Raw genomic sequence first — 56,821 nt, forward strand, 5'->3', positions numbered from 1 at the left:
GGTGGCTCGGGCGGTGTGGAAGCCGGCGCCGTCGCTGGGGGTGTCGGCCGAGGCGTGGCTGACCGCGGGCGGGCCGCATCACACCGTGCTGTCCCGGGCGGTCGGGGTCGAGGAGCTGTACGACCTCGCGGAGATGGTCTCCACCGAGTTGCTGGTCATCGACTCGGCGACGACGACCCGGGAGTTCGCCAAGGAGGTGCGCTGGAACGCCGCGTACTACCGCCTGGCGCGCGGCTTCTGACGTTCTGCCGTTTGCGGCGGCCGGGTCGGTTTTCGGCCCGGCCGCCGTCGGCGTTTGTCCGGATTTTTTGGATTTTTTGGGACTTATCAGCCTTCGGGCATTTGCGGGACCTCGGTGATCCAGGTGCGAGCCGCGGCCGGTAGGGGCGAGGCGCCTTTGGCGTACGTGGCGATGCCCGTCATCAGGCCCGGCCACAGCGAGCCGCGCCACCGGCCACCGAACGGGGCCAGCAGCACCAGCCGCCGGCCGTTCCACCAGCCGTGGGTCTCGGTTCCCGTGGTACCGCGGACGGCGACGTGCGTGTCGGGGAAGTCCCGTAGCAGGTCCAGCACCAGCAGCGCGGTGCGGCGAGGGTCCTTGGTCGTCTCGACCAGCACGCCGCCACCGTCTGTCCGCTGTACCGTCCCCACCGACTCCGGGATCGCGTCGACCGCGTCGTCGAACGGCGAGCGCACCAGCAGCTCCCCGGCGTCGGCGGCGATGTCCTCGGCGCGGAAGCCGGCCCCGAGGACCGCCCCGGCGAGCCCGTCCGCGTACCGGGCGACGAGCTCCTCCGGCGCGGCCCGATCGAGCCGGACGGCCGCGCGCAGGTCCTCGAACCCGGCCAGCGGCGCGAGCCGGTGCCCGTGATGGACGGCCGCGATCCCGACCGTGGCGAGCGCCGCCTGCTCGGCCCCGAACGCCTCGTCGTCGGCCGCGATGAGCGCGTCGAGCCCGGCGGCGACGAGGGGCGTCCAGTCCCGCGGAGCGGGCCACAGCCCGGCGGCGGCGAGCACGAGCACGATCCGGAACGCGGCGAGCCGGGCCGGCAGCGGCCACCCGGCGGCCGCGCCCCCGAGCCGGAGCACCTGTTGCCGGAGACGGTCGCGCCCCGCGTCGTCGAGCCCGGCGATCGCCGCCGCCACGCTCGGTTCCTCGTGTCCGGCTGTATCGCCCGCTCCGGCCCTGTCCGCGGCGTTCGGTTCCTCGTGTGCGGCTGTATTGCCCGCTCCGGCCGTGCCGCCCGCTCCGGCCCGGATCGCGGTGCGGCCGAAGGCCAGGTCCAGCAGCGCCGGGCCGACGACTGCGCGCAGCCTCGCCTCCTTGCGCGAGCGGCGCTCCTCCGCGGGCACGCCGTGGCGCACCGTCCGGCCGGTCGCCAGCTGCGCCACCGCGGTGAACAGCGCCTCGAGGCGCGCGGCGTCGCCGAGCACGGCCGGCAGCGGCAGGGCCTCCAGCGGGGACGGGTGGCTGAACCGGGTCACCGCGCCCGCGACGTCGGTGACGACCGCCGCGCCGAGGTCGGTGCCGTCCGCGGCCCTGACCTGCGCGGTGCGGCCGTCGAGGGCCGGGCCGTCCGCGGCGTACGTGTGCAGGCGCCCCGCCGCCCCCGTCCACGGCAGCTTCGCCGCCGCGTCGCCGACCGTCACCACGAGCCCGTCCGGCGCCGTCGTGCCGGCCGCGACCAGGCTCGCCTCGATCCGGTCGGCGAGCAGCCGCACCCCGAGCACCCGGGCGACGGCGGGCGCGGCGGCCGGCGCCGGGCGCACCCGCAGCGCGTCGTCGTCGAGCGCGATCTCGCGAGCTTCCGGCGCGTCCAGCAGCGACTCGGTCACCTCCAGCAGCAGCCCGAGTTCACAGTTGCCGCCGGGCTCGGCGCTCGTGGACAGCAGCGCCTCCGGGGTGCAGTCCAGGCCGCCGGTGATGAGGACGCCCGAGCCGTCGTTCCACCACTCGATGGCGCCGGCGTGGTGGTACCGCGGCCCGTTCGGCGTGCGCACCTCCGGCTCCTCGGCGTTGCCCGCGCCGGCCCCGCCTCCGTTGGGTCCGGCCTCATCCAGCGCTACGAGGAGGCCCACGGGGTCGCAGCGCACGCCCGAAGGCAGCAGCAGCCGGACGCGTGTCGCCCGCACGTTGCGCACGATCTCGCCGAGCGCCCGCCCGGTCGGGTCGAACGCGGGCGCGCTCACGCTCAGCCGGTCCGCCCCCGACGGAAACGGCAGCTGCTCGACGATCGCCACCAGGTCGTTGGTGAGCAGGAGCGGCTCGTCCGCCTCGGCGGCGTGCGGCCGGGCGGTCAGCAGCTTCGCCACCGCCGCCAGCCGCTCGACGCCCAGCGGCTCGATCCACAGCTGCTCCGGCAGCCGCAGCAGCCACTCCGCGATGTCGGTGATCAGCGTCGGTACCGTCGCCCCGTCGGCGCGCAGGTGCGTCCACGCCTCGGCGTTGCGCAGCCAGCCGTCCGGGGTCGCGTCGCCGGAGCCGATCGACACCACGGCCGCGGTCGGCGACGCGGAGATGACCAGTCGCGGCCGGAACGCCCCACCGGATCGCACCACGACCGGTACCGGCAGCACGTCGCGCACCGCCGCCGCACCGTCACCCGGCGTCGCGCCACCCGGCGTGGCCGCGTGTCCGTTCGCGCCGCCACCGGGTGTCGCGCCCTCGTCACCGGCCGCGTCGTCGCCGGCGAACGCGTCGCCGCGCGTCGGCACGTCGTCGTCGCCCGCCGTGGCGTCGTACAGGACGGTGATCCGTGCTCCCGCCGCCCGCGCCGGCCGGAGGCACTCCTCGACGAAGGCCAGGTCGCAGTGGTGGGTGAGAACGAGCACCTCCTCGGCGCCGGCGAGCAGCGGCGCGGGCGTCTGCGGGCGGTCGGCCGTGGCCGTCCATGCCGGGCCAGCTGTCAGCAACCTTCGGCTCCCTTCGGCGGCAACACCCTTGACAGATATACCTTGACGCAATGACCGTCCGCATCAGGCACATCACGTTCGACTGTGCCGATCCGTACCGCTTGTCCCTGTTTTGGGGTGCGGTTACCGGCTACCAGGAACAACCCAACGATCCCAACCTGCCTACGCATGATCAGGCGCTCATCCTCGCCCCGGACGGCTCCGCCGGCCTGCTGTTCATCCGCGTCCCCGAGCCCAAGGCCGTGAAGAACCGCGTCCACCTCGACGTGCAGCCGCTGGACGCGACCCGCGACGCGGAGATCGAGCGCGTGCTTGGCCTGGGCGCCTCTCTCGTCGGTGATTTCAGACGTCCCGACGGTACCGGCTGGGCCGTTCTCGCCGATCCCGAGGGCAACGAGTTCTGCATCGAGCGCAGTGCTACGGAGCGCGCGTCCTGACGCACCGTGCGCCACGGCGGCCCGCACGCACCTCGTCCGCGTGCAGGCATCACAGAACGCGCCCGGCCAGGGGCCGTCCGTGTGGCTGTTTTGTGACGCTTTACACAACCGGCGGCGTCACGGGATGTAGCGGCCCTGGCGCGCAATCCGTCGCGGTTGCCGTTGTGCTCCTTGCAAACGGGCGTTGGCGCGGCGCACGATGCTGCCATGCAGCGCGATGAACTCGCCCTCACCGGCGGTGGCGGCGTCCGGATCGTGTACGACGCCTGGCTGCCCGAGCAGGGCGTGAGCGGTGTCGTGGTCCTGTCCCACGGGATGGGCGAGCACGCCCGGCGGTACGACCACGTCATCGCGCGTCTTGGCGAGCTCGGTCTCGCCGTGTACGCGCCCGATCACCGTGGGCACGGACGCTCCGGCGGCAAGCGCCTGCTCGCGCGCCGCATCGCCGAGTACACGGACGACCTCGACGTGTTGTTCGCCGAGGTCCGCCGCCGCCACCCCGGCCAGGTGCCGTTCCTGATCGGGCACAGCATGGGGGCGATGATCGCCCTGGCGTACGCCCTGGATCACCAGGCCGACCTGCGCGGACTCGTGCTGTCCGGCACGCCGGTCCTGCCCGGCAAGGGCATTCCGAAGCCCGCGATCGCGGTCGCCAAGGTGCTCGGCCGCATCGCCCCGGGCGCGCCGGTGCAGTCGCTGCCGTCCAGCCTGATCTCCAAGGACCCGGCGGTCGTCGCGAAGTACGACGCCGACCCGCTGGTGCACCACGGCAAGGTCCCGGCCGGCCTCGGCGGCGCGATGCTCACCCAGATGGCCGTCTTCCAGCGGCGCCTGCCGGAGCTGACGATGCCCGCGCTCGTGCTGCACGGCTCCGAGGACGGCCTCGTCGACGCCGAGTCGAGCCGGCTCATCGCGGCGCGGGCAGGATCGAAGGACCTGACACTCCACGTGTACGACGGGTTGCACCACGAGGTGTACAACGAACCCGAGCAGGACCGGGTCCTCGACGACCTCACAGGGTGGCTCAAGACTCACTGAGGGAACAACATTGGGCCGAGTGGGCGTTGCAAGCTGCCATGAACGACGTGATCGCCGAGTACCGCAGGGGAGTCCTCTACTTCGACGCCGGTGACCCGATCGAGGCGGCGAAGATCCTGTCCACCGTCCTGGACGAAGAGCCCGGCAACGCCGAGGTGCGGCTGTGGCTGGCGCGCGCCTACTTCGCGTCCGCCCAGCTCAACCGGGCCGAGCAGCACCTGCGCGCGCTGGTCGACCGGGACCCGAGCGACCACTACGCGTGCCACCTGCTGGGCCGCACCCTCGAGCGCCAGCACCGCCAGAAGGAGGCGCTGCCGTTCCTGCGCCTGGCGGCGGCGATGTCCGCGGTTCCCGACTATTCCGCAGCGGTACGGCGGGTAGCCGGCTCCTCCTGACGCGCTCCGCCTTGCTTCGTCCGCGACCTCTGACCGGCTCTGCCTGGGGCACGCTCTCGGTGTTGCCTCCGGCGGGCCGTCGGACCTGACCGAGACGGTCGCCGGGCGGTCCGCTTCCGGACTGCCCGGTATCGCCTGACCGTTACTGGCTGACCGCTGCCTGTCGCGCACATTCGCGGAAGCCCGGGGGCAGCGCGCCGACCGGAGATCGCCTACGGTGGCCACTCGTGAGGCACTATCCGTGGGGCGCGCTGCTCAAGGGGATCTGGCGGACGCTGCTCGCGCTCGCGGCGACGACGGGCTGCGTCATCGTCACCGGCATCCTCGCCGGCGGTTCGAGCTTCACCTGGCTGACGGTGGGCTCCGTGCTGTCGTTGCTGGCCGCCGTGCCCGGCTACCTGCTGTATCGGGTCGGCGCCCCCGACCACACCGCCGGCAGCCGCGTGGTCATGCTGCTCGTGCTGACGTTCGCCTCGTGGCTGGCGGCACTGCTGGTGGCGCCGGTCTACATGTCGCGCGAGGGCACCCCGACCGACGCCGTTGTCACGCAGGTCGTCCGCGGGCTGAGCAGCGTCTCGGAGAAGAAGTTCCCGGCGTACGAGGTCGCCGACCGCTCCACCGGCGAAAACCTCGGCCGGCTGCACTTCCTCGACTCCGAGCCGAAGGTCGGCGAGAAGGTCCGCGTCCGCGTCGACCAGCGCGGCTGGTTCAACGTCACAGTCGCCGACCCAACCGGTCGGTTCACCAAGCTGGCCGCCCTCGTCGTGGGCGTGCTCGGCCTGGTCGCCCTGGTCCTCGGCGTCGGCGGCCACATGCCCGACTGAACCTCGCCGCTCGGCGCCCGCATCTTCGTGGGCCGCTCGACACGCCCGCGACCGTGATGTCCGACCTGGGGGAGACCTTGGCCCAGAATCGCATGTCGATGCTGCTGCTCGGCGACCAGACGCAGTTGCGTGGCGACCGGCGATTCCACGCGTACCGCTGGTTCACCGAGCCCTCGATGCGCGCCCGTCACCCGGCGGACGAGACCGAGCATCACTCCAGGGTGGTCGTCGCCGACCTGAGAGCGACCGTGGCCCGCCGGCGTGGCGACGCCGACGTGGTCCGGCTCGTCGCGCGCCTGCGGGCCGCCAGCGAGGAGTTCGCGCAGCGCTGGGACGAGCACGAGGTGAAGGTCCGCCGCGCGGATCGCAAACGGATCCACAACGCGCAGGTCGGCCTGGTGCACGTCGACTGCGAGACGCTCATGACCCCGGACCAGACCCAGCTGCTGCTTGTGCTGACCCCGACGCCGGGCACGGACGCGGCCGAGAAGCTTGCGCTACTCGCCGTGGTCGGGCTACAGCAGTTCGCCTGAGCGGACGCCCGTGCGGCACTCCCGAGCGTGACCGGGCCTCACAGGAGGACGGGCAACGCCACCGTGCCGTGGATCAGCGTGCCGGGCCGCCACATTACCTCGGACGGCGGCACCGCCAGGCGGATGTCCGGGAACGCCGCCAGCAGGTCGATGAAGGCGATCTGCGCCTCCAGCCGGGCGAGCGGCGCGCCGAGGCAGTAGTGGATGCCGTACCCGAACGCGAGGTGCTGGTTGTCCGGCCGGCCCAGGTCGAACTCGTCCGGCGCCGGGAACCGGTCCGGGTCCCGGTCGGCGGACAGCAGCGAGATCGCGACCATGGCGCCGGCCGGGATCGTCACTCCACCGTACGTGACCGGCTCCATGGCCGTGCGTGACGTCGCGGTCTCGACCGGGCTCTCCAGGCGCAGGAACTCCTCGACGGCCGCCGGGATCAGCGACGGGTCCTCCCGCAGGCGCCGGTGCGCGTCCGGGAGCGTCAGCAGGGTGTACATCCCGTTGCCGATGAGGTTCACCGTCGTCTCGTGCCCGGCGAGCAGCAGCAGGAACGCCATCGACGTGAGCTCGTCCTCGCTGAGGCGGTCCTCCTCGTCCCTGGTCGCGATGAGCGCGCTGAGCAGGTCACCCGCCGGAGCGGCGCGCTTACGCTCGATCAGCCTCAGCAGGTACCCCACGAAGGCCGCCGCCGCCTCGGCCGCCCCGGCGCCGCCGGCCGACGCCGACACCGACACCATCACCGACGTCCAGTGCCGGAAGTCCGCCTGGTCCTCGATCGGCACGCCGAGCAGCTCGCAGATCACCTGGATCGGCAGATGGACGGCGTATTCCTCGACGAGGTCCGCGCTGTCCTTGCCGCGCAACGGCTCGATCAGCGCCGCGCTCAGCTCGCCGATGCGCGGGCGGAGATCCTCGACGCGCCGTGCGGTGAAGACCTTCGCGACCAGGCGGCGCAGCCGCGTGTGGTCCGGCGGGTCGTTGGCCAGCAGGTGGTGGGTCAGCGGCGAGCGCACCGGGGCGGCCAGTGCGCGCGCGTTGTCGCCGGCCCCCTGCCGCTTCGACAGGCGCGGATCGGCGAGCGCGGCCTTGCAGTCCGAATATCTCGTGACGATCCATATCTCCATGCCGTTGGGCAGCGTCACCGGATGTACCGGCGCCTCCTGCCGCAGCGCGGCGTACACGGGATGGGGGTTGTTCCAGAACTCCTGCGTGAACAGTGTCGGCGACGTCACGCATCAACCGTAACGAATCAAGCCATCGGCGGGAATCATCGTGCGGATCGCGGCAGGATGACCGGCGTGGCGAACACCTAGCCGTGCGCGATATGGCGGAGCGCAATGTAGCGACAAAGCGGTGAGCGTCAGGGCGACAGCGGGCGCCAGTGCAGCGGGGTCGAGAGCACCATCGTGCTCGAGGGCTGGCCGTACGGGGCCAAACGATCGATCGTCGACTCGAAGTCCTCCATCGAGGCCGTCACGACCTTCAGGATCGAGCACGCGTCGCCGGTCACCCGGTGGATCTCCAGTACCTCCGGCCACTCGAGCACGCTGGGATCGCGCAGCACGCAGCGCGCGCCGTAGCACGACATCCTGATCAGGGCGACCACGTGCCGGCCGGCCTTGGTCAGGTCGACATGTGCGTGGTAGCCGGTGATCACCCCGGCGGTCTCCAGCCGGCGCACCCGCTCGGCCACGGCCGGCGGGGACAGGTGGACCCGGCGGGACAGCTCGGAGTAGGACAGCCGGGCGTCGTCCTGCAACTCGCGCAGCAGCGCCCAGTCCATGTTGTCCACGGGCACCTTCCGTTCCAAAAGTCGATCGTGCGGGACGGTTTGCATCCCGTACGTGAGCAGCGTAAACGACCGTTGATCCACTATTTCGCGCAGGTGGGTCGGGGTAAGACGATAGGGCTGTGAGTGGTCTCATCCTTGAGTTTCCCGATCAGGTCCCATACGACGCGTATGTCCATGCCAGCACGCTGCACTCGCTCCAGCAGCCGCTGAGCAAGGACCCCGGCGAGATGTCCTTCCTCATGGTCAGCCAGGTGATGGAGCTGTGGTTCGGGCTGGCGCGGCACGAGCTGCGCGACACCCAGCGGCTCCTGCGCGAGGACGACGTGTGGGGCGCCGTCGCCACGCTGCGGCGCATCAAACTCCACCTGGACGGGCTCATCGCGGCCTGGAACGGGCTGCGCTGGATGACGCCGTCGGACTTCAACCGTTTCCGCGGGCAGCTCGGCGAGGCGTCCGGCTTCCAGTCGGCGATGTACCGCCACCTGGAGTTCCTGCTGGGGCTCAAGAGCGAGTCGCTGATCCGCCCGTTCAAGCGGCAGGCCGAACTGTACGACGACCTGGCCGTCGCGCTGGCCGCGCCGAGCGTGTGGGACGACGTCATCGCCATGCTCGCCCGGCGCGGCTTTGACATCCCGGCCGACGTGCTCACCCGCGACCACGCGCGGGAGTACGAGCCGTCGCCGGCCGTCGAGCAGGCCTGGGTGGAGATCTACCGCGACGACCGCGGCGACAACCCGCTCTACGTGCTCGGCGAGGCGCTGACCGACGTCGCGGAGGCGTTCGGCGACTGGCGGTACAAGCACCTGACCGCCGTACAGCGGACAATGGGCAACAAGCCCGGCAGCGGCGGCTCCTCCGGCGCGGCCTGGCTGACCCGCAGCATGGCCCGGGTAGTGTTCCCCGAACTTTGGTCCGCACGGACGGTGATTTGATGGCGCACGCGGAAGACCGCACTGAAGACGAGGCCCGCCGGCTCGACGCCGCCGACGCCGGGCACCGGGAGCTGTTCCTCGTGCCGCCGGCCGAGGGCGGCGACTACCCCGAGACGGCGTACCTGGCCGGCAACTCGCTCGGCCTGCAGCCCCGCGCCGTGCGGGGTGAGCTGCTCGAGGATCTCGACGCGTGGGCCCGGCTCGGCGTCGAGGGGCACCTGGAGGCCGAGCGGCCCTGGCTGCCCTACCACGAGCTGCTGCGCGAGCCGGCCGCCCGGCTGGTCGGCGCGCTCCCGGCCGAGACGGTGGTGATGAACTCACTGACCGTCAACCTGCACCTGCTGATGGTGTCGTTCTACCGGCCGGCCGGCGGGCGCACGCTGATCGTCGTCGAGGACACCGCGTTCCCGTCGGACAGCTACGCGGTCCGCAGCCAGGCCGCCTTCCACGGCCTCGATCCGGACCTCACGGTCGTGCGCACCGACGACCCGCTGGCGACGATCCGCGAGCACGGGGACCGCATCGCGCTGGTACTGCTGGGCGGGGTCAACTACCTCACCGGCGAGCTGATGGACATCCCGGGGATCACGGCGGCCGGACACGCGGCCGGGGCGATCGTGGGGTGGGACCTGGCGCACGCGGCCGGCAACGTGCCGCTGCGGCTGCACGAGTGGGGCGTCGACTTCGCCGCGTGGTGCTCGTACAAGTACCTCAACAGCGGGCCGGGGGCGGTGGCGGGCGCGTTCGTGCACGAGCGGCACACCGGCAGCGCCCTGCCCCGGTTCGAGGGCTGGTGGAGCACCGAGCCGGCGACGCGGTTCGAGATGGCGCCGGTGTCCCGCCCGCCGAGGACCGCCGACGCGTGGCAGGTGTCCAACCCGCCGATCCTGGCGATGAGCCCGGTGCGCACGTCCCTGGAGCTGTTCGACACGGTCGGCATGCCGGCGCTGCGGGCGCGCAGCGAGCGGCTCACCGCATACCTGCAGACGCTGCTGGACCCGATCCGCTCGGATCGCATGGAGGTCGTGACGCCGCGCGACCCGGCGCGGCGCGGCTGCCAGCTGTCGCTGCGCGTCGCCGACGCCGGCGGGCTGAGCAAGACCCTGCGCCACCGGCACGGGGTGATCGCCGACAGTCGCGAGCCCGACATCGTGCGGCTCGCCCCGGTGCCGCTGTACTCGACGTACCACGACTGCTGGCGGGCGGCCGCCGCGATCGCGCACGAGGTGGGGGCATGACGGACGTCGCCGTGGTCGGTGCCGGTCTCACCGGCAGCCTGCTCGCCTGCTATCTGGCCCGGCGCGGGCACAACGTGACCGTTTACGAGCGCCGCCCCGACCCGCGCACCACCACCGCGGAGCGCGGCCGGTCGATCAACCTGGCGCTGTCGGAGCGGGGCATCGACGCCCTGCGCCGGATCGGCCTGCACGAGCGGGTGCTCGTCGATGCGCTGCCGATGCGCGGGCGGATGATCCACCCGGTCGCCGGCGACCTGGACTTCCAGCAGTACAGCATCGACGGGCAGCGGGCGATCAACTCGATCAGCCGGGGCGCGTTGAACAACGCGCTGCTCGACGCGGCCGGCGCCACCCGCGGGGTGAAGATCGTCTTCGAGCACCGGCTGACCGGGCTCGACCCGCTGGTGTTCGCGACGCCGGCCGGCGAGGTGAAGGCGACCGCCGACGTCGTCATCGGCGCCGACGGCGCGGGCAGCGCGGTGCGCGGCCAGCTGCTCGGCATGGGGCTGCTCGACGAGTCGGTCGACTTCCTCGACTACGGCTACAAGGAGCTGACGATCGCGACGGGCCCGGACGGCGACTTCGCCATGGATCCCGGCGCGCTGCACATCTGGCCGCGCGGCACGTCGATGATGATCGCGCTGCCCAACCCCGACCGGACGTTCACCTGCACGCTCTTCTGGCCCAACGGCGGCACGTCGAGCTTCGCGTCGCTGGGCAGCCCGGCCGCGATCGAGCGGCACTTCCGGGCGGTCTATCCGGACGTGGTACCGCTGATGCCCAACCTGGTCGACGACTACCGGCTCAACCCGGTCGGTCTGCTCGGCACGGTGCGCTGCGGGCCGTGGCAGGCGGCGACGCCGGGCGGCCCGGTCGGCCTGATCGGCGACGCGGCGCACGCGATCGTGCCGTTCTACGGGCAGGGCGCCAACTGCGGGTTCGAGGACTGCGTCGTGCTCGACCGGGTGCTCGAGGAGACGGACGACGACTTCGCCGCCGCGCTGCCGCTGTTCGATGCGCGGCGCCGCGACGACGTCGAGGCGATCGCGACGATGGCGCTCAACAACTTCGTGGAGATGAGGGACAAGGTGGCCTCGCCGGTGTTCCAGCTCGGGAAGAAGATCGAGCACGCGCTGGAACGCGCGCTGCCCGGCCGGTACGTCTCCCGCTACGAGCTGGTCTCGTTCAGCACCACGCCCTACGCGCAGGTGCGGGACCGGGTGCGGCGGCAGCACCAGGTGCTCGGGGCGGTCGGCGCCCTCGCGCTCGGCGCGCTCGGCGCCGCCGTGGTCAAGGGGTGGCGGCGATGACGCTGCGGCACTTCGTCGGCGGGCGGTTCGTCGCCACCGACACGACGTTTCCGAAACTGAGCCCGGTCACCGGCGACCTCGTCACCGAGGTGTGCGAGGCGGACGAGTCCACCGTGGACGCCGCGGTGGCGGCGGCGCGGGCGGCCGTTCGCGGCCCATGGGGGCGCACCAGCGAGCTGGAGCGCGCGGCCGTGCTGCGCCGGATCGCTGACGAGCTCGAGCGGCGCTTCGACGACCTGGTCGCCGCCGAGGTCGCCGACACCGGCAAGCCGGTGAGCCAGGCGCGCACGCTCGACATTCCGCGTGGGGCGGCCAACTTCCGCGCGTTCGCCGACATCGTCGCCGCGGCGCCGGCCGAGTCGTTCACCACCGTCACCCCGGCCGGCGGGCGCGCGCTCAACTACGCGGTGCGCAAGCCGGTCGGCGTGGTCGCGATCGTCGTGCCGTGGAACCTGCCGCTGCTGCTGCTGACCTGGAAGGTGGCCCCGGCGCTCGCGTGCGGCAACGCAGTCGTGGTCAAACCCTCCGAGGAGACCCCCTCTTCGGCGACGGTACTCGCCGAGGCGATGGCCGCCGCCGGCGTGCCCGACGGCGTCTTCAACCTCGTGCACGGGTTCGGGCCGGGCTCGGCCGGGGAGTTCCTCACCCGCCACCCGGACGTCGACGCGATCACGTTCACCGGCGAGTCCGCGACCGGCTCGGCGATCATGCGAGCCGCCGCCGACGGGGTGAAGGCGGTCTCGTTCGAGCTCGGCGGCAAGAACGCCGGCCTGGTGTTCGCCGACAGCGACCTCGACGCGGCCGTCGCCGGTTCGGTGCGCTCCAGCTTCACCAACGGCGGCCAGGTGTGCCTGTGCACCGAGCGGCTGTACGTGCAGCGCCCGGTCTTCGACGAGTTCGTCACCCGGCTGGGCAAGGCGGCCTCCGCCCTGACGTGGGGGTGGCCGCAGGACGAGGGCACCGCCACGATGCCGCTGATCTCGAAGCAGCACCGCGAGAAGGTGCTCGGCTACTACGACCTCGCCCGCACGGAGGGCGCCACGGTGGTGACCGGCGGAGGGGTGCCGACGTTCGACGACGCCCGCGACGGCGGCGCATACGTCCAGCCGACGGTGCTCGTCGGCCTCCTGCCGGACGCCCGCACCAACCGCGAGGAGATCTTCGGGCCGGTCTGCCACGTCGCGCCGTTCGACACCGAGGAGGAGGCCTTCGCGCTGGCCAACGACAGCGACTACGGCCTCGCCGCGACCGTGTGGACCCGCGACGTCGGCCGGGCACACCGGGCCGGCCTGGCGCTGGACGCCGGGCTGGTCTGGGTCAACACCTGGTTCCTGCGCGACCTGCGCTCCCCGTTCGGCGGGGTCAAGGCCTCCGGCATCGGCCGCGAGGGCGGCATCCACTCGCTCAACTTCTACTCCGAGCTCACCAACGTCTGCGTGGACCTTTCATGACCGATGTTCAGAAGGCGGCCGAGGCGCTGCTGGCCGCCTACGAGACGGGCACCCCGATCGCGCCGCTGCGCGGGACGGTGCTGCCGGAGGGCGACGTCGCCACGGCGTACGCCGTGCAGCAAGCCCAGGCCGAGCGCTGGGAGGCGGCCGGTCGGCGGCCCGTCGGCGCGAAGATCGGCCTGACCTCGCCGGCCGTGCAGAGCATGTTCGGGGTCTTCCAGCCGGACTTCGGCGTCCTGTACGCCGACATGGCCGTGCCCGACGGCGCCCCGATCCCGGCCGGCAAGCTGCTCCAGCCGCGCGTGGAGGTCGAGGTCGCGTTCGTGCTCGGCCGTGACCTGCCGCACGAGCAGGTCACCGTCGTCGACGTCATCCGCGCCACCGACCACCTGCTGCCGGCGATCGAGGTGGTCGACTCCCGGATCGCCGGCTGGGACATCTCCATCGTGGACACGGTGGCCGACAACGCGTCCAGCGGCCTGTTCGTGCTCGGCACCGCGCCGCGCCGCCTGGCCGGCGTCGACCTGCGGCTGTGCGGAGCCGTGGTGGAGCACCTCGGCGAGCCGGTGTCGGTCGGTGCGGGTGCGGCCTGCCTTGGCAACCCGGTGCACGCCGTCGCCTGGCTGGCCACCACGCTGGCCGCCGCCGGCCGCCCGCTGCGCGCCGGCGACCTCGTGCTGTCCGGCGCGCTCGGCCCGATGGTCCCGGTGCCTGTGACGGCCGCGGGACAGGTGTACGAGGCGCGGGTATCCGGGCTCGGCTCGGTCCGGGCCGTCTTCGAAGGGAGTGCGGCATGACCGTCGGCGTGGCGGTCGTCGGGTCGGGCAACATCGGCACCGACCTGATGATCAAGGTACTGCGGCTCTCCGAGTCGCTCTCGATGGTCGCGATGGCCGGCATCGACCCGGACTCCGACGGGCTCGCCCGGGCGCGGCGGCTCGGCGTCGCCACCACCGCGGCCGGCGTCGACGGCCTCGTTGCCATGCCCGAGTTCGCCGACGTGCGGATCGTCTTCGACGCGACGAGCGCCGGGGCCCACCGGCACAACAACGAGGTGCTGCAGGCGCACGGCCGCCGGGTCGTCGACCTCACGCCCGCCGCGATCGGGCCGTACGTCGTGCCGCCGGTCAACCTCGACGAGCACCTCGGCGCGCCCAACGTCAACCTCGTGACGTGCGGCGGGCAGGCGACCGTGCCGATCGTCGCGGCGGTCGGGGCGGTGAGCCCGGTCGCCTACGCGGAGATCGTCGCCTCGATCGCCTCGAAGTCGGCCGGCCCCGGCACGCGGGCCAACATCGACGAGTTCACCGTCACCACCGCCCGCGCGCTGGAGGTCGTGGGGGGCGCCGCCCGAGGCAAGGCGATCATCGTGCTCAACCCGGCCGACCCGCCGCTGCTGATGCGCGACACCGTGTACTGCGTCTGCCCCGACCGCGACGCCGACCGTACCGCGATCGCCGCGTCGGTCGAGGCGATGGTCAAGACCGTCGGCGGGTACGTGCCAGGCTACCGGCTCAAGCAGGAGGTCCAGTTCTCCGCCGACCCGGAGGGGCTGCTCGTGACCGTGTTCCTCGAGGTCTCCGGCGCCGGGCACTACCTGCCCGCCTACGCCGGCAACCTCGACATCATGACCTCCGCCGCGCTCCAGGTAGCCGAGAGGATCGCCAAAGCATGACCGAGCGCCTGTACATCCAGGACGTGACGCTGCGCGACGGCATGCACGCCATCGCGCACCGGTACACCGTCGAGCAGGTGCGCACGATCGCCGCCGCGCTCGACGCGGCCGGCGTCGACGCCATCGAGGTCGCGCACGGCGACGGCCTGGCCGGGTCGAGCGTCAACTACGGCCGGGGCGCCGCCACCGACGCCGAGTGGATCGCGGCGGCCGCCGAGGCGATCACCAACGCGAGGCTGACCACGCTGCTGCTGCCCGGGATCGGCACCATCGCCGACCTCAAGCAGGCCCGCGACCTCGGGGTCACCAGCGTGCGGATCGCCACCCACTGCACGGAGGCCGACATCGCCGCCCAGCACATCGGCTGGGCGCGGGAGAACGGCATGGACGTCTCCGGCTTCCTGATGATGTCGCACATGAACCCGCCGGCCGCGCTCGCCGAGCAGGCCAAGCTGATGGAGTCGTACGGCGCGCACTGCGTGTACGTCACCGACTCCGGCGGCCGGCTGCTCATGCACGACGTCGCCGAGCGGGTCGACGCCTACCGTCAGGTGCTCGACCCGGCCACCCAGATCGGCATCCACGCCCACCACAACCTGTCGTTCGGGGTGGCCAACAGCGTCGTCGCCGTCGAGCACGGCACCGTCCGGGTCGACGCCTCCCTCGCCGGGCAGGGCGCCGGGGCCGGCAACGCGCCGCTGGAGGTGTTCGTGGCGGTCGCCGACCTGATGGGCTGGGAGCACGGCTGCGACACGTTCGCGCTCATGGACGCGGCCGAGGACCTGGTGCGGCCGCTGCAGGACCGTCCGGTGCGGGTCGACCGCGAGACGCTCTCCCTCGGCTACGCCGGCGTCTACTCGAGCTTCCTGCGCCACGCCGAGCGGGCGTCGGAACGCTTCGGCGTGGACGTGCGGGACATCCTGGTGGAGCTGGGCCGCCGGCGGATGGTCGGCGGCCAGGAGGACATGATCGTCGATGTGGCCCTCGATCTGGTGAAGGAGCGCGCGTGAGCGGGTCGGAGCGGAGCGGAGAGGCCGCGAACCATTGGATCAGGTTCAGCTCAGGCGGCCGGAGCGGAGCGGAGGTCGCATGAGCCTCGCAGAGCAGCTCGATCAGGCGGAGCGCACCCGCACCGCGATCGCGCAGGTGGTCTCGCAGAGCGGGGCCGACGCCGACGAGGCGTACCGCATCCAGGAGGCGCTGGTGGCGCGGCGGGTGAGCCGCGGCGAACGCCTCGTCGGCATCAAGCTGGGCCTGACCAGCCGGGCCAAGATGGCGCAGGTCGGCGTCGACCAGGTCATCTGGGGCCGGCTCACCGACGCGATGCGGATCGACGACGGCGGCGCGGTCGACACCGACCGGTACATCCACCCGCGGGTCGAGCCCGAGGTGGCGTTCCGCCTCGACGCGACCGGCGCGGCGACCGCGGTCGCGCCCGCGCTGGAGCTGATCGACTCCCGCTACGCCGACTTCAAGTTCACGCTGCCCGACGTGATCGCCGACAACACCTCGGCGGCCGGGTTCGTCATCGGGGAGTGGCAACCGCTGCCGGCCGGCCTCGACAACCTGGGCGTGCTGCTGGAGGTCGACGGGCGGGTCGCCCAGATCGGATCCACGGCCGCCATCCTGGGCGATCCCCGCCGGGCCGTCACGGCCGCGGCCACGCTGGCCTCCTCAGCGGGTGTACCGCTGGAGGACGGCTGGGTACTGCTCGCCGGCGCGGCGACGGCGGCGGTGCCGCTGGCGCGGGGTGCGCACGTGCGCGCGGTCGTCGAGGGCCTGGGCACCGCCTCCCTGCGGGCGCTGTCGTGATCGTCGAGGGCGCGGCCCGGCCGCGCGGGCGGTTCCCGCACGTGAAGGTCGCGGGCGGCTTCGCGTTCGTCTCCGGCACATCGTCGCGCCGGCCCGACAACACCATCGCCGGGGCGTCCGTGGACGCGATGGGCACGACGAGCCTCGACATCCGCGAGCAGACCCGGGCCGTGCTGCGCAACATCGACGACATCCTGGCCGCGGTCGGCGCGTCGCTCGCCGACGTGGTGCAGGTGACCACGTACCTGGTCAACATGAACGACTTCGGCGGCTACAACGAGGTCTACGGCGAGTTCTTCGACGAGACCGGGCCGGCGCGCACCACGGTGGCGGTGCACCAGCTGCCCCACCCGCACCTGCTGATCGAGATCCAGGCCGTCGCGCTGATCCCCCGTTCCAATGCTGCCCCAGCGGAGGTGTCGAGATGACTGACATGACCCCGGTGAGCTTTCCCGACTGGCTCGCCGAAAACCAGCACCTGCTCAAGCCGCCGGTCGGCAACAAGCAGGTGCTCCCGACCGGGTCGGACTTCATCGTGATGGTCGTCGGCGGGCCCAACCAGCGCACCGACTTCCACGTGGACCCCTACGAGGAGTTCTTCTACCAGATCAAGGGCAACATGCACCTCAACGTCATGACGCCCGACGGCCCCGACACGGTGCACATCAACGAGGGCGGGATGTGGCTGCTGCCCGGCAACATGCCCCACTCGCCGCAGCGCGAGGCCGGCTCGATCGGCATCGTCCTGGAGCGGGTGCGCGAGGAGGGGACCCTGGAGAAGTTCCAGTGGTACTGCCCGTCGTGCGGCAACAAGGTGCACGAGGTCGAGCTGCAGGTGCGCGACATCGTGGTCGACCTGCCGCCCGTGTTCCAGGCGTTCTACGACGACGAGAAGGCGCGTACCTGCACCGAGTGCGGCACCGTACACCCGGGTAAAGGATGAGGGTCGACGTCCACACCCACCTGGTGCCGCTCGGCTGGCCGGATCTCGCGGCCGAGTGCGGCGGCACCGGGTGGCCGTGGCTGCGCGTCGACTCCGAACGCGCGGCCATGATCATGGTTGGGTCCACCGAGTTCCGGCCCATCGGCCCGTCCGCCTGGGACGCGCCGACCCGCCTGCAGGACATGGACGCCGACGGCGTCGAGCTGCAGGTGATCTCCCCGACGCCGGTGTTCTTCTCCTACGAACGCCCGGCCGGCCAGGCGGTCAAGGTCGCCCGGATCTTCAACGACCTGACGCTGAAGCTGGCCGCCGAGGGCGCGGGCCGGTTCTTGCCGTTCTGTCAGGTGCCGCTGCAGGACCCGGACGCGGCCTGCGCCGAGCTCGACCGCTGCCTGGCCAACGGGCACGCCGGCGTGGAGATCGGCAACCACGTCGGCGACCGGGACCTCGACGATCCGGGCATCGTGTCGTTCCTGCAGCACTGCGCGGCGGTCGGCGCGCCGGTGTTCGTGCACCCCTGGGACATGCCGGCCGGTCCCCGGCTGGACCGATGGATGGCCCGCTGGCTGACCGGCATGCCGGCCGAGACCCATCTGTCGATCCTGGCGATGATCCTCGGAGGTGTCTTCGACGCGGTACCGCCGTCCCTGCGTATCTGCTTCGCGCACGGCGGCGGCAGCTTCGCCTTCTGGCTCGGCCGCGCCGAGAACGCCTGGCACCGCCGCGGCGACGTGGTCCGGGGCCGCTCGGAGCATCCGCCGTCGCACTACCTCGACCGCTTCTCGGTCGACTCCGTCGTCTTCGACCCGGCCGCCTTACGGCTGCTGGTCGAGACGCTGGGGGAGGACCGGGTCATGGTCGGCAGCGACTATCCGTATCCCCTGGGCGAGCGCCCGGTCGGCGCGGTGGTCGACACGGCGGACTTCCTGAGCGAGGTCCAGCGCGCGAAGCTGCTGGGCGCCAACGCGCTGCGGTTCCTCGGGCGTTGAGCACCGGCCCCCGTTACGCACCGGGCCGCGCGATGACATCGTCGCGCGGCCCGGTCTCGTTCGCGTCAGCGGGCGGCGCGATAGTGCGGGTGCCGTGGATGGCGAATCCTGAGGCACGAAGGGCGGGAACGGCCAGGACGGCGAGGGCCGCGCCGAGCGCGGCGACGGCGACCATGGCGCCCCGGAGGCTGGTCCCGTCGGCCCAGAAGCCGACGTAGACCGGTCCGAGCAGGAAGCCGAGGTAGGCAACGGTCGAGATGATCGCGGTCGAGCGCCCGCGGTAGGCCTCCGGCACGTTGCGGGCGGGGACGCTCAGCAGCGTCGGGAACAGCCCTCCCGTGCCGGCGGCGGCCAGAACGATGCCGAGCGCGGCCACTGGCAGGCTCTGCGCGATCGAGACCACCACTGCGCCCGCCGCCGCGACCGTCGCGCCGAGCACCAGGATGTGGGCGGCGAAGCGGGGCGGGACGGCGCCCAGACTCAGCCGGGCGACGGCTACCACCGCGGCGAACACGGCGGGCGCGAGAGCGCTGCGGCCGGGCCCGGAGCCGAGTTCCTGTTCGAAGAAGACTGCCTGCCAGCTCTGGTGGGCGTTCTCGCTGGCGAACGCGAGGGTGCCGAGGGCGCCGATGATGAGCAGCGGCGCGACCAGGCGGCGGTCGAGGGGGGCCACGGCCGGCCTCGCCGCCGCTGCGGCGTCGCTGGGACGGGCGGCGAGGCCGGCCGGGGACCCGGCGAAGACCACCACGGCGATGACGCCGTCCAGCACGGCGGCGATCGCGAAGGGCATGACGGTGGGCGCGCCGGCCTGCGCGGCGATGCCGGTACCGAGGCTTCCGACGACGACGAGTACCGAGAAGGCGCCGGCCGCCCGGGTGAGCACGGGCCTGCCGGTCGCCTGCTCCGCGTCGCCGGCCATCGAGTTCATCGCCACGTCGGTCGCGCCGCTGGACGCGCCCAGCAGTGCCAGTCCGGCGCACAGCGCGATCAGGCCGTGCGCGGTCAGGGCCACCCCGACCCCGCACACACCGAGCGCGATGAGCATCAGCGCCGTTGTCCGCCGGCCCCATCGGTCCACCACAGAACCGGTGAGCAGCATCGCCGGCAGGGCGCCGCCGCCGATGAACAGCAGCGCGACACCGAGTTGGGCGTCGTCGACGCCGGCCTGCTCGCGGATGCGCGGGATCGAGGCGCCCCAGACGCCCCAGAACGCGCCGAACGCGGCGAAGACCAGATAGCTGGGCAGTGTTCTGGACCGGGAGGCATGGAGGAAGGCGGACACTTGTGTAACGATACACAGCTAGGATGTGGGCGTGTCAAGGAAACCCAGGCGCGCGACCATGGCCGAGGTCGCCACTCGAGCCGGCGTCAGCCCGATGACGGTCTCGTACACCTACAACGAGCCCTCACGGGTCGCCGACGAGACCCGGGCGCGCGTCCTGCTCGCCGCCAAGGAGCTCGGCTACGCCGGTCCTGACCCCGCCGCGCGTTCGCTGCGCCGCGGCGCGACTCAGACCCTCGGCGTGGTACTCGGCGAACGCCTCACCTACGCCTTCGACGACCCCCAGGCGGTACAATTCCTTGCCGGTATCGCCGAGGTGTCCGCCGAGCATGGCTTCGGCATGACTATCCTGCCGACCAGCGGCTCCGACGCCGACGTGCAACGGGTCCGCGACGCCGCGGTCGATGCGTTCGTGCTCTGGACGACCAGCGACGACGATCCGGTCCTCGACGCGGTCGCGGCGACCCGGCGACCGGCCGCCATCCAGGGCGGCCCGGCGCGGCCGGGCCTCACGGTGATCGGCGCGGACGACCGCGCCGCCGCCCGCGCCGTCGGCGCGCACGCCTTCAACTCCGCGCGGTGTCCCGCGGTGGTGAGCTTCCCGCTGGGCCGGGATCGAACGGTGGCCACCGTGCACGGCCCCGACCCGGCCGCCGCGCCGTTCCCGGTGACCCGTCACCGCCTCGAGGGGTTCCGCGACGCGGCGACCGACGCCGGCATCGACTGGCAGAGCGTCCCGGTCGCCGTGTGCGCCACGAACGACGCCGACCTCGCTCAGGCCGCCGCCGCCGACCTCATCCGGGACGGGCGGGACGCCATCGCCACCATGAGCGACCAGCAGGCGCTCGGCGTCCTTCGCGCCGCCGAGCAGGCCGGCATCGCGGTCCCCGACCGCCTCGCCGTCACCGGCTGGGACGACTCCGAAACCGCCCGGCTGCGAAACCTGACCTCGGTCGCCCAGTCGCTGCGCGAGCAGGGACGGGCCTGTGCCGCCAAGGTCCTGACCGGATCAGCGCCCGGCAGCGGCTCCAGCGCCTGGTCCATCACGGTCCGCGGTTCCACCCGCGGATGAACGTACGCACAGTGAATGCCCGGCTATCGGGCGGACATGTCCCAGCCGCGTACGCGGTGGATACGGGCGGTCTTGGGGTAAGCGACGGTCGTCGGCGAGCGCGGACCGATCTCGAAGAGATCGATCATCAGGAAGAGCGGATAGCTCGGTGATTGCGCCACCCGCCTCACTACGGCTCCCTCGCAGCCGATGACGATGCCCTGCGGGCCCCAGAGTGCTGTCCACGTGTGCGGCCTCGATGCTGTCGCGGGGATGACAACCTCGGCCATGTCGGTCTGCAGCCGGTCGTCGTGGTGCGATTTCAACCCGCAACGCGCGCGGCTGATTCCATCCCCCACGGCGTCGGCGTCGATCTCGAAGATGCAGATCTCGCCGCTGTCACGGTCGGACAGGTGCTCCGTACCCACGAGCCACGCAGCGAGCATGCATCCCTCGTCCACGCTCGCGCTCACCGTCACGTCGACCCTGCCCGCGGCGGGAGCCCACAGCAGGCGCTGCGGCGTCGCGGTGCGAACGACAAGACCGTCGCTGCGATGCCGGTGTGTTCCTCGACCTGAACCAACCGGACCGGAGAACGTGCCACTCTGCAGATTGGAGACGCGAAGCGGCGCGTCTTCCGCTCGCCAGTCGAGTTGATCTTCGTCAACGCGGAGCCGCAGGCCCAGGCTGTCGATGTCATACCGCGCCTTCGACCGCTCGGGGGAGGTCCAGTGCGGCAGATAGTGATCGACCCAGCGGTCGTCGCGGAGTTGTGGCGCGGTGAAGTCCTCCTCGAAGTCGGGACCGCGGGACGGTGGTTCGGGGAGGCGATCGGTACCGGAGGCCATGCCCGCATTATCAGGGCTCCTCGCGGTTGGTGGGGGTCGCGGCCGGCCACCTGGCGAACCAGACCCGCACCGAGGTCCGCCGCCGGGTCACCGGTTTCGTGCCTGTGAAATATTGTGAACAAACCTGATCCGAGACATCCCCCGTACGGCCGAACAGTGCCGCCATGAGCAGTATCTTTGCTGTTCACTGCGGGACGCATCTTGTTCACTCAACTCATGCCTGATAGAACATCGAGCAGGTCGGGCTAACAGAGGAGTGAACATGGCAGACTCTCCCCTTCTCTCCCGCCGCTCCGTACTCCAGCTCGGCGGCGTGGGCGCGCTCCTGCTCGCCACCGGCGCCTGCGCGAGCGGCAGCAAGAACAACACCTCGTCGTCAGCCTCCGGCGGGGCCAAGTCGTCGACCCTGAAGATCGCGGTATCGAGCTACATCAGCAGCTGGGACCAGGACTTCGTCGGCTTCGACCTGACCGCCCTCATGCTGTACAAGAACGTCTTCCCATACATGATCGACTACGGCGTGACGACCGCCGGCGGCAGCAGGATCCTCGACACCGAGAACATCATGCCGACGTTCGCCGAGTCGTTCGAGCCGGACGCCGAGCACAAGGTGTGGACGCTCAAGCTCCGCAAGGGCGTCAAGTTCCCCAGCGGCAACGAGCTCAAGGCCGCCGACGTGAAGTGGTCGAAGGACCGGGCGTTCGCCGCCAAGGCCAACGTCGCCGGCATCTACCGCACGATCGGCCTCACCAAGCCCGAGCAGGTCGTCGTGGTCGACGACTACACGGTGGAGTTCCACCAGGAGTTCCCGAGCGCGCTGACCAAGCAGATCCAGGCCATCTCGCTCTACGTCTTCGACTCCGTCGAGGCGAAGAAGCACGCCACCGACGCGGACCCGTGGGCCAAGGAGTGGTTCGCCAAGAACCCGCCCACCGGCGGCTACTTCAACGTCACCAAGGCCACCCAGGGCCAGGAGATCGAGCTCACCGCCAACGACGGCTACCCCGGCCCGGACCCGGCCAAGACGAAGACCATCCGCATCTCGGTCGTGCCGTCCGCCGCCAACCAGCGACTGCAGCTGCAGGCCGGCGACATCGACATCGCGCTGGGCGCGAGCCCGCGCGACATCAAGGACCTGAAGAACGCCGCCGGCATCACGGTGCTGTCGGCGGCCAGCAACTCGCAGGTCGCCATCCAGATGTCGACGACCACCGCGCCGTTCGACGACGTCAACGTGCGCAAGGCGCTGGCCTACGCGACGCCGTACGAGCAGATCATCAAGAACGTCTACGGCGGCGACGCACGGCCGACGAAGAGCATCGTGCCGCTGGACATGCCGGGATACTCCGAGAAGGGGTACCCGTACACGTACGACATCGACAAGGCCAAGGCGGCACTCGCCGCGTCGGGCAAGACCTCGATCACCTCGGAGCTGGTGTTCCAGACCGACAACGACGAGCAGCAGCAGCTCGCCGTCCTGGTGCAGAGCGAGGCCCGCAAGGCCGGCATCGAGCTCAAGCTGACCCCGCTCGACCCGGCGACGCTCGCCGAGCGGCGCGGGAAGAAGAACATCCCGCTGCAGATCACCTCGGGCCAGCTGTGGGTCAACGACGTCGAGTACATGCTGGCGACGAGCTTCGTCAACGGCGCCAACCTCAACTACGCCAACTACAGCAACCCGCGGATCGAGCAGATCTACCAGCAGTCGCACACCACGGTGGACACCGGCGCACGCAACCAGCTCTGGGCGCAGGTGCAGGACATCATGGCCGAGGACGTGCCGTGGGTGGTGATCTGCCAGCCCAACTTCAACCTGCCGGTGCGCAAGTCGGTGGGCGGCTGGGTGCAGCCGATGGACGGCCTGGCCCGCCTGCGCTACCTGGGTGCGTCGGCGTAGATGCGCGTTCTCCGGTTCGTCGCCCGCCGGCTGCTCCAGCTCATTCCGGTCCTGCTCGGGGTGGTCGTGCTGACTTTCCTGCTGGTCCGGGTGCTGCCCGGTGACCCGATCCGGACCATCCTCGGGCCCAACGCGACCGCCGCCGACGAGGCGGCGGCGCGGGCCCGCTTCGGCCTCGACCGGCCGCTGTGGCGGCAGTTCACCGACTACCTCGGCGGCCTGGTCACCGGCGACTTCGGCACATCCATCCAGAGTGGACAGTCGGTCGGCGACGAGATGGCGTTGCGGATCGGCCCCACGATGGAGCTGGTCGTACTGGCGGTGGCGATCGCCGTGGTGATCGCCACCGTCGTCGGGCTGTGGTCGGCCCGGCACGCCAACCGGGCCGGCGACCACGGCATCCGGGTGCTCGCGCTGATCGGCAACTCGATGCCGGAGTTCTGGCTCGGCCTGGTGCTGATCCTCGTCGGGTATGCCGGCCTGGGCTGGTTCCCGGCGCCCAGCGGCCGCGTCGACCCGGACACCGACCTCACCCCGATCACCGGCGCGGACGCGCTCGACGCCCTGCTGACCGGCAACATGCCGGCGCTGACGTCGGCGCTGTCGCACCTGGTGCTCCCGGTGCTCACGCTCGTCATCGTGATCGTGGCCCCGCTGCTGCGCAGCGTGCGCGCGTCGGCGATCGAGGTGCTGCGTTCCGAGCCGTACGCGGCGGCCGAGGCCCACGGGCTGCCGGGCCGGCTCCTGCGCCGCGGCTACCTGGTGCGGGCGGCCCTGGTACGCCTGCCGTCGCTCGCCGCCCTGGTGTTCGGCTTCGCGATCGGATCGACCGTGCTCATCGAGTACGTCTACTCCTGGCAGGGCTTCGGTCAATGGGCGCTGCGCGGCCTGCTCTACCGCGACTACCCGGTCGTGCAGGCCTCGGTGCTGGTGATCGCGCTCTGCTACGTCGTGGTGTTCCTGATCGCCGACGTCGTGCACGCCATGCTCGACCCGAGGGTGAGGATCTGATGCACAGGGAGGCCCGTTTCGGCACGGTACTGGTGGCCACCGGCGCCGGGATCCTGGCCGTCGTCATCGCCGCCGTGCTGCTCGGCCCGCTGCTCACTTCGTGGGGACCGAACGAGATCGACCCGGCCGGCGCCACCATCGCGGCGCCCGGCGGGGCGCACCTGTTCGGCACCGACGTCAACGGCATGGACGTGTGGAGCCGGCTGCTCTACGCGGGCCGGGTCGACCTCGGCATCGCGGTGGCCGCGGTCGCCGCCGCCGTCGTGCTGGGCAGCATCCTCGGCGTGGTCGCCGGCTACTTCGGCGGCTGGCTCGACGACGTGCTGATGCGCCTGACCGACATCTTCCAGGCGTTCCCCACGTTCATCCTCGCGCTCGCCGTCGCCGCCCTGCTGGGCAGCGGGCCGGTCAACCTGGCCGTGGCGATCGCGCTGGTGAACGCGCCGGCCTACGCCCGTCTGGTGCGCGCCGAGGTCCGCACGATCCGCGACCTGACCTACGTCGACGCCGCGCGTACCTCAGGCGCCTCGACGATCGGCCTGCTGTGGCGGCACGTGCTGCCCAACAGCATCACGCCGGTGCGGGTGATCGCCCCGCTCAACTGCGGCTGGGCGATGCTCACCCTGGCCGGCCTGTCGTTCCTCGGGCTGGGCATCCCGGTGCCCGACGCCGAGTGGGGCGCCATGATCAGCCTCGGTACCGGCGACGTGGTGGCCGGCCGGTGGTGGACCTCGGTGCCGCCCGGCATCGCACTGCTCGTCTGCGTCCTGGGCTTCAGCCTCCTCGGCGAGGGCCTGCAGGAGCGCGCGGACCGGGTCCGACGGTGAGGAGCCGCACGTGAGTCTGCTTTCGATCGACAACCTGTCCGTGGTGATCGGCGGCCGCGTCGCCGCGCTGAGCAACGTCTCGCTGACCGTCGACGCCGGCGAGGTCGTCGGGCTGGTCGGGGAGAGCGGCGGCGGCAAGAGCATGGTCGGCCGCGCGATCGTCGGCATGCTGCCGACCGGCTCGGTGGCGACCGGCCGGGTCGGCTTCGACGGCATCGACGTGCTGACCATGTCCGCCGAGCGGCTCGCCCACCACCGCGGCCACGGCGCCGCGATGTGTTTCCAGAACCCGCGCGGCGCGCTCAGCCCGACCCGGACCGCGGGCCGGCAGCTGGTCGACCGGCTCCGGACCCACCAGGGCATGGACGGCGAGCGGGCCCGTGAGTCGGCGCTGGAGCTGTTCGAGGCGGTCGGCATCCGCAGCCCCCGCCGCCGCCTCGGCGCCTATCCGCACGAGCTGTCCGGCGGCATGGCCCAGCGGGTGATGATCTCGCTCGCCACCGGGTGCGCGCCGCGCCTGCTCGTCGCCGACGAGCCGACCACGGGCCTCGACGTCACGCTGACGGCCGAGATCCTGCGCCAGTTCCGCCACGCCGCCGACACCGACGGCCGCGGCGTGCTGCTGGTCTCCCACGACATCAACGCGATCGCGGCCGTGTGTGACCGCATCGTGGTCCTCTACGCCGGCACGGTCGCGGAGACCGGCCCGGCCCGGCAGGTGCTGACCGCGCCGGCGCACCCCTACACCCGGGCGCTGCTGCGCTCGGTGCCGGAGCTCGACGGCCGGCCGGTGGTGGTGACGCCGGGCGCGATGCCGCTGCTGCGCGAGGCGCCGGCCGCGTGCCCCTTCGCCCCGCGCTGCGCGCACGCCCAGGACGACTGCCGGACCTCCCGCCCGCAACCGGCCAGGCAGGGCCGGCACTGGACCGCGGCCTGCTTCCACCCGCTGCACGACGGTGTCGAGGCGCGCCAGGCGACCGACGTCACGGCCGGCGCACCCGCGCGGCGGGCCGGGACGACCGCGGACGCCACGCCCGTGCTCGTCGTGGACGACGCGCACGTGGTCTACAAGAGCCGGTTCGGCCGGGGCGGGCACCACGCGCTGCGCGGGGTCAGCCTCACCGTGGCCAAGGGCGAGCGGATCGGCGTCGTGGGCGAGAGCGGGTGCGGCAAATCCACCCTCGCCCGGCTCATCGTCGGGCTCACCAAGCCGACCCGTGGCCGCGTCACGGCCGCCCGCAGCGCCCTGGTCTTCCAGGACCCGATCGGCTCGCTCAGCCCGCGCCGGAGCGTCGAGGACGCGATTGGCGAACCGCTGCGCGCGCTGGGCGTTCCCGCGGTCGAACGGGCCGGCCGGGCGGCCGCCGCGCTCGACCGGATGGAGCTGGACCGCTCGATCCTCGGCCGCCGCCCGCACGAGCTGAGTGGCGGCCAGGCGCAGCGGGTCGGCATCGCCCGCGCGCTCGTCGCCGAGCCGGACCTCATCGTCTTCGACGAGCCGACCTCGGCGCTGGACGTGACCGTGCAGGCGCAGATCCTCGCGGTGATCGACGAGGTCGCCGCGGACCGCTCGCACGGCTCGGTGTTCATCTCGCACGACCTCGCGACCGTCCGCGGGTTCGCCGACCGGGTCGTCGTGCTCTATCTCGGCCGGATCGTCGAGGAGGGGCCGGTCGAGGAGGTCTTCGCGCGGCCGAGGCACCCCTACACGCGGGCGTTGCTCTCGCGGGGCCTCTCGCGCGGCACGGCCCTGGTCCGCGACCTCGAGGAGGCCGACGCGGCGACCGGGTGCGCGCTCGCCGCCCGGTGCCCGTTCGTCACCGACCGGTGCCGCGGCGAGGACCAGCAGTTGCAGCAGTACGGGGAGAGCCGGGCCGCCTGCTGGCGGGTTCCGGAGATTGGGGAGTTGGTGTGAGCCTCAGGCTGGCCGTCGATATCGGCGGTACGTTCGTCGACGCGATGGAGCTGGACACCCGGACCAACCGGGTGCGGTTCCGCAAGGCGTCGACGACCCCGGCCCGCCCGGCCGACGGCGTGCTCGCCGCGGTGGCCGCGCTGGGCACGGATCTGTCCTCGGTTGAGCTGTTCATCCACGGCACCACGCTGGGCCTCAACGCGGTGCTGGAGCGGCGCGGCGCCGCGACCGGCATCATCACCAACGAGGGCTTCCGGGACGTGTTTCTGATCGGGCGCGGCAACGTCCCGTCCGACCACATGTACGACTTCCAGTACGAGCGCCCGCCGAGCCTGGTGAAGCGCCGGCACACCGCCGGGGTGAAGGGGCGGCTGGATTACAAGGGCCGCGTGGTCGAGGACCTCGACGCCGAATCGGTGCTCGCCGCGGCCCGCGAGCTCGTCGAGGTGCAGGGCGTGCGGTCGATCGCCATCTGCTTCCTGCACGCGTTCCTCGACCCGTCGCACGAGCGTGCGGCGGCGGCCCTCATCCGCGAGCGCTACCCCGACGTCAGCCTCTCGCTGTCGACCGACATCGCGCGCGAGTACCGGGAGTACGAGCGCACCAGCACCACCGTGCTGGAGGCGTACATCCGGCCGATCTTCGAGCGCTACGTCGACGAGCTGGAGCGGGGCCTGGCCGACGGAGGCTTCGCCGGGCGCTTCCTCATCATGCGCTCCGGCGGCGGGTCGATGACCAGCGAGGCGGCCAAGCGCTCGCCGACCCACACCGTCCTCAGTGGACCGGCCGGCGGCATCGTCGGCGCGGCGTACCTCGGCGGCGCGCTGGGCCGCGACAGCCTCCTCACCTTCGACATCGGCGGCACCTCGCTCGACGCGTGCGTCATCGAGCAGGGCAGCGCGGTCGCCGCTCACGAGGCGCAGCTTGAGCACTTCCCGCTGCTGATCCCGACGTACGACATCCGCACCATCGGCGCCGGTGGCGGCTCGATCGCCTGGCTCGACCGGGGCCTGCTCAAGGTCGGCCCGCAGAGCGCGGGCGCCGACCCGGGCCCGGTCTGCTACGGCCGCGGCGGCACCCGCCCGACCGTCACCGACGCGGCGGTCGCGCTCGGCTACGTCGACCCCGACCGGTTCCTCGGCGGCGAGATGGGCCTGCAGGCCGACGCGGCCCGCAAGGCCCTCGACGAGCAGGTCGCCGGGCCGCTCGGCCTGCCGGTCGAGGCGGCGGCCGCGGGCATCTTCGACGTGCTGCTCGCGCGCACCGTCGGCGCGGTTCGGCAGATCACCGTCGAGCGCGGCCGCGACCCGCGGCAGTTCTCGCTGCTCGCCTTCGGCGGCGCCGGGCCGCTGCTGGCGCCGCTGCTCGCCCGGGAGATGGGCATCGCCGAGGTGATCGTGCCGTTCGCGCCGTCGGGCTTCTCGGCGTGGGGCATGCTCAGCGCCGACATCGAGGACAACTTCAGCCGTACCCTGATGACGCCGCTCGACGAGGTCGAGCCGGCCGCGGTCGAGGCGACCTTCGCCGAGGTCGAGGCCGAGGCGCTGGCCTCGCTGAGCGCGCAGGGCGTGCCGGCGGAGCTGGCGGTCCTGCAGCGGCAGCTGGAGCTGCGCTACCTCGGGCAGGAGCACAGCCTCACGGTCACGATCGGCCGCGAGCTCGACCCCGACGGCGTCCGGGCCGCCTTCCAGGAGCTGCACTCCGCCCGGTACGGCCACTCGATGGCCAACCGCCTGCAGATCCTGAACCTGCGCCTGCGCGCGGTGGGCCGCACGGCGAGCCCGACGCTGGTCGAGCCGCCGCCAGGCGACGCAAACCCGGCCCGGGCCCTGCTCGGGCGCCGGGACGCGTTCGACTTCGGTGTCCGCGCGGTCGTGCCGTTCGACGTCTACGACCGGGCGCTGCTCGCGCCGGGCGACGCGTTCGACGGGCCGGCCCTGGTCGACGAGGGCACGTCGACGACGGTGGTCCCGTCCGGCCAGCGGGTGACGGTCGACGCGCACGGCTACCTGCTGGTGCGTGCCGCATGACCGCCGAGACGAACCAGCTGGACGGCGCTACCGCCGAGGTCGTGCGCTCCTACCTGCTCGCCGCGGCCGAGGAGATGCGGGCGACCCTCATCCGTACCTCGTTCAACCCGGTCATCTACGAGGTCCACGACTTCGGGCTCTCGCTGTACGACGCCGACCTGCGCCTGGTGGCCGAGGCGACCGGGCTGACGTTCTTCCTCGGCGCCAACGACTTCTCGCTGCGCAAGGGCGTGGAGTACGTCGGCCGGGAGAACCTGCACCCCGGCGACGTCGTGCTGCTCAACTACCCGTACTGGAACGCGGCGCACGCCTACGACGCGACGCTGTTCGCCCCGGTGTTCGAGCCCGGCGGGCCGCTGCTGGGGTTCCTCTGCGTCCGCGCGCACTGGATGGACCTCGGCGCCAAGGACCCCGGCTACGTGCTCGACTCCACCGACGTACACCAGGAAGGCATCCTGTTCCCGGGCACCAAGGTGGTGTCGCGCGGCGAGCCGGTCCGCGAGATCCACGAGCTGATCCGGTTCAACTCGCGCATGCCCGACGAGGTGATGGGCGACCTGCACGCCCAGATCGCCGCGTTGCGCACCGGCGAGCGCCGGCTGCTGGAGATCGTCGAGAAGTTCGGCCGGCCGACGGTCGAGGCCACGATCGAGCGGATGATCGCCGACGGCGCGGCGCGCACCCGAGCGGCCCTGGCCGCGCTGCCGCAGGGCTCCTGGACCGCGGAGGACCTGCTCGACGACGACGGCATCACCGAGGACCCGATCCACATGAAGGTGACGGTCACGATCGCCGACGGCACGTTCACGGTCGACTTCGCCGGCTCGTCACCGGCGGTGGCCGGGCCGGTCAACATGCCGTACGGCGCGACCGAGGCGATCTGCAAGGTCATCCTCAAATCGCTGACCTCGGCCGACCAGCCCTCCAACGCCGGCACCGTCGCGCCGCTCGTGGTGAAGGCGGAGCCGGGCACGCTGTTCCACGCCGTCTACCCGCAGCCGACGTTCACGCTCTGGACCGGCATCGTCGCGGTCGAGCTGATCCTCAAGGCGCTCGCGCAGGGCATGCCCGACCGGCTGCCGGCCTCGTCGGGCGGCGACGTACCCGGGTTCATGATGGTCGGCATCCACCCGGACACCGGCGCGCTGTTCGCGGTCTCCAACAACGAGCCCGTCGGCTGGGGCGGCACGCCGCAGCACGACGGCATGAACGCCGCCACCCACGTCTCCGGCAGCACCGGGCGGATCACACCGATCGAGGTGCTGGAGGCGCGGACCGGGATGTTCTTCGAGCGGATGGAGATCCGCACCGACTCCGGCGGGGCCGGCCGGTTCCGCGGCGGGGCGGGCCTGCGCCGGGACATCCGGTTCGTCACGCCGGGGGAGTTCCTGTCGGTCATCAAGAAGACCAAGGCCAGGCCGTGGGCCCTGGCCGGAGGCCGCTCGCCGGAGGCGAACCGGGTGATCATCTTCCCGGGTACCGACCGGGAACAGTCGGTCAGCACGAAGCGCACGGCCGTGACCGTCGGGGACCGGGTCACGCTGCTGACCGCCGGGGGCGGCGGGCACGGCGACCCGCGCGAGCGCGACCCGGACGCGGTGCGCGAGGACGTCGCCGAGGGGTACGTGTCGGCGGAGGCGGCCCGCGAGGTGTACGGGGTCGAGGATGCCTGAGGTCGACGGCGCCACCGCCGAGGTGGTGCGCAGCTACCTCGTGGCCGCGGCCGAGGAGATGCGCGCCGCGCTCGTGCGCACCGCGTTCAACCCGGTCATCTACGAGGTGCACGACTTCGGCATCTCGATCTACGACGCCGATCTGCGCCTGGTCGCCGAGTCGACGGGCCTGTCGCGCTTTCTCGGCGCGAACGACTACTCGATCCGCAAGGGCGTCGAGTACGTCGGGCGCGACACGCTGCGGCCGGGCGACATCGTGCTGCTCAACTACCCGTACTGGAACGCCGCGCACGCCTACGACGCGACGCTGTTCGCGCCCGTGTTCGTCAACGACGCGCTCGTGGCGTTCCTCTGCGTGCGGGCCCACTGGATGGACCTCGGCGCCAAGGACCCCGGCTACGTGCTGGACTCCACCGACGTACACCAGGAAGGGCTGCTGTTCCCCGGCACCCGGGTGTTCGCGGCCGGCGCACCGGTGCACGAGATCCACGAGCTGATCCGGTTCAACTCGCGTATGCCCGACGCGGTGCTCGGCGACCTGCACGCCCAGGTGGCGTGCCTGCGCACCGGCGAGCGACGCGTCGCCGAGCTGTTCGGCGCGTACGGCCGCGAAACGGTGAACGCCGTGGTCGACGCCGTCATCGCCGCCGCCGAGGCGTCCGCCCGGGAGGCCGTCGACGCCCTGCCGCAGGGGTCGTGGACGGCCGAGGACTGGCTCGACGACGACGGGATCACCGACGACCCGATCCTGATGCGGGTCACCGTGACCATCGCCGGCGGCACGTTCACCGTCGACTTCGCCGGCTCGTCGCCGGCCGTGCCGGGCCCGGTCAACCTGCCCCTCGGCGCGACGATCGCGACCTGCCGGGTGGCGTTCAAGGCGATCACCACGCCGACCGAGCAGACGAACGCCGGCCACTTCGCGCCGCTGGTCGTCCACGCCGAGCCGGGCACGCTCTTCCACGCCGTCTACCCGGCCGCGACGTTCACGCAGTGGACCGGCACCGTCGCGCTGGAGCTGATCTACAAGGCGCTGGCGCAGGGCATGTCGGGCCGGCTGCCGGCGTCGTCGGGCGGCGACGTGCCCGGGTTCATGATGGTCGGCGTCCACCCGGACACCGGATCGCTGTTCGCGGTGTCCAACAACGAGCCGGTCGGCTGGGGCGGGGCGCCCGGGCACGACGGCATCGGGCCGGCCAACCACCCGTGCCAGACCCAGGCCAGGATCACGCCGGTCGAGGTGCTCGAGGCGAAGACCGGCATGTTCTTCGAGCGGATGGAGATCCGCACCGACTCGGGCGGGGCCGGCCGGTTCCGCGGCGGGCCCGGGCTGCGCCGCGACATCCGGTTCGTGACCCCGGGCGAGTTCCTGTCGGTGATCAAGAAGACGAAGTCCCGGCCCTGGGCGAGCGACGGCGGCGCGGCCCCGGAGGCGAACCGTATCCTGCTGTTCCCCGGCACGGCCCGGGAGCGCGCCGTCAGCACGACCCGCACGGCCGTCGCGCCCGGTGACCGCGTGACGGTACTGACCGCCGGCGGCGGCGGGCACGGGGACCCCGCCGCGCGCGATCCGGGGGCCGTCCGGGAGGACGTGGCCGACGGCTACGTCTCCGCCGCAGCGGCCCGCACGACCTACGGAGTTGATGTATGAGCGCTACGAAGCGAAGCGTAGTGGCCGCGAATCAGGGGCACAGGTGTAGCTCGTGCCGCTGCCGGAGCGAAGCGGAGGTGTCGGCATGAGCGGCAATGTGATCCTCGAGAACTGCACGGTCGTCGACGGGCGTATCCAGCCGGTGGAGGACGCCGCCGTCTGGGTGGTCGGCGAGCGGATCGCCGCCGTCGGCCCCCGCGAGCGGGTGCTGGCCGAGGCCGACGGCGACGCGACCCGCATCGACCTCGGCGGCGCCTGGCTGACCCCGGGCCTGGCCAACATGCACACCCACCTGTCGCTCACCCTGCCGGGCGCGGCCGGTGACCGGCTCAAGCAGATGGGCCCGCACGAGCTCGCGCTCTACATGGCCGACGGCGCCCGCCGTACCCTCCACTGCGGAGTGACGACGGTCCGGTGCGTCGCCGAGAAGGACCACGCCGACTTCGCGCTGCGCCGCTCGATCGAGGCCGGCCGCACGGCCGGGCCGCGGATCTTCACCGCCGGTCGCGCCCTGGTGTGCACCGGCGGCCACGGCCACGAGAGCAGCGACACCCTCGAGTGCGACGGCATCGACGGCTTCCGGCGCGGAGTGCGCCAGCAGATCAGGGCCGGCGCCGATTTGATCAAGGTGATGATCTCCGGCGGCATCGCCGGCGAGCACGAGTCGATCGACACCCGTCAGCTGCACCCCGACGAGCTGGCGGCGGTGCTGAAGACCGCGCACGACTGGGGGCGGCGCGTCACCGCCCATGCCGGCCCGGCGCCGGTCATCACCGAGGCGGTCGAACTGGGCCTCGACTGTGTCGAGCACGGCTACGAGCTGACCGCGGAACTGGCCGCACTCATGGCCGAACACGGCACCGCCCTCGTGCCGACCCTGCTCGTCACCCGGTGCAAGGCGTTCTTCGACGAGCTGGGCGTCCCGGAGTGGATGCAGCAGCGGTCGCTGGGCGCGGGCGAGCGGCACCTCAAGAGCTACGAGCTCGCCGTCGCCGCCGGGGTGGAGGTGCTGCTGGGCAGCGACATGCCGCCGTTCTGGGCGTTCGAGGGTACCAACGCCACCGTTCGCGAGCTGGAGCACATGTCGGCCGTCATCGGGCCGCAGCGGGCGCTGTACGCCGGCACGCTCGGGCCGGTGCGCTGGCTGCGGGCCGAGCGGGACCTGGGCACGGTCGAGCCGGGCAAGCTCGCCGACCTGATCGCGATGGACCGCGACCCGCTCGCCGACACCTCGGCGTTTCGCGGCGTGCGGTGGGTGATGAAGGGGGGCGCCGTGGTGCGCGACGACCGGTCCGGGGTGCGGCCGTGACGGTGTGCCCGGAGACCGCAACCGAGATCGCAACCGAGATCGCCGCCGCGATCGACGACATGTACGACGCGTTCCTGGCCGGCGACCGGGGCCGCTTCGACGCCCACCTCGACCCCGACGTCACCACCTGGGAGTCCCACCTGCCCGGGCCGCTGCGCACCCGGGCCGAGCTGGACGAGTACCGCGACCGGCGGGACGCCTCCGGCCACCGGCCGCTGCTGGCCGAGCTGGTCGCCCACGTCAAGCGGATCGACGTGTGGGGCGACGTCGGCGTGGCCCGCTACGAGCTGCACGCCCGCGCCGAGGACCAGGTGCCGGAGCAGGTGTCGGTCACCCGCGTCACCGACGTGCTGCGCCGCACCGGCGAGGGCTGGCTGATCGTTCACCACCACGCCGAGCTGGTGCGCCCGTGAAGCGCCTCGTCGCCTACCGCGACGGCGAGCCGGCCGACGTACTCGCCGTCGCCGACGTGCCGGACGACCCGGAGCCCGGCCCGGGCCGGGTGAGCGTCGCGGTCGAGGCGGTCGGCCTCAACTTCCTCGACGTGATGCTGTGCCGCGGGACCTACCCGGTGCGGCCGGCACCGCCGGTCACGCCCGGGGTCGAGTTCAGCGGGCGGGTCCTGAGCGGCCCGGACGCCGGCGCCGCGGTGATCGGGTGCCCGGCGCTGCCGCACGGCGCCCTCGGCGAGACCGTCACCATCGACGCCGGCCTGCTCGTGCCGCGGCCCGCCGCGCTCGACCCGGTGACCGGCGCGGGGATCCCGGTGACGTACCAGACCGCGTGGTTCAGCCTGGAGCGGGCCGGAGTGTCCACAGGGGACACCGTGCTGGTGCACGCCGGGGCCGGCGGGGTCGGCGTCGCGGCCACCCAGCTCGCGGTCGCCCGCGGCGCCCGGGTGATCTGCACCGCGGGCGGCCCGGCGAAGACCGAGGTGTGCCGCGCGAACGGCGCCGACGTCGCGATCGACTATCACGCCGAGGACTTCGCCCGGGCCGTCGACGCCGCCACCGGCGGCGCGGGCGTCGACGTCGTGATCGACCCCGTCGGCGGCGACGTGTTCGCCCGCTCGCTGGACTGCCTCGCCTTCGAGGGGCGGATCGTCGCCGTCGGCGCCGCGGCCGGCCCGCCGCCGGCCGTCGACCCGATGCGCCTGGTCGCCCGCAACGCCACCCTCGTCGGCCTCTCGTGGGGCTCGGCCTACCCCTGGCGGCGGCCGGACGAGGTCGCCGCCGCCTACGAGGCACTGTTCGCGCTCTGCGCCACCGGTGCCGTCCGGCCGCCGGTCAACCGGATCGAGCCGCTCGAAGGGGCGCCCGCCGCCCTGCAGGACCTGGCCGCCGGGCGTACCACCGGCAAGATCGTCATCCGGATCGGAGGGTGAGGAATGTCCGAAGACAACGACATGGAGCTTTACGACCTGCGGGTCACCGTCGACCACATCGAGGGCCGCTCGGTCTGCGGGATGGCGGTCGGTGACTGCTTCGAGCTGGAGCAAAGCGCCCACCTGCGGCTGCCCGACGGCAAGCACTTCTGCGTGTACGCCCTGGCCGCCGTCCTGCCGTTCCTGGCGGCCAAGCAGCGCGCGCTCCCGGCCGGCGACTGGCTGGAGCGCGACACCCTGTTCTGCTGCCCCGATCCGGAGGAGCGCCTGGTGATGCGGGTCGAGCGCACCCGGCGCCGCGGGATGCGATCGGGCGACCTCACGTGAGTGCTCGCATGGGGGTCGAGCTCGGCCTGGGCATCCAGAGCGACAAGCGGCCCGGCGACTACGCCCGGCTCGCCCGGGCGGCCGAGGCGCACGGGTTCGACGTACTGACCGTCTTCGGCGACCTCATGTTCCAGCCGCCGATCTTCCCGCTGCTGGAGATGGCCGGTGCGACCACGCGGGTGCGGCTCGGCGCGGCCTGCCTCAACCCGTATTCGATGGCGCCCTACGAGATCGCCGGTCAGGTCGCCGCGCTCGACCTCGCCTCCGCCGGCCGGGCCTACCTCGGCCTGGCCCGGGGCACCTGGCTCGGCGCGGTCGGGATCGACCAGCCCCGGCCGATCGCCGCGCTCGGCGAGGCGGCCGAGGTCGTCTACCGCCTGCTCGCCGGCCGGACCGACGGCTTCGACGGCCGGGTGTTCCGGCTCGCGCCGGGCGTCGCGCTGCGCTATCCGGTCCAGCGCCCCGACCCGCCGCTGCTGATCGGAGCCTGGGGCCCGCAGGGTGCGGCGCTCGCCGGCCGGATCGCGGCCGAGATCAAGGTGGGCGGCAGCGCCAACCCGGCGATGGCCGGCGTCGTGCGCGAGCGGCTGCGGGCGGGCGCTGAACCGGCCGGCCGGTCGGTCGACGAGGTGCGGATCGTGCTCGGCGCGGTGACCGTGGTCGACCGCGACGGGGCCGCCGCCCGGGCCAAGGCCCGCACCGAGGTCGCGATGTACCTCGCGGTCGTCGCCGAGCTGGACCCGACCGCGGGTGTACCGGCGGATCTCGTGCGTCGCGTCGCCGACCTGGTCGACCGGGGCGAGCACGAGGCCGCCGGCCGGCTCGTGCCCGACGACGTGCTCGACCTCTTCGCGTTCTCCGGCACCCCGGAGCAGGTCGCCGCGCAGGCACAGGCGCTGATCGACGCCGGCGTCGGGCGGGTGGAGTTCGGCACGCCGCACGGGCTGACCGACGAGGGCGGCGTGGACCTGCTCGGCGGCGCGGTGCTGCCCCTGCTGCGGCGGGAGGCGGCGTGAACGTCGACGTGATCGTGGGCCCGGGCCTGGTCGCCGACCTCGACCTGGTGCGCGAGCTGGCCGAGGCCGAGTTCGCCGGGCTCGGGGTGGACGGCGCCGTCCGCGAGGCGCAGGACCTCGCGTCGGCGTTGGGGGGGGGACGACCGGCGCCGTCGTCGCGCTGCCCGGGCCAACGGCACCGGCCCGGCGGCTGATGACAGCGCCGGGCGCCCACGCCGCGCGGACCGTGTGGCTCGACCTGACCGCGACCGGGCCGCAACCCGTCGCGCCCGGGTCGGAGCATCACCAGGGCCGTGAGATCTGGGGTGTCACCTGGGCCGTCCGGCGGGCGGTGCACCGGCTGCGGCGCCCGGCCCGGCGGATCGCCTACGGGCCCGAGCCGGAGCAGTGGGGCGAGCTGCGGCTGCCCGCCGGCACCGGCCCGGCGCCCGTCGCGGTGCTGGTGCACGGCGGCTTCTGGCGGTCGGTCTGGGGCGCCGACCTCATGGACGCGATGGCGATCGACCTGGCCGAGCGCGGGTTCGCCGCGTGGAACCTCGAGTACCGGCGCCCGGACCGCCACGGCTGGCCGGCCACGACGGCGGACGTCGCCGCGGGCTTGGCGTTCGCGGGCGCGGCCGACCCCCGGGTCGACCCGTCGCGGCTGGTGCTGTTCGGTCACTCGGCCGGCGGGCAGCTCGCGGTGCGGGCGGCGGCCGACGCGCCCGGCGCGGTGTCGGTGGTCGTGTCGCAGGCGGGCGTGCTCGACCTGGCCGAGGGCAAGCGGCGCGGGATCGGCACCGGCGCGGTCGCGGCGGCGCTACGCGGCGACGAGGCCGCGCTGGCGGCGGCGGACCCGCTGCTGCGGCTGCCGCTGGGTGTGCCGGTGGTCGTGGTCCAGGGCCGGGGCGACGGCCTGGATCTCGTCGACATGTCCCGCCGCTACGCCCGGGCCGCGCTGGCGGCCGGCGACCGGGTGGTCCGGCTGGAGCTGGCCGCCGACCATTTCGACGTGATCGACCCGCACACGCCGGCCTGGGCGGCGACGATGGACGCGGTCAACGAAATTTTGACGTGAGAGTGAACAGCGATCTTCAGAACAGCCGCGGGGTCACCACCGAGACCACGGTGGTGACCGCGTCGGTGTCGTTGTAGAGCCGGTGCGGGGTGCTGGAGCGCAGGTGCAGGCTGTCGCCCGGGAAGAGCCGGTGCTCGATGCCGTTGACCTCGTAGAGCAGCTCGCCCGACACCACGTAGGCGAACTCCTCGCCGGCGTGGCCGTAGGCCTCCTCGCGGCGCCCGCCGGGGGCGATGTGCACGACCATCGGCTCGAGCACCAGGTGCGGGCCGCGGTCGGAGAGCATGCGGTAGGTGGTCTGGCCGGACACGTACTCGGTCGCGCCGTTCTGGGCGCGCGTCAACGTGAAATGTTCCGGCAGGTCGTCGGTCGGCACCTGCGGCGGTGCCGCCTGGTCGTCGGCGTGGAAGAACTCGGAGACCGGGCGGTCCAGCGCCGCGGCCACGCCGTTGAGGGCGGTCAGACCGATCGCCGAGATGCCCCGCTCGACCTGGGAGAGGAACCCGATGGACAGGCCGGACTGGGTGGCGAGGCCCCGCAGCGTCAGCCCGCGCTCCTTGCGGAACTGGCGCATCCGCGCGCCGACCAGCGCTTGCCCGCTGTTCTCGACGCGGTCCTGCCTTGCCGTCGTGCGCACCTTCGAACCTCCTGCCGAAACTTGTTCAATCCTATCGAACTTGGTCCGGCGGTGAGGACCCCGAAAGTCCCCGATCCGCGGTCATCCGTGCCACAGTTTCGGGTGTTCTCACGTGCATCTATACTCCGAAACGGCTGCGCAACATGTGAGAACGTTTGCGCAACACGACCCGATGAGGCAACGTATCGCCGGGGCGCAACGCGGCGCCGGTGCGGGAGAGGACGATGCAGTGGTCGCGGACCTTCGTCAGGTCGCGGAGGCCAGCGGGGTCTCCCTCAGCACGGCCTCCCGCGCGCTGTCCGGGTCGGGGCGGGTCAGCGAGGCCACCCGGGTGCGGGTCCGCCGGGTCGCCGACGAGCTCGGCTACCGCCCCAACGCGCTCGCCCGCGGCCTGCGCACCAACCACTCCCGGCTGGTCGGGCTCGTCGTCACCAACCTCGTCAACGCGTCCTTCCACGTCATCGCGGAGATCGTGCACCACCGGCTGAAGGCGGCCGGCTACCACATGGTCCTGTGCGTCACCGGCGACGACGCACACGAGGAGCGCGCCTACGTCGAGACGCTGCGCGACCACAACGTCGACGGCATCATCGTCGTCGGCTCGGACGCGACGGCCGTCGAGCGGCTGCGCGACACCGCCATCCCCGTGGTGCACCTCGCCCGGCAGCCGCGGCGCCCCGCCGGCGACTGCGTGCTGGGCGCCGAGCTGGAGGGCGCGCGGGAGGCGACGCGGCACCTGCTCGGCCTGTCCCACCGCCGCATCGCCGTGGTCGCCGGCCCCGCGGAGGTGACGTCGGGCTATGAGCGGCTCGCCGGGTACCGGCTCGCGCTGGACGAGGCGGGCGTCGCCTACCGCGAGGACCTGGTGTTCCAGGGCGCGCTGGAGCCGGCCTCGGGCGTGGAGGCGGTCAAGCGGCTGCTGGCGCTGCCCGCCCGCCGCCGGCCGACCGCGGTGCTGGTCACCAACCACGAGTCGGCCTTCGGGCTGCTGCCGGCGCTGCGCGAGCGCAAGGTGCGGATCCCCGACGACCTCAGCGTGCTGTGCTACGAGGACGCCGACCTGCTGCGATGGTGGGATCCGGCGGTCACCGTCATGGACAACAACGCCGCGCGGATGGGCGAGCTGGCGGTGAACATCCTGCTCGAACGTATCGCCGGCAAGGTCGACGCCGATCAGGGCGCCTGGACCGAATACCGCGTCGGCGCGCAGCTGGTGGTCCGCCAGTCCTGCCTCGTCGCCAAACCGTGATCTCGCCGAGCGCGGCGGCACCCTTGACACTGACCTGGCACTGAGCAAGTCTGTGGAAACGTTTGCTCAAGGCGGTCGTGACGTCCGCCGGCAACCTTTCTGTAGTCCGGCCTTGGAGGCCCGCATGAAGATCCGGTCTGCTGGGGCGCTGGCAGCTGCCCTGGCACTGACGGTCACGCTCGCCGCGTGCGGTGGTTCGAACTCCTCGTCGAACAGCCAGCAGGCGGGCGCAACGCTCGTCATCGACAACGCATTCCAGCTCAAGACCGTCGACCCGGGCCGCATGTTCGAGCCGAGCGGTCTGATGATCGGCGAGGCGATGTACGACACGCTGCTCACGTTCAAGGGCAGCGACGTCGCGAAGCCGGTGCCCGACCTCGCGGAGTCCTACACCGCGTCGCCCGACGGCAAGACGTTCACGTTCAAGCTGCGCACCGACGCGAAGTTCTCCGACGGCACCCCGGTCACCTCCGCCGATGTCGTCTTCTCGCTCAACCGCGTGAAGAACCTGAAGGGCAACCCGTCGTTCCTCATGGACGGCCTGACGGTCACCGCCCCGGACGCGACCACCGTGGTCATCGCCAGCGACAAGGCCAACGCGGCGGTGCCGTTCATCGTGCCGAACCCCGCGCTGGGCATCCTGAACTCCAAGGTGGTCAAGGCCAACGGCGGCACCGACGCCGAGGACGCCGACAAGACCGACACCGCGGAGAGCTTCCTCAACTCCAAGTCCCAGGGCAGCGGCCCGTACGTGCTCAACAGCTTCAGCACCACCACGCAGGTCGTGCTGACCCCCAACGACAACTACTGGGGCACGAAGCCGACGTACAACAAGGTCGTCGTGCGCAACGTGCAGGCCAACGTGCAGCGGCTCAACGTCCTCAAGAACGAGTCGCAGATCGCGGTCGACCTCTCGCCCGACCAGGCGAAGGGGCTCGACGCGCTGCAGGTGGTCAGCGGCGCCTCGCCGAACGTGTTCTTCCTGTTCACGAACAACAACCCGGCGATCTCGAAGACCACCACCAACCCGAAGTTCCAGGAGGCCGTCCGGTACGGCGTCGACTACAAGGGCCTCATCGAGCTCGCGGGCGAGGGCGCGGTCCAGGCGCCGGGCGTCGTCCCGTCGATGTTCCTCGGCGCGCTGAAGGCCGGCGACGCGGTCACCCGCGACGTCGACAAGGCCAAGGCCGCGCTCGCCGCCTCGGGCCTGTCCAACCCGACCGTGACCCTGAGCTACCCCAGCGACGTCCAGGTCAACGGGCTCAACTTCGGTGACCTCGCGGCCCGCGTCCAGGCCAACCTCAAGGACGTCGGCATCACCGTCAACCTGGCGCCCGCGTCCGTGCAGGCCGCGCTGGAGACCTACCGCGGCGGCAAGGAGGAGATGGGGCTGTGGCAGTGGGGCCCGGACTACCCGGACCCCAGCGACTACCTCAACTTCCTGCCCGGTCAGCTCGTCGGCCTGCGCGCCGGCTGGGCCAAGGGCGCCGACCCGGCGCTGGAGCAGCTCGGCGAGCAGGCGGCGACGACCATCGACGACGGCCAGCGGGCCGGCCTGTACCAGCAGATCCAGCAGTCGATGAACAAGTCCGGTCCGATCATGCCGCTGATCCAGTCGGCGCAGATCCTCGTCAGCGCCAAGTCGGTGAAGAACCTGCAGTCCAACGCGGTCTGGCTGGTCAACATCCGTGAGCTCGGCTGACCCGGCCGCGGCCACCGGGGCGGGCCGGCGTCGTCCGGCCCGCTTCGGCGGGCTCCCGCGGTTCCTCGCGTTGCGCGTCGCCACGGCCGCGCTGCTGTGTGTCGGGATCACGCTGGTCGCGTTCGTCCTGACCCAGCTGGTCCCGGGCGACCCGGCCACCGCGAACCTGGGTCAGCGCGCCATCGGCGACCCGGCCGCCGTCGCCGCCTTCCGGTCCAAGTACGGCCTGGACAAGCCGCTGCCGGTGCAGTACGTGACGTATCTCGGCAACCTGCTGCAGGGCAACCTCGGCCAGTCCCAGCAGAGCCACCGAGCGGTGGCCGAGGACCTCGCCGAGTACGTGCCGGCGACGATCGAGCTCGCGGTCTTCGCGATCGTGCTCTCGCTGCTCGTCGGCGTCGCCCTCGGTACCGTCGCCGCCGTCACCCGCGACCGCTGGCCGGACCAGATCCTGCGGGTGCTCAGCCTGGGCGGCGTCTCGATGCCCACGTTCTGGGTCGCGCTCGTGGCGTTCTACCTGCTCTTCTTCAAGTGGGGCGTGCTGCCCGGCGGCGGCCGGCTCGACCCCGGCATGACCGCCCCGCCCCACGTCACCGGCCTCTACGTCATCGACGCGGCGGTCGCGGGCCAGTGGGACGTCTGGTCGTCGGCCGTGCGTCACCTGGTGCTGCCGTCACTCGTGCTCGCCGTCTACACCGTCGGCATGCTCATGCGCTTCACCCGCGCGTCCGTGCTGGAGATCCTCGGCAACGACTACGTCCGCGCGGCCCGGGCCAAGGGCCTGCCCGAGCGGGTCGTCATCCTGCGCCACGTGCTGCGCCCCGCGCTGGTCGCGATCATCACCGTGGCCGGCGTCGCCTTCGGCAGCCTGCTGTCCGGCGCGGTCCTCGTCGAGAACATCTTCTCCTGGCCGGGCCTCGGGCAGTACGCGTACCGCAGCGCGGTCAACCTCGACCTGCCCGCCATCATGGGCGTCAGCGTCGTCGTGGCCGTCATCTACATCGTCATGAACCTGCTCGTCGACCTCCTGTACGGGGTCATCGACCCGAGGATCCGACTGACATGACCGCGCCCGACCCGACAGGGAACAACCGGGGCACCCGGGCGCGCCGGGACCGGGCGGCCCGCTCGCCGTGGCGGCAGCCGCTCGCGATCGTCGGCGCCGTGCTCGTCGTGCTGTGGGTGCTGGTCGCGGTGCTGGCGCCGCTGCTCGCGCCCCAGGGACCGCTCGACCAGGTGTCGCCGAAGCTGCAGCCGCCGTCCGCACAGCACCTCTTCGGCACCGACGAGCTCGGCCGCGACGTGCTGAGCCGGGTCATCTACGGCGCCCGGATCTCGCTGCCGCTGGCGTTCGCGCTCGTCGCACTGGCCACCGTGCTCGGCTCCGTCGTCGGTACCGTCGCCGGCTACTTCGGCGGCTGGGTCGACGGCGCCCTGATGCGCCTGGCCGACATGGTGTTCGCCTTCCCGGGCATCATCCTGGCGATGGCCGTGGCCGCCGCGCTCGGGCCGCAGCTGCGCAACGCGGTGCTGGCGGTCGTGGTGGTGTCCTGGCCCTCGTACGCCCGCCTGGTGCGCGGCCTCGTGCTGTCGGCGCGCAACGCCGAGTACGTGACGGCCAGCCGGCTGCTCGGCTCGTCGGCGCTGCGCACGATGTTCGTCGACCTGCGCCCCAACGTCGCCGGGCCGATCCTGGTGATGTCCGCGCTCGACGTCGGCAGCGCCGTGCTGCTGCTGTCCGGCCTGTCGTTCCTGGGACTCGGCGCGCAGCCGCCCACCGCCGAGTGGGGTGCCATGGTCGCGGCCGGGGCCGAGAACTTCGACCGCTGGTGGGTCGGGCTGTTCCCGGGCCTGGCCATCCTCACGGTCGTGCTGGCGTTCAACTTCGTCGGCGACATGCTCCGCGACGCCCTCGACCCGCGCACCGCGCGCGCCATCAGGGAGTAGACATGGCAGGCGCACTGCTCGAGGTCGAGGACCTCACGGTCTGGCTCGCCACCCGCGGCGGGCCGCGCAAGGCGGTCGACGGGGTGTCGTTCCGCGTCGACGCGGGCGAGATCTTCGGTATCGCGGGCGAGAGCGGCAGCGGCAAGACCATGACGGCGCTGGCGCTGCTCGGCCTGCTCCCGCACGCGGCCCGGACCACCGGGCGCGCCGTGTTCGACGGCCGCGACCTGCTGGCGATGCCGGCCAAGGAGCTGCGCTCGGTCCGCGGCCGGCACATCGCGATGGTGTCGCAGGACCCGTCCACGGCCCTGCACCCGATGCTCAGCGTCGAGACCCAGCTGACCGAACACATGCGCCACCACCTCGGGCTGCGCAGGTCCGAGGCGCGTGCCCGGGCCGTCGAGCTGCTCGCGACCGTGCGCATTCCCGATCCGGAGCGGGCGCTCGCCGCGCACCCCGCCCAGTTCTCCGGCGGCATGCGCCAGCGCATCGCGATCGCGGTGGCGCTGGCCTGCCAGCCGCGCCTGCTGCTGGCCGACGAGCCCACGACCGCGCTCGACGTCACCGTGCAGGCCGGCATCCTGCGGCTGCTCGACCGGCTCCGGCAGGAGCAGGACCTCGCCGTCGTGGTCATCACCCACGACCTCGGCGTGATGTCCGCGGTGACCGACCGGATCTGCGTCATGTACGGCGGGCGGGTCGCCGAGATCGGGCCGCGGCAGGCCGTCCTGACCGGGCCCCGGCATCCGTACACCCGCGGCCTGCTCGACGCGCTGCCGCACCCGGAGGGCGGGGCGGCGGCGCTCAACCCGATCCCGGGCAGCCCGCCGGCGCTGGGCCGGGTGCCCGACGGGTGCCCGTTCCACCCGCGCTGCGCCTTCGCGGTCCCCGCCTGCCGCACCGATCGCCCGGTGCCGGTCCCGGTCGGCCCCGGCGGCCCAGCCGGCCCGGACGGCCCAGACGGCCCGGACGGCCCAGACGGCCCGGACGGCCCGGGGCACGCCGCGGCCTGCCCGCCCGACCCGCTGCGCGTCCCCGACCCGATGCGAGGTGCCGAGTGAGCGCCCTTCTGGAAGCGACCGGGCTCGCGGTCGAGTATCACCGGCGCGGCGCCCCGACGCTGCGGGCCGTCGACCACGTCGACCTGAGCCTGCGCCGTGGCGAGATCCTCGGCCTGGTCGGCGAGTCCGGCTGCGGCAAGTCGACGCTGGGCCGCGCGATGGTGGGCCTGCTGCCCGCCGCCGCGGGCGCGGTCCGGTTCGACGGCCGCCCGGTCAGCCCGCTGGGCCGGCGCCGGCGGCCGCGCGAGCTGCGCCGGCTGCAGATGGTCTTCCAGGACCCGTACGCGTCGCTCAACCCGCGCCGCCGGGTCGGCGAGCAGATCGGCGACGGGTTCGTCCTCGACGGCCTCGCGAAGCCGGCGGCCGCCGACCGGGCCGGCGAGCTGCTGGAGCGGGTCGGGCTGGCCGCGGACGCCGCCGGCCGCTATCCGCACGAGTTCAGTGGCGGGCAGCGCCAGCGCATCGCGATCGCGCGGACCCTCGCCGCCCAGCCGAGCTGCATCATCGCCGACGAGCCGATCAGCGCGCTGGACGCCTCGGCGCAGGCGGCGGTGGCCAACCTGCTCGTGACCCTGGTCCGCGAGCTCGACATGGGCATGGTGTTCATCTCGCACGACCTTTCCGTGGTACGCCAGATCGCCGATCGCACCGCGGTCATGTACCTCGGCCGCGTCGTCGAGGTCGGGCCCACGCAGGAGCTGTGGTCGGCGCCCGCCCACCCGTACACGCGGGCGCTGATCTCGGCCATCCCGCGCGCCGACGGCGCCGGCACGCTCCCGGTCGAGCTGCCCGGTGACGTGCCCGACCCCGCGCGGCCGCCGGCCGGCTGCCGGTTCCACCCGCGCTGCCCGCTCGTGCGCCCGGAGTGCGCCCGCCACGACCCGCCCCTTGCCGTGCTCGCCGGGGGCCGCGCCACCGCCTGTGTGCTGCAGAGCCCCGGCGAGCCGGCCCGCCCGCTCGTGCCGCTCGGCCCGTGAGCACCGTACCGACGAAGGAGTGACTGACAGTGGTTCTGGCTGAGCTGACCGAGCGCTTCTGGGCCTGGCGGCTGGCGCGCGTCCCGCGCACGCGCGACGACATCCCCAGGGTCGTGCGCCCCGCTGGCTGGCGCCCCGCGTGGGACGCCGCGAGCGTCGCCGAGGACCGGCGCTTCCTCGCCGGCGTCGAGCGCGACCTGGCCGCCGTCGCGCCGTCGGACGACCCCGCGGTCGAGGTACCGCGGCGGCTGCTCGGCTCGGCGACCTCCCGGGTCCGCTGGGAGCTCGACATCGTGCGCAGCTGGCAGCGCGACCCCTGGTTCTACCTCGACCAGACGATCGGGCACATCTACGACGCGCTGCTGGCCCCGGACCTGTTCGACGCCGCGCGCAGCGAGGACGTCGTCGCCCGGTTGCGCTGGATCCCGGCGACGCTCGACACCGCGCGGGAAAACCTGGCGACCACGGCGACCCGCGAGTTCGCCGAGCTCGCGCTGCGCGACAGCGCCGACGCGCCCGAGCAGCTGCGGACGTCGATCGGGCTGCTCGCCCCGCACCTCGACGAGGCCTGGCGCGACGCCGCCCGCACGGCCGCCGACGACGCCGCGGCGGCGCTCGCGGCCTGGCGCGCGTGGCTGACCGACCTGCTGCCGTCCTGCTCGCCGCACGAGCCCGTCGGCGCCGAGGCGTTCGGCTTCTTCCTGCACCGCGTCGCCCTGCTGCCGTACTCGACCGCGGAGATCCTCGCCCTCGGCGCGCAGGAACGCGACCGGGCCACCGCCTTCGAGCTGTTCGAGCGGGTCCGCTCCGGGCCGCCGCGGTGGCCGGCGCCGCCGGCGTCGGCGCAGGAGCAGTCGGCGTCGCAGCGGGCGGCCGAGCTCGAGGTGCGCGCGTTCTACGAGGAGCGCGGCCTGCTGTCGCAGCCGGCGACGCTGCGGCACTACCGCAACCTCCCGCGGCCGGACTACCTGGAGCCGCTGCGCTGGCTCGGCGTCTCCGACGACCTCACCGACGAGCACCGGCTCGACCGCGACGGCATCAGCTACGTGCCGGCGCCGTCGGCGGACCTGCCGTACTTCTACCGCGCCAACGCCGCCGACACCCGGGCCGGGATCATCCACGAGGGCGCGCACTACCAGCAGCTCGCGCTGACCTGGCGGCACCCCGACCCGGCGCACCGGCGCTTCTACGACTCGGTGCCCAACGAGGGGATCGCCTTCTACAACGAGGAGATGATGCTGCAGGCCGGCCTGTTCGACGACGCGCCGCTGACCCGCGCCATCGTCTACAACTTCATGCGGCTGCGCGCCATCCGGGTCGAGGTCGACGTCAGGCTCGCCCTGGGCGAGGTGGACATCGACGGAGCCGCCCGGATGCTGCGGGAACTGGTGCCCGTCGACCCCGAGACCGCCCGCGAGGAGGCCGCCTTGTTCGCGGCCACGCCCGGGCTGGGACTGTCCTACCAGGTCGGCAAGGTCCAGCTGCTGCGCCTGCTGGCGGACGCGGCCCGGCGCGGCGGCGACGGCTTCGACCTGCGCGCCTTCCACGACGCGCTGTGGTCCGACGGCAACGTGCCCCTCGCGGTGCAGCGGCTGCAGCTGCTCGGCGACGCCGGCGAGCTCGCCCGTGCCGACGCGCTCGCCGCGGCCGCCGTCGACCTGCGGCGGCTCGCCGAGGATCTCCTCGACGCCATCACCTCCGGCGACGCGCAGCGCGTCGAGCGGCTGTACGCCGACGACATCCAGGTGTGGCACAATCACGACGGGATCGGCCGGGACAAGGCGGAGAGCGTCGACGCCGTGCGCCGCATCGCCGAGCACTACGAGCACTTCCACGCCACCGACGTGCGCATCGACGTCCTGCCCGACGGCTACGCGCAGCGCTGCGTCTTCCGGGGCCGGGAGCGGCGCACGGGCGCGCCGCTGGCCGTCGACGCGATGATGCGGGTCGACGTCCGCGACGGGCGGGTCGTGCGGATCGAGGAGTACACGGATCCGGCCCAGGGCACCAACCCGGAGCCCGGCGCCGGTCCCATGCCCGACCCGGAGCCCGGCCCGAGGTTCCGCGACGGTACCGGCTGGGAGGAGACCGCCGGCTACGCGCGGGCCGCGCGGCAGGGCGACGCCATCGCGGTCAGCGGCACCACCGCCCACGGCCCGGACGGGTCGGCCCTGCATCCCGGCGACACGTACGCGCAGACCGCCGAGTGCCTGCGCCGGGCGATCGCGGCGGTGGAGCGGCTCGGCGGCGCGCGGACCTCGGTGCTGCGCACCCGCCTGCTGCTGGCCCCCGCCGCGGACTGGCAGGAGGCGGCCCGGGCCCACGCGGACGCGCTCGGCGACGTCGCCCCGGCCAACAGCACCTACGTCGTCGGGTCGCTGGTCGGCGCCGGCTTCCTCGTCGAGGTCGAGGTCGACGCGCAGGGAGTCGCGCGATGACGTACTCGCTGCGGGTCAACAACGACCTTGACGTCGCCACCCTCGTCGACCTGGCACAGCGTGCCGAGCGGTACGGCTTCGACCAGCTGTGGGTGTCCAACGACCTGTTCCTGCGCTCCGCCCCGGTGCTGCTGGGGGTGCTGGCGGCCCGGACCGAACGGCTCAAGCTCGGCGTCGGGATCATGAACCCCTACTCCGTGCACATCTCCGAGATCGTCATGATGGCGGCGACCATGCAGGAGGCGACCGGTGGCCGCTTCCTGCTCGGCCTCGCGGCCGGCTCGGCCGAGTTCCTCGCCTGGGCCGGGATCGAGCGGGACCGGCCGCTGGCGAAGACGGCGGAGAGCGTCCGGGTCGCGCGGACGATGCTCGGCGCGCACGACGTCGACGGCAAGCTGCCGTCGTGGTTCGGCCGCATGGCCGAGCTGCGCTTCCCGCTGGCCCAGCAGGTGCCGGTCTACGTCGGCGGGATGAGCCCGAAGATGCTGGAGATGGCGGGCCGGCTCGCCGACGGCGTCCTGCCGCTGCTGTACCCGCCGGAGCACTTCACGCAGGCGCGGGCCCAGGTGCTGCGCGGCGTCGAGGACGCCGGCCGGTCGCCGTCCGACGTCGACGTGCCGGCCTGCTTCTGGGTCTCGGTCGCCGACGACGCCGAGGCCGCCCGCCGCGCCCTGGCCGCCAAGATCGCCTACTACGGGCCGTCGTTCGCCCCGTACCTGCTGTCCCGGGCGGGCCTGTCCGTCGAGGACTTCGAGCCGGTGACCGCGGTGATGGAGCGAGACGGCCTGGAGGCGGCGACCCGGCTGGTCGACGACACGATGCTGGCGCTGGGGATCACCGGCAGCGTGCGGCAGGTGGTCGAGCGCTGCGAGGCGCTGCGCGCGGCCGGGGCGACGCACCTGTCGTTCGGGCCGCCGCTCGGCCCGGACGTGCGGGAGGCGGTCGACGTGCTCGGGACCGAGGTCCTGCCCGCCCTGGGAGGCGCGCCAAGCGGACATTAAGTGCCCGCCAACCGTTCGGGCTTCTGCTGTACCGCATGACGAACACCGAACCCAACCTGCTCGGCATCACGATCAACCACCGCTCGATGCGCGGGGACGCACGCCGGTTCGCCGACGTGACCCGCGCGATGGCGGAGGGGCGCACACAGGGCACGCCGGGTCGCGCGAGAGCGATCCGGCGGTACCTCAGCGAGCTGTGCGACGGCATCCACCACCATCACCAGGCGGAGGATGACGTGCTGTGGCCGGTGCTGCGCGAGACCGCCGGCGCCGAGGTCGACCTGGCCGAGCTCACCGACGACCACCGGGAGCTCGACCCGCTGCTCGACCGCGTGCGCGCCGAGGCCGCCGCGCTGGCCGCCGCGCCCGGCGACCCGGAGGCGGCCGGGCGGCTGTCGGACAGCCTGGCCACGCTGCGTGACCTGCTCGACGAGCACATCGACGACGAGGAGCGCACGGTGTTTCCGGTGATCCGGCGGTACGTCACGCACAAACAGTGGCAGCGCGTGGAGGACGCGGTCCGCAAGGGCTCGAAGGCCGGCTTCGAGCTGCCGCGCATCGAGCGGTACGCGACCGCCGACGAGCTCGGCGAGCTCGTCCGCATGGCCGGCCCGGTGCTGCGGCTCACACTCGCCGCCGTGCGCCCCGGCTTCCGGCGCCGCGAGCGCCTGATCTTCGGCTGAGCCGCGGTCCGGTGCGGGCCCGGGATGCGTTACATCCAGGGCGTCGCGCCGGTCCGCGCGGCCAGTGCCCGGGCGGCCGCGAAATGCTCGTGCGCCGGGCGCCCCAGCAGCGCCGCCAGGCGGCCCAGCAGCAGGTCGACCGGCGGGCCGGTGACGGTCCCGCTCGCCAGGCCGGCGAACTGGCCGGCCCACGGCAGCAACGCCGCGTAGCAGCCGGCCGCCACGTCGGCGTCGCCGAGCGCGACCGCGTTTTCGGCGCGCACGCCCATCCAGGCCAGCCAGTAGTAGTCCTCGCGGATCGGGTATTGCGGCGTCCAGCGGGCCCGGGCCTCGTCCAGCCGGCCGCCGTCGACGAGGGCGCGCACGATCAGCTCGTCGACGTCGGCCGGGGCGAACGGGCGCACCGAGTGGAGCACCGGCAGCAAGGTGTGGCCGAGGCCCTGCGCGAGCCGGACGAAGAACACTCCGCTCATGCCGACCAGCTTCGCGTTGGGCTGGCCGGCGGCCTCGATGCGCTCGCCCAGCTCCGTGTAGAGCCGCTCGGCCGTGGCGTGGTCGCCGGCGAAGAGGGCGCGGATCGCGCCGAGCAACGCCATCACCGACAGGATCACGCCGAGCTGGCCGGCGGTGGAGCGCTCCAGGGCGCGGTCCAGGTGCTCCTGTGCCAGCCGCAGGTCGCTGCGCTCGAGCGCCATCTGGTACAGCACGTGGTGTGCCTGCGCCTGGAAGCCCAGCGACCCGGCCCGCTCGGCGGCGTCCAGGAGCTGCTCGCCCACGCCGGGCAGCTCGTGGCGGCGCTGCGGGTTCAGCACCGCGAAGTACCGGGCGTTCAGCGCCTGGCACAACAGCAGCGGGTCGCCGTCGGCGCGGGCGACGCGCAGTGCCTCGGCGCTGGCCTCGGCGCACCGGGCGAGGTCCTCGCCCTCCAGCTCGTACGCGAGCGTGACCAGCATCCGGCAGCGCAGCCCCGCCGGCACGTCCGGCCGGGCCAGGGTCTGCTCCAGCAGCGAGACCAGCCGCGCGTCGGCGCCCCGGGCGGTGCGGATGGTCCACGCGACCGGCGCGTCGAACGCGGCCAGGGCTCGCGCGAGCGGCTCGGCGCCGGCCGGCGCACCAACGTCGGGGACGGCGTCGCCCGGTGCCGCGCCGTCGTGCCGCGGTTCGCCGGCGCCGAGCAGCGTCAGGGCCGTGTCGACCGCGTCGGCGCGCGCCGCGCGGGCGCCGATCGCGTCGCCGGAGTTGGCCCGGGCCGAGATCAGGCCGCACAGCAGGTCGAGGCGGCGCGCGGGGTCGGCCGGGCGCCGCAGGGCAAGGGCGTCGAGCGCCCCGGCGTACAACTGGGCGGCCTCGCGGTGCGCGAACAGCGCGGTCGCCTGGCGTGCGGCAGCGGCCGCGTGCCCCGCGGCGCGCGCGGCGGTCGCCGGGGTCGCCGCGGCGAGAGCGTGGTGGCCGAGGGCGGCGACGTCGTCGGGGCTGTTGCGCTCGAGCACGGCGAGCACACGCTCGTGCAAGCGCCGACGGCGAAGCTGGGGCATGTCGTCGTACAGCACGTCGCGCAGCAGGGCGTGACCGAACCGTACCCGGCCCGGCGCGGGCTCCTCGAGCAGCCCGGCGAGGACGCCCGCCTCCAGAGCGTCGAGCACTGCGTCCTCGTCCTCGGCGAACGCCTCGGTCAGCACGTCGATGTCGACGTCGCGGCCGAGGATCGACGCGTGCCGCAGTACCGTCTGCGCGGGCGCGGGCAGCCGGGCCAGGCGGCGCCGCAGGACGTGCCCGATGCCCGACGGGATCGCGCGTACCGCGCTGCCGGCGCCCTCCGCGGAGATCAACCGTGCCGTTTCGGCGAGGAACAGCGGGTTGCCGCCCGTGCGCTCGTGCACGACCGCGGCCGTCTCCTCGTCCAGCGGCGCGCCCAGGTGCCCGGCGAGCACCCGCGCTGCCGCCTGCGGGCCGAGCCCGCCGACGACGACCTCGGCCGAGCGCGGGCCGGCGAGCGCGGCGCGGGCCGACCCCAGCTGCGGCGGGGTCTCGCCGCTGCGGAACGTGGCGACGATGAGCACGGCGCGCTCGGCCAGCGCGACGGCGACGTGCCGCAGCACCTGCAGGGTCTCGCCGTCGGCGCGGTGGACGTCGTCGAGCACGACGAGCAGCGGCCCGCCCGACCCGAGCCGCTCGCCGACGGCCTGTGCGAGCTGGAACTGGTCGCCAGCCGGGTCGTCGCCGCGCCCGTCGAGCAGGGGCCGGAGCCGGTCGTCGACGCCGCCGCCGGTGGACAGCTCGCGCAGCACCTCGGCCCAGGCCCACGCGGGCGGCGCGCCGTCGACCTCGGGGCATCGTCCCCACGCGACGCGCCAGCCACGCTCGGTGATCGTCGCGCCGAACGCTCGCAGCAGCGTCGTCTTGCCCGCCCCGGGCTCCCCGCCGACCCAGACGATGCGCAGCCCGCCGCGTTCGGCGGAGGCGGCGATCGAGGCGAGCGCGTCCAGCTCGGCCTCGCGCCCGACGGCCTCGGCGGACCGGGTGGCGACGCCCGGATCGGCGGGGCCGCGGGGCGTGGTGGAGGCAGCGGAATCCGCGACCGGAGCGTCTCTGGACAGATGCGGGGCCTGCGCGAGCACGTCGGCCTCCAGGGCGCGCAGCGCCGGCCCCGGGTCGACGCCGAGCTCGTCGCCGAGGCGCCGGCGGGCCTGGCGCAGCGCGGCCAGGGCGTCGGCCTGGCGTCCGGCCCGGTACAGGGCGGCCGCGAGCAGGTGCACGGCCTCCTCGCGCAGCGGATGCTCCTGCACGTGGCGGTCCAGCTCGGGCACGACGAGCGCGGCGCGGCCGAGCCGCAGCGCCACCCGTCCGGCCGTCTCGACGCAGACCAGACGCAGCTCCTCCAGGCGGGCGGCCTCGGGGCCGGCCCACGACTCGTCGGCGAACTCGGCGTAGGCGGGGCCGGCCCAGGCATCCAGCGCCGCGCGCAGCAGCGGGTCGGCGGCGCGCGGGTCGCGCTCGGCCAGCTCGCTGCCGCGGCGCAGCAGGGCCTCGAAGCGCCACGCGTCGACCCGGTCGTCGGGCAGGCGCAGCGCGTATCCGGGTGCGGCCGAGACCACCACCGTCGCGGGGGTGCGGGGCGCCCGGCCCGGCTCGAGGGCCCGGCGCAGGTTGGAGACGTAGACCTGCAGCGCGGCGAGCGCCTTCGGCGGCGCCTCGCCCTGCCAGAGGTCGTCGATGAACCGGTCGGTCGGCACGACGTGCCCGCCGGCGGCGACCAGGCGCGCCAGGACCGCGCGCTGCCGCGGACCGCCCGCGTCCACGGCGGCGCCGCCGACCTCGGTGTGCAGCGGCCCGAGGACGGCGATTCGGACGGCCGGCGCGCCCGGACCCTCGGCCGGCCCGCGCCGCGCCGGTTCCGTGTCGTCGAGCCGCTCGGCGCTCGGCACCGGCTCAGTCACGGCGGGTCACGATCACGGGGTTCACTCACGTCAGGTCGGGCGGCGGTGTGCGTCGCGAGGCCGGCGGCGAAGGGCGCGAACATCCGACCACGAACGACGAGCCGCGAACAACGGGACCGCAGAGATCGGACACCCGCGGATCCCGGCGCCGCCGGCGGCCCGTGGACGGCCGCCGCGCGTCAGTGGAACAGCGAGCTGACCGACTCGCCGTTGTGGATGCGGCGCATCGCCTCCGACATCGCCGGGGCGATCGACAGCACGCGCAGCTTCGGCACCCACTTGTCCTTCGGCAGGGGCACGCTGTTGGTGCAGACGATCTCCAGCACGTCGTCCTGCTCCTGCAGCCGGCGCAGCGCGTCACCGGTGAACAGGCCGTGCGTGCACGCCACCCTGATGCTCGCCACGCCGCGCTCGCGGAGGCGGTCGATGAGCTCGAAGACGGTGCTGCCGCGGGCGATCTCGTCGTCCAGGACGATCACGTCGCGGCCCTCGATGTCGCCGATGACGGTGCCGATCACGACGCGGTCGTCGGAGAAGCGCTGCTTGGCGCCGGCCGCCACGGGTACCGACAACATCCTCGCGAACGCCGAGGCCGGTTTCGCGTTGCCCAGGTCCGGCGACACGACCACGCTGTTGGACAGGTCGTGGCCGCGGAAGTGCCCGGCAAGCTCGCGCAGCGCGTGCAGGTGGTCGACGGGCACCGAGAAGAAGCCGTGGACCTGCGGCGAGTGCAGCGTCAGCGTGAGCACCCGGCTGGCGCCCGCGGCGGTGAGCAGGTCCGCGACGAGCCGTCCGCCGATCGAAATGCGCGGCTCGTCCTTCTTGTCCGAGCGCGCGTACGCGTAGTGCGACATGACCACCGTCGTGCGCGCCGCGGACGCGCCGCGGGCCGCGTCCAGCATGAGCAGCAGCTCGACGAGGTGCTCCTGCACCGGCGGCACGAGCGGCTGGATGAGGAACACGTCGCGCTCGCGGCAGTTGGCCTGCAGCTGCACCTCGAGGCAGTCGTTGGCGAAGCGGTCCACCCGAACGGGCAGCAGCGGCACCTCGAGCTGCGCGCAGATCTCCTCCGCGAGCGCGGGGTGCGCGCTGCCACTGAACACGGCGATGTCGCGCACGGGCGTAACTCCTCGGGGCCGGGGTCTGGTCATCCCGTTGATACCACACCAACCCGCCGATCACGCTGCTGCCGGGCGTCGTCAGCTGGACAGCGGCCCCGCAGGACGTACCGGTCGAGGAACTGCGCCACCGCGTCACGCACCGGCAGCGGCGCGCCACGGCGGGCGAGCACCGACTGCGCCGCGGTGAAGCAGACCAGCGCCGCGGCGGCGAGCGCCGGGTCGGCGAGGCCGTCGCGGGCGGCGCCGAGCCAGTCGCGGTGCCGGCGCAGCGGCGAGCGCAGGTGCTCGGTGGCGTCGGCGGCGGCCTGTGCGCCCTCCGGGTCGTCGAGCAGCGCGGTGACGACCGCGACCGGCACGATCCAGTCGTCGCCGGCCTGCTGGTCGATCATCCGTAACTCCAGGTAGCCACGCGGACGCACCGGCGGCACCAGCGTGCCGAGGTGGCGCTCGAGGTCGGTGAGGGTCACGGGGCGCGGGCCGTGCCCCCGCAGCCAGTCGCGCATGGTCAGGCCGCTCGGCACCAGCCAGCGGCCGCCGGCCTCGACGGCCGGGTCGTCCTCGGCCGGCGCCACCATCGCGACCTTCGCGGCGAGGGCGTAGCGCGCCCACGCGGTGCGCGGGTCGGCGGTGCGCCGCGGCGCGCGGGTGCGGCTGGCGTCGGTGCCGAAACGCAGCGCCTGGCGGTACGAAGCCCAGCGCCGGCCGGCCTTGGTCACGTGCGGGGAGTTGGCGAAGGCGGCCATCATCACCGGGCCGATGGCGTCCGCGAGCCACCAGCGCCGCGCGAAGTGCGACCAGTCGTCGGTCTCGGAGCCGTTCTCGTCGGTACCCGAGTCGAGACACACCTGGATCGAGGCGGAATTGGTCATCACGGTACGCCCGCGCGTGCCCGCCCGGTCGTGGTACTCGGCCAGGGCCACGTACCGTGGGTGATCCGTCACCAGTCGCGGCCGGCGCACGGTGTCCAGGCCGGTGCCGTCGAGGTACAGGCCGTGGTCGGCCAGCGTGGCGCGCACCAGCGCCAGGTCGCCCGCGACGGCGCTCGTGCACTCGGTCAGCGAGGCGCCGACGGCGCTGGACAGCTCCAGCTGCCCGCCGGGCTCGATGGTGACCGCGCTGCCGCCCGGCAGCGGGTTGCCCAGGTGAGCCAGGAGGCCGAGCAGCCGCGCCGGTGACGGGCGGTGCTGGGGCCGACGCGGATCGCGCACGCAGTACTCCAGCTCCACCCCGACGCGCCCGACCGGCCCGACCCGGAACCCGGCGGCGGCGACATACGCGGCGGCGGTGGCCTCGGTGAGGAGGATGGCGGGTGTCGTGTCGTTCACGGCGGCCTCCCGGACGAAGGGTGCGTGGTACCCAGGCTGGTGTTGGTGGTGGCGAAAAGTGATCGTTCAGGTGCATGGTGAAGCGGCGGCCCGACCGGCGGCGGGCTGCCGGGCGAGTGCATTCAATTAGGAGGTCAGCGGGGCGTTCTGTCCAGCGCCAGAGGACAACGCGCGATGAACACTCGATGGGAAGGCACTGGATGCCCGCAAGATCTGCGGTCCGGCGCCGCCCGGGCGCCGGATCCTGCCGGCGGCGCGAAATCGGCCGCTCTTGGCATGCAAGATCGACGTGTGTCGGTTTTTGATTGGTATTCTTTGCCGCTTCAAGAACGCGTTTCCGGCCGCCCCGCCGCTGCTGTGCCCGGTCGGCGGGCGGGCGCGGGAATGGCGGCCAGCAATGTGTCGCGGCCCGTTCGCGGGGCCGCTGCGATCAAGCCACAGGAATGCCGGGCGGGGTCGCTCGGTCGAATCGGGCGCCCGGGGCCGCGGCGGTGCGCGCCGGGTGACGGCCGTCACCGGCGCGATGCCGATGGTGGTCCGCGCCCGACGCGCGCCGACGGTGCTCGCTACCACGGGCTGGCGAAGTCCTGGGTCCAGAAGGGCAGGCCGCGGGAGTCGTAGGCCACGGCCACGCCCACGTTGCGGAACCGGCAGTCGAGGATGTTCGCCCGGTGGCCGGGACTGTTCATCCACGCGTTCATGACGGTCCGCGCGTCCGGCTGGCCCCAGGCGATGTTCTCGCCGTAGGTGGACCAGCGGTAGCCGGCGGCTCGCACCCTGGTGCCGGGCGAGCCACCGCCCGGCGACCCGTGCGAGAAGTAACCACGTCCGGCCATGTCTCGCGAGTGCTGCCACGCGGCGTAGCTGAGGCGCGGGCTCTGCGTGACCGGCCCGCAGCCGGCTCGCGCGCGGACACTGTTGGTGATGGCGACGACCCCGCGGACCATGCCGTAGTCGGCCGCGAAGGCCGGCCCGGCCTGAACCGCCGCGCCCGCCGCGACCGCACCCGCGACGAGCGTCACGGCGACACCCTTCCGGAATCCCATATCACCTCCACGAAGTAGTGCGTATGGCCTGAAACTATGGAGATTGCGGCCATCCGGGCGGACTCTGCGAAAACTCCGGCTTTCGCACCATTGATGCGCTACGGCGCGCTCAGTGCGGTCGCCGCGAGGCCGGACAATTCACCCGTGAGGGTGACGGCAGCGACGGATTCAGGGGGCCCGGCGGGTCGCGGCGCGCCGTGCGGCAATCGCCGGGGCGCCGGGTGGCGGCGCGGGTAGCGTAGGAACCGCACGGCTCGTGGCGCTCTTGGGGGGAGACGCATGAAGATCGGCATCATCGGGTCCGGGCACATCGGCGGCACGCTGACCCGCCGCTGGCGCGAGCTTGGGCACGACGTCACCGTCGCCAACTCGCGTGGGCCCGGCTCGCTCGCTGGCCTCGCCGCCGAGACCGGCGCGACCGCCGGCACCGTCGCCGACGCCGCCCGCGCGGAGCTGGTCGTCCTGGCGGTACCGCTGCGGGTCGTCCCCGGCCTGCCCGCCGCCGACCTGGCGGGCCGCGTGGTCATCGACGCGGACAACTACTACCCGTCCCGCGACGGTCGCATCGCCGAGATCGAGGCCGGGACCACGTCGAGCCGCTGGACGGCCGAGCACCTGCCCGGTGCCCAGCTGGTGAAGGTCT

At 73.1% G+C, this 56,821-nt stretch carries 51 protein-coding genes and 1 pseudogene (1 of these 52 cut by a window edge); 42 read left to right on the forward strand and 10 right to left on the reverse strand.

Annotated features, from left to right (window positions below):
* A pseudogene (locus ACGFI8_RS39005) lies at window positions 1–241 on the forward strand (L-arabinose isomerase); the annotation flags it as partial.
* Between the two features lie 86 nt (window positions 242–327).
* On the opposite strand, the gene ACGFI8_RS39010 reads toward ACGFI8_RS39005, so the two are convergent.
* Window positions 328–2,913: a hypothetical protein gene (locus ACGFI8_RS39010; RefSeq protein WP_392812393.1), complete on the reverse strand. Its 2,586-nt coding sequence runs from the start codon at window positions 2,911–2,913 to the stop codon at window positions 328–330.
* A 50-nt stretch (window positions 2,914–2,963) separates the two neighbouring features.
* Here ACGFI8_RS39010 and ACGFI8_RS39015 point away from each other — a divergent pair, with 50 nt between their 5' ends.
* The 5 genes from ACGFI8_RS39015 (at window position 2,964) to ACGFI8_RS39035 (ending at window position 6,140) form a co-directional block, all read left to right on the forward strand.
* A complete protein-coding gene (locus ACGFI8_RS39015) occupies window positions 2,964–3,350 on the forward strand; it encodes a VOC family protein (RefSeq protein WP_392812395.1) in 387 nt (128 codons plus the stop codon).
* A gap of 207 nt (window positions 3,351–3,557) precedes the next feature.
* Window positions 3,558–4,388 (forward strand): alpha/beta hydrolase, encoded by an 831-nt coding sequence (locus tag ACGFI8_RS39020; RefSeq protein ID WP_392812397.1) that lies wholly within the window; start codon window positions 3,558–3,560, stop codon window positions 4,386–4,388.
* Between the two features lie 38 nt (window positions 4,389–4,426).
* Window positions 4,427–4,783, forward strand: a complete 357-nt coding sequence (locus ACGFI8_RS39025) for a tetratricopeptide repeat protein (protein WP_392812399.1) — start codon at window positions 4,427–4,429, stop codon at window positions 4,781–4,783.
* Window positions 4,784–5,010: 227 nt separating this feature from the next.
* On the forward strand, window positions 5,011–5,607 hold the full coding sequence (locus ACGFI8_RS39030; protein WP_392812401.1) for a hypothetical protein: 597 nt from the start codon (window positions 5,011–5,013) through the stop codon (window positions 5,605–5,607).
* Window positions 5,604–6,140, forward strand: a complete 537-nt coding sequence (locus ACGFI8_RS39035; protein WP_392812526.1) for a hypothetical protein — start codon at window positions 5,604–5,606, stop codon at window positions 6,138–6,140. Before ACGFI8_RS39030 ends, ACGFI8_RS39035 begins: the two co-directional genes overlap by 4 nt.
* Window positions 6,141–6,178: 38 nt before the next feature.
* On the opposite strand, the gene ACGFI8_RS39040 is transcribed toward ACGFI8_RS39035, so the two are convergent.
* Both ACGFI8_RS39040 and ACGFI8_RS39045 read right to left on the reverse strand, forming a co-directional pair.
* Entirely contained in the window at window positions 6,179–7,366 is a 1,188-nt protein-coding gene (locus ACGFI8_RS39040; protein ID WP_392812403.1) for a cytochrome P450, read from the reverse strand.
* A gap of 128 nt (window positions 7,367–7,494) precedes the next feature.
* Window positions 7,495–7,926 (reverse strand): Lrp/AsnC family transcriptional regulator, encoded by a 432-nt coding sequence (locus ACGFI8_RS39045; protein ID WP_392812527.1) that lies wholly within the window; start codon window positions 7,924–7,926, stop codon window positions 7,495–7,497.
* 119 nt (window positions 7,927–8,045) lie between these two features.
* Between ACGFI8_RS39045 and ACGFI8_RS39050 the strand changes: the two genes are divergently transcribed.
* From ACGFI8_RS39050 to ACGFI8_RS39100, 11 genes are all read left to right on the forward strand, one after another.
* On the forward strand, window positions 8,046–8,858 hold the full coding sequence (locus tag ACGFI8_RS39050; RefSeq protein WP_392812404.1) for a tryptophan 2,3-dioxygenase: 813 nt from the start codon (window positions 8,046–8,048) through the stop codon (window positions 8,856–8,858).
* Window positions 8,858–10,096 carry a kynureninase gene (gene kynU, locus ACGFI8_RS39055; RefSeq protein WP_392812405.1) on the forward strand — a complete coding sequence of 413 codons (1,239 nt, stop codon included), beginning with the start codon at window positions 8,858–8,860 and terminating at the stop codon, window positions 10,094–10,096. The genes ACGFI8_RS39050 and kynU overlap by 1 nt, the downstream gene beginning before the upstream one ends.
* Window positions 10,093–11,406, forward strand: a complete 1,314-nt coding sequence (locus ACGFI8_RS39060; RefSeq protein ID WP_392812407.1) for an FAD-dependent oxidoreductase — start codon at window positions 10,093–10,095, stop codon at window positions 11,404–11,406. The genes kynU and ACGFI8_RS39060 overlap by 4 nt, the downstream gene beginning before the upstream one ends.
* The gene (locus ACGFI8_RS39065; RefSeq protein WP_392812409.1) at window positions 11,403–12,857 is read left to right on the forward strand and encodes a 2-hydroxymuconic semialdehyde dehydrogenase; all 1,455 of its coding nucleotides are present in this window, start codon (window positions 11,403–11,405) and stop codon (window positions 12,855–12,857) included. Before ACGFI8_RS39060 ends, ACGFI8_RS39065 begins: the two co-directional genes overlap by 4 nt.
* Window positions 12,854–13,654, forward strand: a complete 801-nt coding sequence (locus ACGFI8_RS39070; protein ID WP_392812411.1) for a 2-keto-4-pentenoate hydratase — start codon at window positions 12,854–12,856, stop codon at window positions 13,652–13,654. Before ACGFI8_RS39065 ends, ACGFI8_RS39070 begins: the two co-directional genes overlap by 4 nt.
* Window positions 13,651–14,532: an acetaldehyde dehydrogenase (acetylating) gene (locus tag ACGFI8_RS39075; RefSeq protein WP_392812413.1), complete on the forward strand. Its 882-nt coding sequence runs from the start codon at window positions 13,651–13,653 to the stop codon at window positions 14,530–14,532. Before ACGFI8_RS39070 ends, ACGFI8_RS39075 begins: the two co-directional genes overlap by 4 nt.
* On the forward strand, window positions 14,529–15,542 hold the full coding sequence (gene dmpG, locus ACGFI8_RS39080) for a 4-hydroxy-2-oxovalerate aldolase (protein WP_392812415.1): 1,014 nt from the start codon (window positions 14,529–14,531) through the stop codon (window positions 15,540–15,542). Before ACGFI8_RS39075 ends, dmpG begins: the two co-directional genes overlap by 4 nt.
* A 79-nt stretch (window positions 15,543–15,621) precedes the next feature.
* Window positions 15,622–16,344, forward strand: a complete 723-nt coding sequence (locus ACGFI8_RS39085; RefSeq protein WP_392812417.1) for a 2-keto-4-pentenoate hydratase — start codon at window positions 15,622–15,624, stop codon at window positions 16,342–16,344.
* Window positions 16,344–16,772 (forward strand): RidA family protein, encoded by a 429-nt coding sequence (locus ACGFI8_RS39090; protein WP_392812528.1) that lies wholly within the window; start codon window positions 16,344–16,346, stop codon window positions 16,770–16,772. The genes ACGFI8_RS39085 and ACGFI8_RS39090 overlap by 1 nt, the downstream gene beginning before the upstream one ends.
* Complete coding sequence (locus ACGFI8_RS39095) at window positions 16,769–17,287, forward strand: 3-hydroxyanthranilate 3,4-dioxygenase (RefSeq protein WP_392812419.1); 519 nt, start codon at window positions 16,769–16,771, stop codon at window positions 17,285–17,287. Before ACGFI8_RS39090 ends, ACGFI8_RS39095 begins: the two co-directional genes overlap by 4 nt.
* A complete protein-coding gene (locus ACGFI8_RS39100) occupies window positions 17,284–18,276 on the forward strand; it encodes an amidohydrolase family protein (protein WP_392812421.1) in 993 nt (330 codons plus the stop codon). The genes ACGFI8_RS39095 and ACGFI8_RS39100 overlap by 4 nt, the downstream gene beginning before the upstream one ends.
* Before the next feature lie 13 nt (window positions 18,277–18,289).
* On the opposite strand, the gene ACGFI8_RS39105 is transcribed toward ACGFI8_RS39100, so the two are convergent.
* Window positions 18,290–19,558, reverse strand: coding sequence for an MFS transporter (locus ACGFI8_RS39105; protein ID WP_392812423.1), 1,269 nt, complete (start codon window positions 19,556–19,558; stop codon window positions 18,290–18,292).
* A 31-nt stretch (window positions 19,559–19,589) separates the two neighbouring features.
* Here ACGFI8_RS39105 and ACGFI8_RS39110 point away from each other — a divergent pair, with 31 nt between their 5' ends.
* Window positions 19,590–20,630, forward strand: a complete 1,041-nt coding sequence (locus tag ACGFI8_RS39110) for a LacI family DNA-binding transcriptional regulator (RefSeq protein WP_392812424.1) — start codon at window positions 19,590–19,592, stop codon at window positions 20,628–20,630.
* A 23-nt stretch (window positions 20,631–20,653) separates the two neighbouring features.
* Here ACGFI8_RS39110 and ACGFI8_RS39115 read toward each other — a convergent pair whose 3' ends face one another.
* Window positions 20,654–21,457 (reverse strand): hypothetical protein, encoded by an 804-nt coding sequence (locus tag ACGFI8_RS39115; RefSeq protein WP_392812426.1) that lies wholly within the window; start codon window positions 21,455–21,457, stop codon window positions 20,654–20,656.
* 262 nt (window positions 21,458–21,719) lie between these two features.
* Here ACGFI8_RS39115 and ACGFI8_RS39120 point away from each other — a divergent pair, with 262 nt between their 5' ends.
* The 14 genes from ACGFI8_RS39120 (at window position 21,720) to ACGFI8_RS39185 (ending at window position 37,554) form a co-directional block, all read left to right on the forward strand.
* A complete protein-coding gene (locus ACGFI8_RS39120) occupies window positions 21,720–23,354 on the forward strand; it encodes an ABC transporter substrate-binding protein (RefSeq protein ID WP_392812428.1) in 1,635 nt (544 codons plus the stop codon).
* On the forward strand, window positions 23,355–24,365 hold the full coding sequence (locus tag ACGFI8_RS39125) for an ABC transporter permease (protein WP_392812429.1): 1,011 nt from the start codon (window positions 23,355–23,357) through the stop codon (window positions 24,363–24,365).
* Window positions 24,365–25,192, forward strand: coding sequence for an ABC transporter permease (locus tag ACGFI8_RS39130; RefSeq protein WP_392812430.1), 828 nt, complete (start codon window positions 24,365–24,367; stop codon window positions 25,190–25,192). Before ACGFI8_RS39125 ends, ACGFI8_RS39130 begins: the two co-directional genes overlap by 1 nt.
* A gap of 10 nt (window positions 25,193–25,202) precedes the next feature.
* Complete coding sequence (locus ACGFI8_RS39135) at window positions 25,203–27,107, forward strand: dipeptide ABC transporter ATP-binding protein (protein ID WP_392812432.1); 1,905 nt, start codon at window positions 25,203–25,205, stop codon at window positions 27,105–27,107.
* Window positions 27,104–29,137, forward strand: a complete 2,034-nt coding sequence (locus ACGFI8_RS39140) for a hydantoinase/oxoprolinase family protein (RefSeq protein ID WP_392812433.1) — start codon at window positions 27,104–27,106, stop codon at window positions 29,135–29,137. The genes ACGFI8_RS39135 and ACGFI8_RS39140 overlap by 4 nt, the downstream gene beginning before the upstream one ends.
* A complete protein-coding gene (locus ACGFI8_RS39145) occupies window positions 29,134–30,810 on the forward strand; it encodes a hydantoinase B/oxoprolinase family protein (RefSeq protein WP_392812435.1) in 1,677 nt (558 codons plus the stop codon). The genes ACGFI8_RS39140 and ACGFI8_RS39145 overlap by 4 nt, the downstream gene beginning before the upstream one ends.
* The gene (locus ACGFI8_RS39150; RefSeq protein ID WP_392812437.1) at window positions 30,803–32,461 is read left to right on the forward strand and encodes a hydantoinase B/oxoprolinase family protein; all 1,659 of its coding nucleotides are present in this window, start codon (window positions 30,803–30,805) and stop codon (window positions 32,459–32,461) included. Before ACGFI8_RS39145 ends, ACGFI8_RS39150 begins: the two co-directional genes overlap by 8 nt.
* 85 nt (window positions 32,462–32,546) lie before the next feature.
* A complete protein-coding gene (locus ACGFI8_RS39155) occupies window positions 32,547–33,770 on the forward strand; it encodes an amidohydrolase family protein (RefSeq protein ID WP_392812439.1) in 1,224 nt (407 codons plus the stop codon).
* Window positions 33,767–34,183 carry a nuclear transport factor 2 family protein gene (locus ACGFI8_RS39160; RefSeq protein ID WP_392812441.1) on the forward strand — a complete coding sequence of 139 codons (417 nt, stop codon included), beginning with the start codon at window positions 33,767–33,769 and terminating at the stop codon, window positions 34,181–34,183. The genes ACGFI8_RS39155 and ACGFI8_RS39160 overlap by 4 nt, the downstream gene beginning before the upstream one ends.
* On the forward strand, window positions 34,180–35,154 hold the full coding sequence (locus ACGFI8_RS39165) for an NADPH:quinone oxidoreductase family protein (protein ID WP_392812442.1): 975 nt from the start codon (window positions 34,180–34,182) through the stop codon (window positions 35,152–35,154). The genes ACGFI8_RS39160 and ACGFI8_RS39165 overlap by 4 nt, the downstream gene beginning before the upstream one ends.
* Before the next feature lie 3 nt (window positions 35,155–35,157).
* Window positions 35,158–35,481 carry a TIGR04076 family protein gene (locus ACGFI8_RS39170; protein WP_392812444.1) on the forward strand — a complete coding sequence of 108 codons (324 nt, stop codon included), beginning with the start codon at window positions 35,158–35,160 and terminating at the stop codon, window positions 35,479–35,481.
* The gene (locus tag ACGFI8_RS39175) at window positions 35,478–36,497 is read left to right on the forward strand and encodes an LLM class flavin-dependent oxidoreductase (RefSeq protein ID WP_392812446.1); all 1,020 of its coding nucleotides are present in this window, start codon (window positions 35,478–35,480) and stop codon (window positions 36,495–36,497) included. The genes ACGFI8_RS39170 and ACGFI8_RS39175 overlap by 4 nt, the downstream gene beginning before the upstream one ends.
* On the forward strand, window positions 36,494–36,691 hold the full coding sequence (locus tag ACGFI8_RS39180; RefSeq protein ID WP_392812448.1) for a hypothetical protein: 198 nt from the start codon (window positions 36,494–36,496) through the stop codon (window positions 36,689–36,691). Before ACGFI8_RS39175 ends, ACGFI8_RS39180 begins: the two co-directional genes overlap by 4 nt.
* Window positions 36,691–37,554 carry an alpha/beta hydrolase family protein gene (locus ACGFI8_RS39185; RefSeq protein ID WP_392812449.1) on the forward strand — a complete coding sequence of 288 codons (864 nt, stop codon included), beginning with the start codon at window positions 36,691–36,693 and terminating at the stop codon, window positions 37,552–37,554. The genes ACGFI8_RS39180 and ACGFI8_RS39185 overlap by 1 nt, the downstream gene beginning before the upstream one ends.
* Window positions 37,555–37,570: 16 nt before the next feature.
* Here ACGFI8_RS39185 and ACGFI8_RS39190 read toward each other — a convergent pair whose 3' ends face one another.
* Window positions 37,571–38,191: a helix-turn-helix domain-containing protein gene (locus ACGFI8_RS39190; RefSeq protein WP_392812451.1), complete on the reverse strand. Its 621-nt coding sequence runs from the start codon at window positions 38,189–38,191 to the stop codon at window positions 37,571–37,573.
* A gap of 172 nt (window positions 38,192–38,363) precedes the next feature.
* Between ACGFI8_RS39190 and ACGFI8_RS39195 the strand changes: the two genes are divergently transcribed.
* The 9 genes from ACGFI8_RS39195 to ACGFI8_RS39235 all read left to right on the forward strand — a co-directional run bounded on the left by ACGFI8_RS39195 (window position 38,364) and on the right by ACGFI8_RS39235 (window position 49,249).
* Window positions 38,364–39,440 (forward strand): LacI family DNA-binding transcriptional regulator, encoded by a 1,077-nt coding sequence (locus tag ACGFI8_RS39195; RefSeq protein WP_392812452.1) that lies wholly within the window; start codon window positions 38,364–38,366, stop codon window positions 39,438–39,440.
* Window positions 39,441–39,564: 124 nt separating this feature from the next.
* The gene (locus ACGFI8_RS39200; protein ID WP_392812454.1) at window positions 39,565–41,142 is read left to right on the forward strand and encodes an ABC transporter substrate-binding protein; all 1,578 of its coding nucleotides are present in this window, start codon (window positions 39,565–39,567) and stop codon (window positions 41,140–41,142) included.
* The gene (locus ACGFI8_RS39205) at window positions 41,129–42,208 is read left to right on the forward strand and encodes an ABC transporter permease (protein WP_392812455.1); all 1,080 of its coding nucleotides are present in this window, start codon (window positions 41,129–41,131) and stop codon (window positions 42,206–42,208) included. Before ACGFI8_RS39200 ends, ACGFI8_RS39205 begins: the two co-directional genes overlap by 14 nt.
* Entirely contained in the window at window positions 42,205–43,089 is an 885-nt protein-coding gene (locus ACGFI8_RS39210; RefSeq protein WP_392812457.1) for an ABC transporter permease, read from the forward strand. Before ACGFI8_RS39205 ends, ACGFI8_RS39210 begins: the two co-directional genes overlap by 4 nt.
* Window positions 43,090–43,091: 2 nt before the next feature.
* Window positions 43,092–44,150 carry an ABC transporter ATP-binding protein gene (locus tag ACGFI8_RS39215; protein ID WP_392812458.1) on the forward strand — a complete coding sequence of 353 codons (1,059 nt, stop codon included), beginning with the start codon at window positions 43,092–43,094 and terminating at the stop codon, window positions 44,148–44,150.
* The gene (locus ACGFI8_RS39220; protein ID WP_392812460.1) at window positions 44,147–45,127 is read left to right on the forward strand and encodes an ABC transporter ATP-binding protein; all 981 of its coding nucleotides are present in this window, start codon (window positions 44,147–44,149) and stop codon (window positions 45,125–45,127) included. The genes ACGFI8_RS39215 and ACGFI8_RS39220 overlap by 4 nt, the downstream gene beginning before the upstream one ends.
* Before the next feature lie 29 nt (window positions 45,128–45,156).
* A complete protein-coding gene (locus tag ACGFI8_RS39225; RefSeq protein ID WP_392812461.1) occupies window positions 45,157–47,565 on the forward strand; it encodes a DUF885 family protein in 2,409 nt (802 codons plus the stop codon).
* A complete protein-coding gene (locus ACGFI8_RS39230; RefSeq protein WP_392812463.1) occupies window positions 47,562–48,566 on the forward strand; it encodes an LLM class flavin-dependent oxidoreductase in 1,005 nt (334 codons plus the stop codon). Before ACGFI8_RS39225 ends, ACGFI8_RS39230 begins: the two co-directional genes overlap by 4 nt.
* Window positions 48,567–48,601: 35 nt before the next feature.
* Window positions 48,602–49,249 (forward strand): hemerythrin domain-containing protein, encoded by a 648-nt coding sequence (locus tag ACGFI8_RS39235; RefSeq protein ID WP_392812465.1) that lies wholly within the window; start codon window positions 48,602–48,604, stop codon window positions 49,247–49,249.
* Window positions 49,250–49,278: 29 nt separating this feature from the next.
* On the opposite strand, the gene ACGFI8_RS39240 is transcribed toward ACGFI8_RS39235, so the two are convergent.
* From ACGFI8_RS39240 to ACGFI8_RS39255, 4 genes are all read right to left on the reverse strand, one after another.
* Entirely contained in the window at window positions 49,279–52,686 is a 3,408-nt protein-coding gene (locus ACGFI8_RS39240; RefSeq protein WP_392812466.1) for a BTAD domain-containing putative transcriptional regulator, read from the reverse strand.
* 179 nt (window positions 52,687–52,865) lie between these two features.
* On the reverse strand, window positions 52,866–53,804 hold the full coding sequence (locus ACGFI8_RS39245) for a ribose-phosphate diphosphokinase (protein WP_392812468.1): 939 nt from the start codon (window positions 53,802–53,804) through the stop codon (window positions 52,866–52,868).
* Window positions 53,805–53,833: 29 nt separating this feature from the next.
* Window positions 53,834–55,132 carry a glutamate-cysteine ligase family protein gene (locus tag ACGFI8_RS39250; RefSeq protein ID WP_392812470.1) on the reverse strand — a complete coding sequence of 433 codons (1,299 nt, stop codon included), beginning with the start codon at window positions 55,130–55,132 and terminating at the stop codon, window positions 53,834–53,836.
* A gap of 566 nt (window positions 55,133–55,698) precedes the next feature.
* Entirely contained in the window at window positions 55,699–56,178 is a 480-nt protein-coding gene (locus tag ACGFI8_RS39255; protein WP_392812471.1) for a CAP domain-containing protein, read from the reverse strand.
* Window positions 56,179–56,457: 279 nt separating this feature from the next.
* On the opposite strand from ACGFI8_RS39255, the gene ACGFI8_RS39260 reads away from it, so the two are divergent.
* Window positions 56,458–56,821: the 5' portion of an NADPH-dependent F420 reductase gene (locus ACGFI8_RS39260; RefSeq protein ID WP_392812473.1), read on the forward strand. Its footprint extends 257 nt past the window's final position; the window shows 364 of its 621 coding nt (coding positions 1–364); its start codon is at window positions 56,458–56,460; its stop codon lies off the right edge, out of view.

The sequence above is a fragment of the Dactylosporangium sp. NPDC048998 genome (assembly GCF_043197855.1).
Classification (GTDB): domain Bacteria; phylum Actinomycetota; class Actinomycetes; order Mycobacteriales; family Micromonosporaceae; genus Dactylosporangium.

Excerpts from the sequence above, each read along its gene's own strand:
- ACGFI8_RS39015 (WP_392812395.1), top strand. The coding sequence starts at position 2,964 with ATGACCGTCCGCATCAGGCACATCACGTTCGACTGTGCCGATCCGTAC.
- ACGFI8_RS39020 (WP_392812397.1), top strand. The coding sequence starts at position 3,558 with ATGCAGCGCGATGAACTCGCCCTCACCGGCGGTGGCGGCGTCCGGATC.
- ACGFI8_RS39025 (WP_392812399.1), top strand. The coding sequence starts at position 4,427 with ATGAACGACGTGATCGCCGAGTACCGCAGGGGAGTCCTCTACTTCGAC.
- kynU (WP_392812405.1), top strand. The coding sequence starts at position 8,858 with ATGGCGCACGCGGAAGACCGCACTGAAGACGAGGCCCGCCGGCTCGAC.
- ACGFI8_RS39060 (WP_392812407.1), top strand. The coding sequence starts at position 10,093 with ATGACGGACGTCGCCGTGGTCGGTGCCGGTCTCACCGGCAGCCTGCTC.
- ACGFI8_RS39065 (WP_392812409.1), top strand. The coding sequence starts at position 11,403 with ATGACGCTGCGGCACTTCGTCGGCGGGCGGTTCGTCGCCACCGACACG.
- ACGFI8_RS39070 (WP_392812411.1), top strand. The coding sequence starts at position 12,854 with ATGACCGATGTTCAGAAGGCGGCCGAGGCGCTGCTGGCCGCCTACGAG.
- ACGFI8_RS39075 (WP_392812413.1), top strand. The coding sequence starts at position 13,651 with ATGACCGTCGGCGTGGCGGTCGTCGGGTCGGGCAACATCGGCACCGAC.
- dmpG (WP_392812415.1), top strand. The coding sequence starts at position 14,529 with ATGACCGAGCGCCTGTACATCCAGGACGTGACGCTGCGCGACGGCATG.
- ACGFI8_RS39085 (WP_392812417.1), top strand. The coding sequence starts at position 15,622 with ATGAGCCTCGCAGAGCAGCTCGATCAGGCGGAGCGCACCCGCACCGCG.
- ACGFI8_RS39095 (WP_392812419.1), top strand. The coding sequence starts at position 16,769 with ATGACTGACATGACCCCGGTGAGCTTTCCCGACTGGCTCGCCGAAAAC.
- ACGFI8_RS39100 (WP_392812421.1), top strand. The coding sequence starts at position 17,284 with ATGAGGGTCGACGTCCACACCCACCTGGTGCCGCTCGGCTGGCCGGAT.
- ACGFI8_RS39115 (WP_392812426.1), bottom strand. The coding sequence starts at position 21,457 with ATGGCCTCCGGTACCGATCGCCTCCCCGAACCACCGTCCCGCGGTCCC.
- ACGFI8_RS39120 (WP_392812428.1), top strand. The coding sequence starts at position 21,720 with ATGGCAGACTCTCCCCTTCTCTCCCGCCGCTCCGTACTCCAGCTCGGC.
- ACGFI8_RS39125 (WP_392812429.1), top strand. The coding sequence starts at position 23,355 with ATGCGCGTTCTCCGGTTCGTCGCCCGCCGGCTGCTCCAGCTCATTCCG.
- ACGFI8_RS39130 (WP_392812430.1), top strand. The coding sequence starts at position 24,365 with ATGCACAGGGAGGCCCGTTTCGGCACGGTACTGGTGGCCACCGGCGCC.
- ACGFI8_RS39145 (WP_392812435.1), top strand. The coding sequence starts at position 29,134 with ATGACCGCCGAGACGAACCAGCTGGACGGCGCTACCGCCGAGGTCGTG.
- ACGFI8_RS39150 (WP_392812437.1), top strand. The coding sequence starts at position 30,803 with ATGCCTGAGGTCGACGGCGCCACCGCCGAGGTGGTGCGCAGCTACCTC.
- ACGFI8_RS39155 (WP_392812439.1), top strand. The coding sequence starts at position 32,547 with ATGAGCGGCAATGTGATCCTCGAGAACTGCACGGTCGTCGACGGGCGT.
- ACGFI8_RS39170 (WP_392812444.1), top strand. The coding sequence starts at position 35,158 with ATGTCCGAAGACAACGACATGGAGCTTTACGACCTGCGGGTCACCGTC.
- ACGFI8_RS39185 (WP_392812449.1), top strand. The coding sequence starts at position 36,691 with ATGACAGCGCCGGGCGCCCACGCCGCGCGGACCGTGTGGCTCGACCTG.
- ACGFI8_RS39195 (WP_392812452.1), top strand. The coding sequence starts at position 38,364 with ATGAGGCAACGTATCGCCGGGGCGCAACGCGGCGCCGGTGCGGGAGAG.
- ACGFI8_RS39200 (WP_392812454.1), top strand. The coding sequence starts at position 39,565 with ATGAAGATCCGGTCTGCTGGGGCGCTGGCAGCTGCCCTGGCACTGACG.
- ACGFI8_RS39210 (WP_392812457.1), top strand. The coding sequence starts at position 42,205 with ATGACCGCGCCCGACCCGACAGGGAACAACCGGGGCACCCGGGCGCGC.
- ACGFI8_RS39215 (WP_392812458.1), top strand. The coding sequence starts at position 43,092 with ATGGCAGGCGCACTGCTCGAGGTCGAGGACCTCACGGTCTGGCTCGCC.
- ACGFI8_RS39230 (WP_392812463.1), top strand. The coding sequence starts at position 47,562 with ATGACGTACTCGCTGCGGGTCAACAACGACCTTGACGTCGCCACCCTC.
- ACGFI8_RS39235 (WP_392812465.1), top strand. The coding sequence starts at position 48,602 with ATGACGAACACCGAACCCAACCTGCTCGGCATCACGATCAACCACCGC.
- ACGFI8_RS39255 (WP_392812471.1), bottom strand. The coding sequence starts at position 56,178 with ATGGGATTCCGGAAGGGTGTCGCCGTGACGCTCGTCGCGGGTGCGGTC.